Annotated in this window: 53 protein-coding genes (1 of these 53 running past the window's edge); 33 read left to right on the top strand and 20 right to left on the bottom strand. The window is 47.0% G+C overall.

Translation table 11 applies throughout. From position 1 onward, the window contains the following. A protein-coding gene (locus tag J2Z66_RS23720; protein ID WP_209975054.1) for a DEAD/DEAH box helicase crosses the window boundary here: on the bottom strand, positions 1-1577 show its beginning. 3004 nt of this gene lie to the left of the window's left edge; only the first 1577 of its 4581 coding nucleotides appear in the window; the start codon lies at positions 1575-1577; its stop codon lies beyond the left edge, outside the window. A gap of 61 nt (positions 1578-1638) precedes the next feature. Next, the gene (locus J2Z66_RS23715) at positions 1639-2169 is read right to left on the bottom strand and encodes a hypothetical protein (RefSeq protein ID WP_209975052.1); all 531 of its coding nucleotides are present in this window, start codon (positions 2167-2169) and stop codon (positions 1639-1641) included. A gap of 294 nt (positions 2170-2463) precedes the next feature. Here J2Z66_RS23715 and J2Z66_RS23710 point away from each other — a divergent pair, with 294 nt between their 5' ends. Next, complete coding sequence (locus J2Z66_RS23710) at positions 2464-2685, top strand: helix-turn-helix domain-containing protein (RefSeq protein WP_209975050.1); 222 nt, start codon at positions 2464-2466, stop codon at positions 2683-2685. A 174-nt stretch (positions 2686-2859) separates the two neighbouring features. Here J2Z66_RS23710 and J2Z66_RS42900 read toward each other — a convergent pair whose 3' ends face one another. Both J2Z66_RS42900 and J2Z66_RS23700 read right to left on the bottom strand, forming a co-directional pair. Continuing rightward, positions 2860-3021: a hypothetical protein gene (locus J2Z66_RS42900; protein ID WP_245375789.1), complete on the bottom strand. Its 162-nt coding sequence runs from the start codon at positions 3019-3021 to the stop codon at positions 2860-2862. Between the two features lie 224 nt (positions 3022-3245). Continuing rightward, entirely contained in the window at positions 3246-4826 is a 1581-nt protein-coding gene (locus tag J2Z66_RS23700; RefSeq protein ID WP_209975048.1) for a type 2 periplasmic-binding domain-containing protein, read from the bottom strand. Between the two features lie 148 nt (positions 4827-4974). Here J2Z66_RS23700 and J2Z66_RS23695 point away from each other — a divergent pair, with 148 nt between their 5' ends. The 8 genes from J2Z66_RS23695 to J2Z66_RS42895 all read left to right on the top strand — a co-directional run bounded on the left by J2Z66_RS23695 (position 4975) and on the right by J2Z66_RS42895 (position 17625). Further along, a complete protein-coding gene (locus J2Z66_RS23695; RefSeq protein WP_209975046.1) occupies positions 4975-7290 on the top strand; it encodes an AraC family transcriptional regulator in 2316 nt (771 codons plus the stop codon). A gap of 199 nt (positions 7291-7489) precedes the next feature. Then, complete coding sequence (locus J2Z66_RS23690; RefSeq protein ID WP_209975044.1) at positions 7490-8437, top strand: carbohydrate ABC transporter permease; 948 nt, start codon at positions 7490-7492, stop codon at positions 8435-8437. Between the two features lie 47 nt (positions 8438-8484). Next, positions 8485-9321, top strand: coding sequence for a carbohydrate ABC transporter permease (locus tag J2Z66_RS23685; protein ID WP_209975041.1), 837 nt, complete (start codon positions 8485-8487; stop codon positions 9319-9321). Positions 9322-9363: 42 nt separating this feature from the next. Then, positions 9364-10857, top strand: coding sequence for a type 2 periplasmic-binding domain-containing protein (locus J2Z66_RS23680; protein WP_245375788.1), 1494 nt, complete (start codon positions 9364-9366; stop codon positions 10855-10857). Positions 10858-10983: 126 nt separating this feature from the next. Further along, on the top strand, positions 10984-12579 hold the full coding sequence (locus J2Z66_RS23675; RefSeq protein WP_209975040.1) for a LamG-like jellyroll fold domain-containing protein: 1596 nt from the start codon (positions 10984-10986) through the stop codon (positions 12577-12579). A gap of 44 nt (positions 12580-12623) precedes the next feature. After that, on the top strand, positions 12624-16844 hold the full coding sequence (locus J2Z66_RS23670; RefSeq protein WP_209975038.1) for a DUF4838 domain-containing protein: 4221 nt from the start codon (positions 12624-12626) through the stop codon (positions 16842-16844). A gap of 362 nt (positions 16845-17206) precedes the next feature. Further along, a complete protein-coding gene (locus J2Z66_RS23665) occupies positions 17207-17455 on the top strand; it encodes a hypothetical protein (protein WP_209975036.1) in 249 nt (82 codons plus the stop codon). After that, a complete protein-coding gene (locus J2Z66_RS42895) occupies positions 17452-17625 on the top strand; it encodes a hypothetical protein (RefSeq protein ID WP_245375787.1) in 174 nt (57 codons plus the stop codon). Before J2Z66_RS23665 ends, J2Z66_RS42895 begins: the two co-directional genes overlap by 4 nt. A 612-nt stretch (positions 17626-18237) precedes the next feature. Here the strand turns inward: J2Z66_RS42895 and J2Z66_RS23655 are convergent. From J2Z66_RS23655 to J2Z66_RS23640, 4 genes are all read right to left on the bottom strand, one after another. Then, the gene (locus tag J2Z66_RS23655; RefSeq protein ID WP_209975034.1) at positions 18238-19008 is read right to left on the bottom strand and encodes an anti-sigma factor; all 771 of its coding nucleotides are present in this window, start codon (positions 19006-19008) and stop codon (positions 18238-18240) included. After that, positions 19005-19577: an RNA polymerase sigma factor gene (locus tag J2Z66_RS23650; RefSeq protein WP_209975032.1), complete on the bottom strand. Its 573-nt coding sequence runs from the start codon at positions 19575-19577 to the stop codon at positions 19005-19007. Before J2Z66_RS23650 ends, J2Z66_RS23655 begins: the two co-directional genes overlap by 4 nt. Positions 19578-19663: 86 nt before the next feature. Beyond that, a complete protein-coding gene (locus J2Z66_RS23645) occupies positions 19664-20449 on the bottom strand; it encodes a cupredoxin domain-containing protein (protein ID WP_209975030.1) in 786 nt (261 codons plus the stop codon). A 14-nt stretch (positions 20450-20463) separates the two neighbouring features. Continuing rightward, entirely contained in the window at positions 20464-22098 is a 1635-nt protein-coding gene (locus J2Z66_RS23640; protein ID WP_209975028.1) for a plastocyanin/azurin family copper-binding protein, read from the bottom strand. A 167-nt stretch (positions 22099-22265) separates the two neighbouring features. On the opposite strand from J2Z66_RS23640, the gene J2Z66_RS23635 reads away from it, so the two are divergent. The 5 genes from J2Z66_RS23635 to J2Z66_RS23615 all read left to right on the top strand — a co-directional run bounded on the left by J2Z66_RS23635 (position 22266) and on the right by J2Z66_RS23615 (position 26020). Continuing rightward, positions 22266-22928, top strand: a complete 663-nt coding sequence (locus tag J2Z66_RS23635; protein ID WP_209975026.1) for a DUF6483 family protein — start codon at positions 22266-22268, stop codon at positions 22926-22928. A gap of 85 nt (positions 22929-23013) precedes the next feature. Then, complete coding sequence (locus J2Z66_RS23630; protein WP_209975024.1) at positions 23014-23748, top strand: class I SAM-dependent methyltransferase; 735 nt, start codon at positions 23014-23016, stop codon at positions 23746-23748. An 11-nt stretch (positions 23749-23759) separates the two neighbouring features. Continuing rightward, entirely contained in the window at positions 23760-24734 is a 975-nt protein-coding gene (locus tag J2Z66_RS23625; RefSeq protein WP_209975022.1) for an MBL fold metallo-hydrolase, read from the top strand. A gap of 39 nt (positions 24735-24773) precedes the next feature. Continuing rightward, positions 24774-25736: a phosphatidylglycerophosphatase A family protein gene (locus J2Z66_RS23620; RefSeq protein WP_209975021.1), complete on the top strand. Its 963-nt coding sequence runs from the start codon at positions 24774-24776 to the stop codon at positions 25734-25736. 62 nt (positions 25737-25798) lie between these two features. Then, positions 25799-26020: a helix-turn-helix domain-containing protein gene (locus J2Z66_RS23615; RefSeq protein ID WP_209975019.1), complete on the top strand. Its 222-nt coding sequence runs from the start codon at positions 25799-25801 to the stop codon at positions 26018-26020. Between the two features lie 446 nt (positions 26021-26466). Here J2Z66_RS23615 and nagA read toward each other — a convergent pair whose 3' ends face one another. Genes nagA through J2Z66_RS23600 form a run of 3 tightly spaced genes read right to left on the bottom strand, consistent with a single transcriptional unit; the run spans position 26467 to position 29224 of the window. Further along, positions 26467-27633: an N-acetylglucosamine-6-phosphate deacetylase gene (nagA, locus tag J2Z66_RS23610; protein WP_209975017.1), complete on the bottom strand. Its 1167-nt coding sequence runs from the start codon at positions 27631-27633 to the stop codon at positions 26467-26469. Next, positions 27630-28358 (bottom strand): glucosamine-6-phosphate deaminase, encoded by a 729-nt coding sequence (gene nagB / locus J2Z66_RS23605; protein WP_209975015.1) that lies wholly within the window; start codon positions 28356-28358, stop codon positions 27630-27632. The genes nagA and nagB overlap by 4 nt, the downstream gene beginning before the upstream one ends. Positions 28359-28369: 11 nt before the next feature. Continuing rightward, positions 28370-29224 (bottom strand): MurR/RpiR family transcriptional regulator, encoded by an 855-nt coding sequence (locus tag J2Z66_RS23600; protein ID WP_209975013.1) that lies wholly within the window; start codon positions 29222-29224, stop codon positions 28370-28372. 184 nt (positions 29225-29408) lie between these two features. On the opposite strand from J2Z66_RS23600, the gene J2Z66_RS23595 reads away from it, so the two are divergent. From J2Z66_RS23595 to J2Z66_RS23575, 5 genes are all read left to right on the top strand, one after another. Further along, on the top strand, positions 29409-30095 hold the full coding sequence (locus J2Z66_RS23595) for an HAD family hydrolase (RefSeq protein ID WP_209975011.1): 687 nt from the start codon (positions 29409-29411) through the stop codon (positions 30093-30095). A 179-nt stretch (positions 30096-30274) separates the two neighbouring features. Further along, positions 30275-30415: a hypothetical protein gene (locus tag J2Z66_RS23590; RefSeq protein WP_209975009.1), complete on the top strand. Its 141-nt coding sequence runs from the start codon at positions 30275-30277 to the stop codon at positions 30413-30415. A gap of 23 nt (positions 30416-30438) precedes the next feature. Further along, positions 30439-30651: a hypothetical protein gene (locus J2Z66_RS23585; protein WP_209975007.1), complete on the top strand. Its 213-nt coding sequence runs from the start codon at positions 30439-30441 to the stop codon at positions 30649-30651. Positions 30652-30693: 42 nt separating this feature from the next. After that, positions 30694-31458: a DeoR/GlpR family DNA-binding transcription regulator gene (locus J2Z66_RS23580; protein ID WP_209975005.1), complete on the top strand. Its 765-nt coding sequence runs from the start codon at positions 30694-30696 to the stop codon at positions 31456-31458. Between the two features lie 224 nt (positions 31459-31682). Continuing rightward, positions 31683-31907, top strand: a complete 225-nt coding sequence (locus tag J2Z66_RS23575; RefSeq protein ID WP_209975003.1) for a spore germination protein — start codon at positions 31683-31685, stop codon at positions 31905-31907. 716 nt (positions 31908-32623) lie between these two features. On the opposite strand, the gene J2Z66_RS23570 is transcribed toward J2Z66_RS23575, so the two are convergent. From J2Z66_RS23570 to J2Z66_RS23550, 5 genes are read right to left on the bottom strand one after another with little or no spacing between them, the layout of a single operon-like run. Further along, the gene (locus J2Z66_RS23570; RefSeq protein ID WP_245375786.1) at positions 32624-33799 is read right to left on the bottom strand and encodes a YheC/YheD family endospore coat-associated protein; all 1176 of its coding nucleotides are present in this window, start codon (positions 33797-33799) and stop codon (positions 32624-32626) included. A 6-nt stretch (positions 33800-33805) separates the two neighbouring features. Next, on the bottom strand, positions 33806-34933 hold the full coding sequence (locus J2Z66_RS23565; protein ID WP_209975002.1) for a YheC/YheD family endospore coat-associated protein: 1128 nt from the start codon (positions 34931-34933) through the stop codon (positions 33806-33808). Then, positions 34934-36301: a YheC/YheD family endospore coat-associated protein gene (locus J2Z66_RS23560; protein ID WP_209975000.1), complete on the bottom strand. Its 1368-nt coding sequence runs from the start codon at positions 36299-36301 to the stop codon at positions 34934-34936. Next, complete coding sequence (locus tag J2Z66_RS23555; protein WP_209974998.1) at positions 36301-37428, bottom strand: YheC/YheD family endospore coat-associated protein; 1128 nt, start codon at positions 37426-37428, stop codon at positions 36301-36303. Before J2Z66_RS23555 ends, J2Z66_RS23560 begins: the two co-directional genes overlap by 1 nt. Before the next feature lie 9 nt (positions 37429-37437). Next, on the bottom strand, positions 37438-38820 hold the full coding sequence (locus J2Z66_RS23550) for a YheC/YheD family endospore coat-associated protein (RefSeq protein ID WP_312894729.1): 1383 nt from the start codon (positions 38818-38820) through the stop codon (positions 37438-37440). Positions 38821-39000: 180 nt separating this feature from the next. Between J2Z66_RS23550 and J2Z66_RS23545 the strand changes: the two genes are divergently transcribed. The 6 genes from J2Z66_RS23545 to J2Z66_RS23520 all read left to right on the top strand — a co-directional run bounded on the left by J2Z66_RS23545 (position 39001) and on the right by J2Z66_RS23520 (position 45642). After that, positions 39001-40092, top strand: a complete 1092-nt coding sequence (locus J2Z66_RS23545) for an acyltransferase (RefSeq protein ID WP_209974995.1) — start codon at positions 39001-39003, stop codon at positions 40090-40092. A gap of 130 nt (positions 40093-40222) precedes the next feature. Beyond that, positions 40223-40375, top strand: a complete 153-nt coding sequence (locus J2Z66_RS23540; protein ID WP_209974993.1) for a hypothetical protein — start codon at positions 40223-40225, stop codon at positions 40373-40375. Between the two features lie 639 nt (positions 40376-41014). Beyond that, the gene (locus J2Z66_RS23535; protein ID WP_209974991.1) at positions 41015-42427 is read left to right on the top strand and encodes an FAD-binding oxidoreductase; all 1413 of its coding nucleotides are present in this window, start codon (positions 41015-41017) and stop codon (positions 42425-42427) included. Then, positions 42424-43785, top strand: coding sequence for a (Fe-S)-binding protein (locus tag J2Z66_RS23530; protein WP_209974989.1), 1362 nt, complete (start codon positions 42424-42426; stop codon positions 43783-43785). The genes J2Z66_RS23535 and J2Z66_RS23530 overlap by 4 nt, the downstream gene beginning before the upstream one ends. A gap of 119 nt (positions 43786-43904) precedes the next feature. Beyond that, entirely contained in the window at positions 43905-44180 is a 276-nt protein-coding gene (locus J2Z66_RS23525; protein WP_209974987.1) for a hypothetical protein, read from the top strand. A 124-nt stretch (positions 44181-44304) separates the two neighbouring features. Next, positions 44305-45642 (top strand): DRTGG domain-containing protein, encoded by a 1338-nt coding sequence (locus J2Z66_RS23520; protein WP_209974984.1) that lies wholly within the window; start codon positions 44305-44307, stop codon positions 45640-45642. A gap of 38 nt (positions 45643-45680) precedes the next feature. On the opposite strand, the gene J2Z66_RS23515 is transcribed toward J2Z66_RS23520, so the two are convergent. Further along, a complete protein-coding gene (locus tag J2Z66_RS23515) occupies positions 45681-45980 on the bottom strand; it encodes a YtpI family protein (protein WP_209974982.1) in 300 nt (99 codons plus the stop codon). 149 nt (positions 45981-46129) lie between these two features. Continuing rightward, entirely contained in the window at positions 46130-46285 is a 156-nt protein-coding gene (locus tag J2Z66_RS23510) for a hypothetical protein (RefSeq protein ID WP_209974980.1), read from the bottom strand. Positions 46286-46488: 203 nt separating this feature from the next. On the opposite strand from J2Z66_RS23510, the gene J2Z66_RS23505 reads away from it, so the two are divergent. Then, positions 46489-47418, top strand: a complete 930-nt coding sequence (locus J2Z66_RS23505; RefSeq protein WP_209974979.1) for a polyprenyl synthetase family protein — start codon at positions 46489-46491, stop codon at positions 47416-47418. Between the two features lie 140 nt (positions 47419-47558). On the opposite strand, the gene J2Z66_RS23500 is transcribed toward J2Z66_RS23505, so the two are convergent. After that, positions 47559-48050, bottom strand: coding sequence for a sporulation membrane protein YtrI (locus tag J2Z66_RS23500; RefSeq protein WP_209974977.1), 492 nt, complete (start codon positions 48048-48050; stop codon positions 47559-47561). Continuing rightward, positions 48047-48379, bottom strand: a complete 333-nt coding sequence (locus tag J2Z66_RS23495) for a YtrH family sporulation protein (RefSeq protein WP_209974975.1) — start codon at positions 48377-48379, stop codon at positions 48047-48049. Before J2Z66_RS23495 ends, J2Z66_RS23500 begins: the two co-directional genes overlap by 4 nt. Positions 48380-48487: 108 nt before the next feature. Here J2Z66_RS23495 and J2Z66_RS23490 point away from each other — a divergent pair, with 108 nt between their 5' ends. The 7 genes from J2Z66_RS23490 (at position 48488) to J2Z66_RS23460 (ending at position 57303) form a co-directional block, all read left to right on the top strand. After that, the gene (locus J2Z66_RS23490) at positions 48488-52324 is read left to right on the top strand and encodes a DNA polymerase III subunit alpha (RefSeq protein WP_209974973.1); all 3837 of its coding nucleotides are present in this window, start codon (positions 48488-48490) and stop codon (positions 52322-52324) included. Positions 52325-52545: 221 nt separating this feature from the next. Then, a complete protein-coding gene (locus J2Z66_RS23485) occupies positions 52546-52734 on the top strand; it encodes a glutamate decarboxylase (protein WP_209974971.1) in 189 nt (62 codons plus the stop codon). 82 nt (positions 52735-52816) lie between these two features. Next, complete coding sequence (gene accD / locus J2Z66_RS23480) at positions 52817-53686, top strand: acetyl-CoA carboxylase, carboxyltransferase subunit beta (RefSeq protein ID WP_209974969.1); 870 nt, start codon at positions 52817-52819, stop codon at positions 53684-53686. Next, positions 53676-54650: an acetyl-CoA carboxylase carboxyltransferase subunit alpha gene (locus J2Z66_RS23475; protein WP_209974967.1), complete on the top strand. Its 975-nt coding sequence runs from the start codon at positions 53676-53678 to the stop codon at positions 54648-54650. Before accD ends, J2Z66_RS23475 begins: the two co-directional genes overlap by 11 nt. After that, a complete protein-coding gene (pyk, locus tag J2Z66_RS23470; RefSeq protein WP_209974965.1) occupies positions 54643-56397 on the top strand; it encodes a pyruvate kinase in 1755 nt (584 codons plus the stop codon). Before J2Z66_RS23475 ends, pyk begins: the two co-directional genes overlap by 8 nt. A 20-nt stretch (positions 56398-56417) precedes the next feature. Beyond that, a complete protein-coding gene (locus J2Z66_RS23465) occupies positions 56418-56903 on the top strand; it encodes an acyl-CoA thioesterase (RefSeq protein WP_209974963.1) in 486 nt (161 codons plus the stop codon). 4 nt (positions 56904-56907) lie between these two features. Further along, positions 56908-57303: an FxsA family protein gene (locus tag J2Z66_RS23460; RefSeq protein WP_209974961.1), complete on the top strand. Its 396-nt coding sequence runs from the start codon at positions 56908-56910 to the stop codon at positions 57301-57303. Positions 57304-57671: the final 368 nt, after the last annotated feature.

The raw sequence follows: 57671 nt of genomic DNA, 5'->3' as shown, positions 1-57671 counted from the left end.
GGGATGGTTCCCGCCCCGATGAGCGCAGCCATCGGGGTAGCAGGCAGGCGCTGCAGCAGGCCGGTATCGCGGTCCCAGGTGAGGAGCGGACGCACGAACGGGAAGAAGCCGGCCAGCACCTGCAGCATCGCCGTCAGGCGCTCGGGCGGCAGTGTACAGTAGCTGTCGCTTTGCGCCAGCATGCGTTCGAGCCGCGCGAGATTCCAATCGTCGTCCATGGCCACCATGGCGACGATTTGTTGGGCAAGGACAGCAAGTCCATTACGCGGAATGCGGATGGCCTCGATGTCCCTGTTCTTGATGCGCCGGCTGAGCACGGCGAGCTCCGGCAGCAGCCCGCGGCTGCGCGCCAGCAGCACGCCGCGGCTAACGTCGCCGACGGCGTGGCCGGCACGGCCGATGCGCTGGATGCCGGAGGCCGCGCTGAGCGGGGAGTCGATCTGGATGACCAGATCGACATGGCCGACGTCGATGCCGAGCTCCAGCGACGAGGTAGCCACGAGGCAGCGGAGCTCGCCCGCCTTCAGCTGGCGCTCGACCTCGAGCCGCTTTTCGCGGGCTACGCTGCCGTGATGAGACCTTGCGATTTCATGACCGACATGGTCGTTCAGCCGCAAGGTTAGCCGCTCACAGAGCCTGCGGCTGTTCGCGAATACAAGTGCAGTCCTGCAGCCTTCCATCAGCTGCAGGATCCGCTCGACAAGCGGCGTCCAGACCGCCTCCTTGTCGCCGCGATTAAGCGCTGGTTCCGGCATTGTCACCAGCAGTTCGTAGCGTTTGTCGGCGATGCTCTCGACAATCGCTACCTTACGCGGCTGGTCATTCTCCCAGCCGCCAAGGAATTGCGCCACGCTCTCGATCGGCTTCTGGGTGGCAGAAACGCCGATCCGCTGCACGGGCCGGCCGCACCAGACCGCAAGCCGCTCAAGCGTCAGCGATAAATGCAAGCCCCGCTTGTCCGCTGCCAGGTCGTGGATTTCATCCACGATAATCTGCTCCACGGTTTTCAGGATCTCGCGTGCCCGCGGTGAAGTGAGCAGCAAATAGAGTGACTCTGGCGTAGTCACTAGCAGATCAGGTGGCTGCTTCAGCATCGAAGCGCGGGTACTTCTGCTCGTATCTCCTGTGCGGACAGCTACGGAAATACCCGCCCAAGCATGGCCGGGCTCCTTACTCCCGGCTTCCACCGGCATATGAATGGCAGTGTGTTCAATCTCTTCCAGAAAGCGAAAAAGATGCTGCTCAATATCATTATTAAGCGCTTTAAGCGGCGTTACATACAGTACCCTAACTCCGGGTTTATAGCCGAAGCTTTTGTTTTTCGTGCTGTTTTCTAACCTGTTTTCGGAACTGCTTTCCAAGAAGGAAAGCTTGCTTTTGGCAATTCGGTCCAGACAGGGTAGCAGAGCGGCTAACGTTTTGCCTGAACCGGTAGGTGATGAGATGAGTGTGTGTGAACCTTCCCCAATTTGCCTCCAGGCCTCAATTTGAACAGCAGTCGGTTTCTTGAAATGCGCTATGAACCACTTTTCCAAAACGGGATGAAATCCGTATTCTTGAATTCCAGCGTCAGCCATAAGCCAGATCAGCTCCTCGTATCCGTTTTTATCAGGTTTATTTATGCGTTTTACATCCTTTTTACTCTCTTGGCGGGACGGTCACAGGATCATTTTTATAATCCCAAAACGACCAGGTTTGATATCCATCCACGAGCTGCCTGGCTTCTTCGCTTGAAACATCACTTGTTTGATAATAACTGGAATGAAAAGTGGCCTGCGATTCTGCTTCTTTTTGTATTTGGAAGGAAATTGAGGCCTGCGGATAAATGCGTTCTTCAGTAAAATATTTTTTGAAAAACTTTCCCTCGATGACCTCACTTTGAAATTGTGTGCTGAGCAGCAGTTCTTTCGTTTTATAAAATATGTCCAGCCTTTCAGTCTCATCAATCTCCTTTTTGAGGGAGTATGTAAACTGAAGGGATGCAGGAGAGAAGCGAACCTGTAAGCTATTTAACTGTGCATGTTCCGCGCGAATTTGCTTTTGGAAATTTTTGAGCTGATCAGTTGACACCTTTGTATAGCTCGTACAGCCAGCTGCAAAAAGCGCCAGCAGGATGAATGCGGCCAGCAAAAAGGCCAGGTTGAATATATTTTTCGGAAGACGCTTCATTTGGATGATCCCGTCCTTTATCTATGACAAACCGTGTCATTGCTAGAACATAGTTGTTCAACTTAGTATACCATGAAAAGAAATGACTTTCGCTATCGAGGGGGGGCTGGAGGAAGGCGGGAAGTATGGACCTGATGATGGTTTTGCTCGTGCTCCAATAAATAGTTTGCAATAAACCGCCCATTTTACAGGACTAATCGCACCAATATTAACAGCCCTTCATAAAATGAATTTGACTGTATCCCTTTACCTTGTAACTCCCAATACCCGAGCAAGGAGGGGTGACACTAATCCATGGGCAACGACCACAAAAGCAAGTTTTTACTAACCAATCGGGAACGCGAGGTCTTCGAACTCCTGGTCCAAGACAAGACAACTAAAGACATTGCGCAGCAGCTATTCATCAGTGAAAAGACAGTCAGGAACCACATTTCCAATGTGATGCAAAAGCTAAACGTTAAAGGTCGTTCACAAGCGGTTGTCGAGCTAATCAAGCTTGGGGAGTTAAAGATATAACCCCCTGCGATGTCCTATAGCCTTCGACTCAGCTCTCTTTTCCCACCCCATACCCGGGTTGGCAGAAGAGGGCTCTTCTGTTACATAGGCAGTGGAAGCAGAGTACCTGAAAAATCCCTGGCAGATACTTGCTCTGTCAGGGTCTTGAGTTTAAATAAATAGCTAGGAGAATATTCATGTGCGCTGCCGCACTCCTGAGAAAAATTCTTCAACAACCTCTACATCGGTACGGCTGGTATGAAAGACGTATAATTCACGCATCGGATACAGTTTATGAAAATGCTTATAACCGCTCCAGGCTTCCTGAGGGTCATCGTAATCCTGAATAACTGCCATATCTTCAAGACTCCGCACTCGGTTGTTGGAGCTCGCTTTAATCGTTTCCACCAACACTAAACGACTCGGATGTAGTTTGGTAATCTCTTCCCATTTCACCAGCTTCACCTCGCTTGATCTGCTTTGTTTTTATTACATCACAAACGAGGAGATGGCAAGGAATAGGGTGTAATGATGTCCTTAAATGGCGCAATTCCTGCGCATTCATGATCTTTGACGAATTCTCACTGCTGAGGATCCGCTTGTCTGATTTTATAATAATACTGCTTGAAAATCGTATTGCCCTGATACTGATTCATTAGAATATCCCGATAGGCTGGCCAGTTTTTAGCGGAGCGTTCTTCAAATAGCAATTTGGTCTGGAATTCATTCTGCTTCTTGCGCATCGTTTGAACACTGATATCAATGGGAGGTGTCAATGATGTACCAACCCCTTTTAGAACAGGGATTTGCGTGATAAATTGTAAGATACCCTGATCACGAGCAGTAAGCATCGGATCATTCACCGTCAATCCGAACACTTCTGGTGACTCTGGTGTGAAAAACTGCCACTGCGTAGGAATTACAGCGGATGTTTCTTGGTGCTTCGGCGGTTGGATCTGTGTAATAGTAGAACCAGTTCGCTTGTAATGGATGTTCTCTTGCCCATAGTGAGTCATAATGAAGCCTTCTTCACTGCTAAGCCAGTTCAATATTTCTGTCATTTTGATTTTCTGATCCGTTGATGCCATATTCGAGAATACGAAGGAATGGAGGGGATAGGCTCCTGCTCTCAAAGGGGAATGGCCAAAAGGATTGAACGGCACCCATTCGGCATTCGGATCAAGCTGCTTCGTTCGATTCTGAACACTCATCGGATAAGAATCGAAAGCGAACGTCTTTTGTTCAGACAGCACCACACCTGCTTTTCCTTGAATCGCTTTGTCGATATGCTGCCCATCTTTGTTCAGGAACCAATCGGGATCAACTACTCCTAATCGAATGACATGAAGTAAATCTTCAATGACTTGCTCGACACGCAAATCCGATTGCATGTCGACTAATTGTCCGCTCTCATTAAGATAATAAGGGAAGATCAAGTCATGCTTCACAAATTCAGGCCAATCTGTTGATAATTGCGAGCTGTTACCCGATGTCGTAAAACCATACGTATCTTTTAACCCATTGCCATCCGGATCATCAAGCGTAAACGCTTGCAATACTTGCACATATTGCTCATAATTAGTTGGAACGTCCAGGCTCAGATGATCCAGCCAGTCTTTGCGAATGTAGTAAGACCGGTATGATTTATGATCATAGGGCACAGGTGCACGCAAGAATGAATTTGGCAGCTGGAATTCTTTCAGCTCCTTCTCACTAATCCAATAGCGAAAATAGTTTGGCATATGCTGCGGTGTCAGATAGAAGGAGATATCCGCTACGGTATTGTTGTTTGCGGCAACCACACTATCGTCATCCGAGAGATTGAGCCATAGATCTGGCGGGTTATTCGAGATGAGATAAGAGGAGAGCGCTGTATTATACCCGTGGTTGGCTTCCAGCCAAGTAATGGTGAGGTCAACTTGGAATTGTTCCTCAATGTAGCTTCGAATAAAATCTGCTTCTGGTAGAATCTCATCAGTCGTATCCAGTTTTGGGATAAAGAAATGCAGCTGTGTTTTACCATTGGCATTTACAATGGCTCCATCTTTATTTTTATTGCCTGTTATTCCGAATCCATCAGGCATAGGAAACATCAGCAGCCCCACCCCGATTACAATCGCGGCAGCAAATACGGACAAACTAATTTTCAATATGCGGTTCACCTTATCAAGCCCCCAGTTTGCCTTTAATCATTAAAGAAATCCAAGCGTACAAGCTGATCTCATTGTATACTGGATACCTGTAGAAAGAAAAGACCAAAAACGCAGTTTTGGATGATTTAAATTTTGGATTATTTAATCGAGGTGCAAGATGAAGAAGAGATGGTTTAATCGGTTATTGCTGTCTTATCTGCCTGTACTATTCGTAGTGAGCTTGAGTATTTTATTGATTACTTATTTGACCTTATCCCAAGTGTCCAAGCGTGCAGCACACAATGCGAGCAAAGTATTGTCCTATACGATTATGCAATCTCTGGACAACATACTTGAGAACATTGAAAGCATGACAGTGAAAGAAATTCTTGAAAACGATCTTCTCAAGCAATTTTTTCAGCGTGACAAGCAAAACTACAGTCCAAATGATGATTATCGGGCAGCGGCAGTTCTGAACGAATTGATGGAGCGCAATGCATTCATTCATTCGATCTATTTGTTGCGAACGACAGAAAGTTTGGTATTAACGCCAACCTCCTTAACCAAGCTGAATGAATTTGGTGACCGCACCTTTGTTAGTACTCAGATTTCTACGAAATCGCCCTTTAAATGGCAGGAGCGTAGAATCTATCAAACGAGTCTTGGTGACTCGAAAGGCACAGAAGTGATTACATTGGTGAAGTTTGCGAATTTATCCGATCGCAGCTTGATAGTCGTGAATGTCAGTACAGCTAAATTGAGTGAATGGATCCGGACGATGTCCGATGCACGCATGTATTTTGTAGATTTGATCGATCAAGATGGACAATTAATTACATCCAATCGAAATGTGAATCTTACTGCTGGTGACGAGGCGGCTCCTTCGAATGGCAAGGAATGGTCACGTGTGCAATCTACTTATACTAATTGGAGTATACGAACTGGAAGTGATGGGACAGGTGTCGTGGAATGGGTCTCCTCACTCTTTTACATTTGGATTGGACTTGGTTTTATGATATTAGCCGGCGGTATTATTTGGCTGGTATATATTTCGCGCCGCAACTATCGTCCCTTTGTTTCGATGGCATCCAAAATTTCGGCCTACGCAGAAGAGCATAGACAAGAACTGAAAACGCGGGATTCGATGGATGAACTGAAATTCATTGAGCATGCCATGGAAGATTTGATGGCGTACTCTTCTGATTTGCAGCAGCAAAATCTTACTAATATAGGCTATCGCAAAAAACATACTTTTTTGAGTCTCGTAGAGGGCATTCCCGATCATCGAACGGAGCAGATTAAGGAGGAGCTGCGTGAGTATGGCTTTGTATTTCCAACAGATCATATCGCAGTAACTGTGCTTGAAATTGATTGTTTTTCTTCTTTCAGCAACCGGTATTCGCATCGTGATCAGCAGCTGCTGAAGCATGTAGTTGCATCGGCCGCGCAAGAAATGGCAGATCAGCAGCACATTCCAATTTGGTGTGAATGGTTGGATCATCATCGGCTAGCCTGCCTTTACTTTCTGGAGGATGAGGCTGCTCTTAGTCTATCAGCCGAGAAAAGTGATTCTCGCCGGATAGAAGACGAATCATCACAGTCATCGCCAGATTTCTTGGGAGAGCGAATTAGTCCGCTTGCTGACAAAATCAGAGAATGGGTGCAGGACAATATGTCCTTCACGGTTACAGTAAGTATGGCAGATCAAGCAGCAGGCTTGACCCATATTGCTCCTGCCGCACGTCAAGTGATCCTTGGTTTGGAATGTAAAATCTCATTAGGTGTGAACCGGGTCATTGACATGAGACAGAGGGCGAATTGGAAAACAAGTGAAAACTTCCATCATCAACAGTCTATAAGGATGTTGTGCCAGAAATTTCGTGCAGGTGAGTCGGAGTGGGAAATTCAGTATGCGGATTTGGCAGACACGTTGTCGTTGTATGTTTTCAATCGCTCCTCCATTGAGAGTCTGTTTGACTATTTCGTTTATTACTTGGATAAAGAAATGCAAGATCTTCCAGCAGAATTCCGTGATCCTTGGGGAGATGTTCATGCTCAGTTGAAACAAGTCGTCCAATCGGAAGAAACATTGGATCAGATTTGCCTAAGATTCGGGAACATTTTGGAGAAAGCTGCTTTGCAAATGAACGAATTAAGAGCGAGCAAGAACAATCATCAATTAATCAAACAAGTGAAGTCGTACATCAGTGAGCACTTTGCGAATCCAGAGCTGTCATTGAATCATCTAAATGGTGAGTTTGGTATGAACGCAAGCTATCTCAGCCGATTGTTCAAGGAAGAATTCGGAGTCAAATTTATCGATTATGTATCCCAGGTCCGAATCGAGCAAGCCATTGTAATTTTACAAAAAAATGAGTCGATAACAAACCAGGAATTAGCGGAAGAAGTAGGTTATTCAAATGCGATAACTTTTACAAGAGCGTTCAAAAAGTACACAGGAAGTACACCAGGTCAATATCGCAAACCGCAGTAAGCTGAATATCAGGTTTTGAAAAAGACTATATAGGAACCCGTGAAAACCTTGATATATCAAGGTTTTTTCTGTTTCGTAAAAAAACGACCGTCAGTAAAATATTCGTGTATGTACGATAATTCTTCATTCATGATAGATTGAAAGCGGAACAAAGAGAGCACTCAGCGAAAAGAATCACACATCAGGAGGAGGTGAAAAAATGCCAAAAGAAGCGATTGAGTTAAAGAGCACTCGTGTCAAAACCAAGGTGTGGAGACAACAAGAAAGTGTTCAAAGAATGTGGTTTATTATGATTGCTGTAGGACCCTGTTTGTTGGGTTATTTGCTTTTTACACTTTATCCCAATCTGATGTCTGTCTGGTACGCATTTTTGAATTGGGACGGATTGAGCCCTGCCAAGTTTGTAGGCCTCGATAACTTTAAGCATATGTTCCAGGACCCTTTTATTGGCAGAGCGATCTATCATAATATTCTTCTGATGATTTTTGCTCCAGGAGTTACGATTTTATTTTCCCTTGTTATCGCTTATTTGTTGGTGAATAAAGGCTACAAAGAAGCGGCCATTTACAAAATTTTGTTCTTCGTTCCGAACGTTCTAGCCATTGTCGTAGTGACATTGCTGTGGGCATTCATATATGACGGAAGCTATGGTTTATTGAATGGTCTTTTGAAGACAATTGGAATTGACAATCAGAATTTCTACTGGCTTGGGGATAAGAAAACAGCATTATGGAGCTTAATTCCGCCCATGGTATGGAGCGGTGTCGGGTTGTACGTTATCATTTTTATGAATGCGATGCGTTCCATCCCATCTTCTCTCTATGAGACAGCGATAATTGAAGGGGCTAATCACTCGGTTCGTTTATTCAAAATAACACTTCCGCTCATTATGCCAATTGTAAGGGTTTCCATCATTTTCTTGACACTTGGCGTGCTGAAAGGCTTTGAGATGGTCCTGATTATGACCAATGGCGGACCAGCAGGTTCAACCGACGTTATTGGACTTTATATCTTTAAGCTTGCTTTCGGAGACAGCTATCGCAGCTATGGTTATGCTTCTGCAATCGGGTTAGTACTGTTCGTTGTGTTAGTTTTTGCTAAGCTAATCATTGACAAATTTGTACCTTCGGAAGGCAATGAGTATTGAGTACTAGTGTGTAAACGGATATTCCGAAACGGAAGGGAGGATTAGCTATGGAGCAGAAAACAACACCCATTGATTATTTATGGCGATCATTGCTGCTGATTTGGGCAATTACGATCATCTTTCCCATCGTCTGGCTGTTGTACGTATCACTGAAAACGAATCGTGAATTTTTTCAGGATATTTGGTCCTTGCCAAGTAAGCTGAATTGGGGCAACTATAAGAAGGCGTGGTTATCTTACGAGATGGGAAAAGCTATGCTGAACACATTGTATTATGTCGGTGCCAGCTTAGTGCTGGGAACCTTATTAACGACTTTGAATGCCTATGCGTTAACTAGAATGAAATTTAAAGGAAGACAATTCATTTGGGGTTTAATTATGATGTCCTTATTCCTTCCGGGTATCAATGCTCTTATTCCACAGTACATTCTCATGCGGGATTTGGGCCTGACCAACAGCTTAACAGGATTGATTATTTTAGATAGTTTCGGAGAAAGCGTGTTCTACTTGATGCTGCTAGGCGGCTTCATGATGTCTTTGCCAGGTGAGCTCGAAGAAAGCGGCCGCATTGATGGAGCATCTTTGTTCCAGGTATTCTGGAAAATCATTATTCCGTTATCTACGCCAGGGATCGTGACAGTAGCTATATTTAAATTCCTGGGGCTTTACAATAATTTCTTGCAACCCTTTATTTACTTGAGTGACCCTAGCAAATACACAATTGGGGTTAACATGTATAAAGCCAATCAAATGATGAAGTACACTTCAGACTGGGTTACCCTGTTTGCAGGTGTGGCGATTGCCATGATCCCATCTCTCATCATTTATATATTATTCCAACGTCAAATTTCGGATGGAGCTACGATTGGGGCCGTGAAAGGATAGGCTGTGAAGAGAGCACTACATTATTTTTAGGAGGGGTTTACATTGAACAGAACGAAGAGGAGAACAAAGCAAGGAACAAGAATGGCAACACTACTAGTAACTGTATTACTTACATTATCCATGGTACTAGCTGCTTGCAGCTCAAGTGAGACTAAACCAACCAGTAGTCCTTCGGACAATCCATCGCCATCTGGATCAGCAACAGAAACGGAAACCTATCCAGAGAACGGCTTGCCGAAAAATGAAGAAGTGACCCTGAAGGTAGGATTTTTCTTAGCTGGCATGGGGCAGGAGTGGTACGATCAAGCGGTTAGCACATTCACTGCCAAATTCCCGAACGTCAAAATCGATACACTCTCCTCCCCGACGATTGGAGAAATTATCGAAACGAAAATTGCAGCTGATAATGATAAGGAAATGTTTGATCTATACAATGGAAGCCCTGCAGGGGGAGCCGCCACAACAGCTTCACTCGTGCAAGCAGGTAAGCTGGAACCGTTAGATGAGCTATGGGATTATAAAGTATACGATGCAGACGGCAAAACTTTCAAGGAAACAGTACAGGAAGGAACACTTGATATTGTTGAGCGGATTAATGACAAGATCTATTCTTTACCACTGTTTGGCAATGGCGGAGGTCTATTCTACAACAAGAAGCTATTCGAAGAAAAAGGTTGGAACCAGTCCCCTCAAACTTGGGATGAGTTCGTTCAGATGCTGGACAAAATCAAATCGGATGGCGTCATTCCCATCACATTCCCAGGACAATATACGTATTATCTTGATTATGCCTTTGGTCCTGTTAAATCGTTCGAGCTTGCGGATCATGCAGGGAAACTAGAAGAATTCACAACCAACTTCCGTAATTATAATTTGCCCTCGTTTACTTCAGAAGAAAATAAAGAGCGGATGAATCGCATTTATGAACTTGGAAAAAAAGGCTTCTTCCCTAAAGGAATTGCAGCACTCAACCATACACAGTCCCAAATGCAAGTATTACAGGGTGATGCAGCATTGGTTTCCACTGGCGTATGGGTACAGAATGAAATGAAGGAAGCAACACCTGAAGGATTCCAATGGGGCTACATGGCAGTACCTTTCGGATCTAAAGCTGAAGATACCAAATGGATGTATCAAACACCACAAAGCTCATTCTACGTATGGGCTAACAAGCCAGACCTGAATAAAAAATGGGCGAAGGAATTCCTCGTTTGGATGTTCAATATGGACATTCAAGTCTTGATTGGTGAGAAAGGCGGACAATTGCCTTTACGCAAAGATTATGGAGACGATGCGGCACGCTTGGATAAATTGCCTGATGCACCTAAAGCGATGCTTCAATATATCAAAGATAATAAAGTGAAATCGGAAAATAATATGCGAAAAGTAACTCTAACAGATCCAGCCAAAGCTCAAGCAGATAAATTATTCTCGGAAGCCATTACTGATGTTGTAGAAGGTAAGCTTGATCCTGCCAAATTATTAGAGGAAGCAGAAGCCTTAATGAAGAAGGCAGTTGAAGCACAAAAGAAATAATACAGGATCAAGGCTCGGCGCTAAAAGAGAGGGGATTACCTGTTGCGAGCGGATTTACGCATAGCAGCAGTCTTTCCCTCTGCCGATGAGTAGGAACATTTACTAAGGACAGAAGGGGATGCAGGTATGGACAAACGGGAGGAACAACCACTTTATAAACATGCAAAACGGATCGGACATTGGCCGCTGAGAAGCGATAGTAAGGACACTACATCATATGAACGTCATGGGATCACACAGGCCGTAAGGTTTGAGGAAGCGGCCATATTCGATGGCAAACTTTCAAGCATTGAGCTTCCGCATATAGAGGAGACGGATGGAAGGGCTCCCTTTAGCTTATCACTGGAATTTGAAATTGATGATGACCACGGATTTCTTCCAGGAGGATTATGCAGCCATTACTCTGAAGAACGGATGACAGGGTGGCACCTCTCTATTTTGTCACAGCCGGGTGTTACGTCCACACAGGCGAACTGGCGCAACTTGCAGTTCGGATGGAGCACGGGAGCTGCAGCGGATGAATGGAAGGATTGGGGCTGTCCAGGGAATGGGAAAATGGTTTGTTCCTTGTGCGTTCATGAAGGGGATCTCTATGCAGGTATTTATGATGATGCACGTGATCATCGCGGCCGGGTATACAAGCTTGGTGAGGATGGGAACTGGGTGGATTGCGGTAACCCGGATGATAGCAATTCGGTTTGGTCAATGGCTGAATTCAACGGCAGCCTGTATGCGGGGACTATGCGCTATAAAGCGGCTGGTTCGGCTTTACCCGAATCGCCCAATCAGGTGGCCGGGGGGCGTATTTACCGGTATGAAGGCGGACAAACATGGAGCTATTTCGGTGAACTGCCCATTGAAGGAAACGACAGCATAGGTGCTTTAACGGTATATGACGGAAAATTGATTGCGATGTCCTTTTATCCCCACGGGATCTTCGCTTTTGACGCTGACGGAAGTTGTGAGCCGCTTGGCGCTCCTGGACCTGAAGGCATCACGAGAACAATGACGTTAACGCCTTTTCAGGGACGGTTGTTTGCGGGATGCAATGAAATCATGGGGATATGGAGCAGAACCTTGCAGGATCCTTGGATTAGCAGCAGCGAGTTGACGAATTGCGATCAAGTTTATTGTTTTACAGTATTTCATAATGCCTTGCTTACTGGAATTTGGCCTGAAGCACGCATGCTGCAATATGAAGGCGGCACTTCATGGAGTGATTTAGGACTTATGGGAGAAGAAAAAGAAGTGATGGGTGTATCGGTATTTAACGGTCGTCTATATGGAGGCACCTTGCCGGGCGGGCAGGTGTATCGGTATGCCGGAGGTTCGTCATGGGATTTGGTTGGTGTGCTGGAGCCGCCTGAGCTTGATGTTCTTCTGCGTCGTGTATGGTCGATGGCTGTTTATAAAGGCCAGCTTTTTGCAGGCACTCTTCCAAGCGGGAAAGTATGGAGCTTGCGGAATGACCCGCTTGCCACTTGCGATTTTGGGTTATCCTCCGGCTGGCACCGCGCTGTTGTCACCTATGATATGGAGCAGCTTTCGCTGTATCTGGACGGACAATTCATTGCTTCCGCTACTTTCCAGAATGAGAACAGAGGGGACTTGAGTATGCTTCCACTGAGCTTGGGGAAAGGTCCGCAATGTCATTTTTCGGGCCGGATTCGTGAAGTGGAGTTGTTTGACGAAGCCATTTCAATCGATCAAATGAAAAAATGATTTGCCGCACGTGTTTCATCTATTTTAATTCAGGAGGTTACAAGATGTTAACCGTAATGAAACAGCGGACTAAAAAAAGCATGCTTTTCATTCTTATATTTGGATTACTTTTTAGTATGGTTCCTTTTGGCGGATATGATATTGGAAAAACGGCTTATGCAAGTTCTACTTTGATAGATATAGGTGATTCATACGCAAAAAATGAAATTATGAAGCTAGTCGATTCTGGGATGCTTGACGGTTATGACGATGGGACCTTTGCACCGGCTAAATCACTGACACGTGGAGAAATGGCCAAAGTAATTAGTTCTTTACTAAATTTGCAGCCATTTCCAAGTTATGCGAGTCATTTCATTGATGTACCCAAAGACAGCTGGTACCAAGGGTATGTGGGGGCACTTGTGAAAAGTGGCATTACAAGCGGGACTTCCGATACAACATTTTCGCCTGACGATATGGTGAAGCGTGAAGAGCTTGTCACTTTTTTTATCCGTGCTTTTGAATTGGAAAAAGCCGCTCTAGAAGCAAACCTGACTACATCATTTAGCGATGCAGCTGACATTTCGAAATGGGCACTGCCCTATGTTTCATTTGCACAGCGTATTGGTCTTTTGCAAGGGATTGAAAACAATGACGGTACGGTTCGTTTTGCTCCTAAGGCATTTGTAGAGCGTCAGGCGATGGCTAGGATTGCCTATGAATTTCTGGTTAATTCCGACCAGTACTTAAATGTTGCGAAGAAGTTCATGGAGGAGATCCATGGAGAGGGACGTCCTGAAGACAAGAAAGATGACAAGCAAGATAAGAAAGATGACAAGAAAGAAGATAGTAAAGACGACAAATCAATAGGCTCTCCAGCTATCCCATATGTTCCTGGGCCGCCATCGAATACCAAACAAGCTCGCATCATTCATTTTCAAGTTTTATCAACAGGCTCCTCCTCCATAAATTTAGGATTTGATATTCAAAATGTAAGAAAAGCGGTTGTCGAGCAGTCTACAGATAATGGACAAAATTGGACAAAATCCAAGGTTGCAGCTATCCTGCCGGGAGATACGACTGTTCATATTTATGGATTAACCGAGGCAACATCATATTCATTTCGATTAGTAATTACAGGTCTGGATCTTCAAGTGGTTTATTCACAAACGCTTCCTGCTGTAACCATTGAAGATGATAATTTGCCATTGCCTGTTGCCACTGGAAGTGAAGCAAATGCAATAATTGTCATAGAAACAGGGGCAAGCGAAGATATTCGTTATGCAGCTGAGACGTTGGTAGAGTATGTACAGAAGTCAACGGGTGCAGCTTTACCTATTTTAACGGAAGCAGAGTTACAAGGAGATCTAGATCATGCGAATACCTCTACACTTATTTATATAGGGATTGATGATACATTAACACCATCCGAGCGGTCTGATTTACAGGAAATGGATCGTGATGGATTTATGATTGTACCCCGTTACAACAGCATAACGATTCTGGGACCGAGTGTATGGGGAACGTTAAATGGAGTGTATGATTTTATTGAACGGTACATTGGGGTCAGGTGGTTAATGTTTGGTGAGGTGGGAGAAGATGTTCCTCAGCTGGATGCCTTAATGATACCCAAGCAAATTGTGAAAGAAGAGCCGGCTTTTATGTACCGGATCATCAGTCCTTTAGCAGGACGGCCGGTTGTTGATGGAGAACCAAGATTGGGTAATGTTTGGGCACAGAGAAATCGCTTACAAGGACAATATAACGCTCCCATACAATTTAACGAAAATTTATCCAATATATTGCCTTTCGATAAATATGGGAAAGAGCATCCCGAGTTTTATCCGCAGGGCAAACGGCCTGCATCTGACGTTGGTTGGCAGCCGTGCTTTACTGCAGAAGGAATTGTAGATGTGACAGTTGAAGCTGTGCTTGACTATTTTAGAAAAAATCCAACAGCATCTTCTATTTCGCTTGGTGTAAATGATTCTGCCGGTTATTGTGAGGAAAAAGAGGATCATCCTCATTATCCCGGGAAACTGAATTCCATTGGCGTAGTAGATATGTCAGACATTTATTTCGAATGGGCAAATGAAGTGGTTGAAAAAGTATTGCTAGTTTATCCAGATAAATGGTTTGGCCTGCTTGCTTATCAGAATGTGATGGACCCGCCATCCTTCGAAATAAATGCGAGGATTATTCCGTTCGTTACTCAAGACCGAATGTCATGGATGGACGAGAGCATTCGCGATAAGTCACATGCGCAAATGGATGAATGGAGAAATGTGGCTAATCAAGTGGCTTGGTATGATTATGCGTATGGAACCCTCTATGTCATGCCACGGATTTATAATGCCACTATGGCCTCTTATCTTCAATATGGGTATGATCATGAGGTGATTGGCCAGTATACAGAAATGTATCAGAACATAGGTGATGGCCCGAAGGGCTGGGTATCGGCTAAGCTTCAGTGGGATCCTGAGCAGGATGTAGAACTTTTGCTTTCAGAATGGTATGAACGAGCCGTTGGTCCGGAAGCAGCCGCAGATTTAGCCGCATTTTATGATCACTGGGAGCATTTCTGGACCGTTCGCATTCAAGAAGCAGAATGGTTTACCAAGTGGGCTGATCGTTATGAGACGTATTTGGACTTCACCGATGCAAGCTATTTGGATATTGTCACAGAGGAAGATATTTCAAAGAGCAAACAGCTGCTGGCTTCCGTAGTGCAGAAAGCTCAGACCCCTGAGCAAATCGAGAGAGCTAAATTAATACAACGGTTTTTCGAGTATTATGAAGCAGTTGCCATTAGTTATCCTAGAAATATCGGTGAACTAACCGGCGAGGATGAAGTATTAGCGATTCTGGATCAAATTGAGCATACCTTTGACCATCGATTGTACTATGCGGAAAGACGCCATGAGCTGGTTGAGGAATTTAGCCATGATCCTAATTTGCAATTGCCTATTCTGCCTAGATTAGCTGATTGGGATGGATGGAATGCCAATGAGCTTTGGCAGCTTGCTAAGTATTTGAGACAATACGAGCCAGAAGGCGGGGCTGTGACCCAAAGGGTGAATCAGCTCGCACAGACAGATGGCCCCTACTTACGTCAATTCACCTTGCTATTACAGGAAATGCATGTCGGTTTATTTCCGTTAACGAGAAATCCTTCATTTGAAGAAGGTAGTGGAACCGCTCTTCATTGGAGTGGCTGGGAACACAGCTTAAAAAGAGTTGAGAATCCCACATCACCCAATCATTTTAGTTTGCAAGTGGAGGGTGGAAACAACGTTATTCGCGGAGGGGTTCATCAAACATTTAATATTAAACCTGGTCTGTTAACAGCAGAAGTGATTTACTTCGCACCACTAGAAACAGAAAATGGTTCCATCAATATCACCATGAACTTGCAAGACGCAAGTGGTGCGACATTAGATACGATTGTGACAACGCAACCGCAGTTATTCGATTCACGTGGTAAGTGGAGCAAGCTGCAGTACCTTGGCGAAATCCCGGAAGTTATTAATGGAAAAACGGTGGCGCAAGCACAAATGATTATCGTATTTCAAAATTTAAAAGCCAGGGACTTGGTGTATCTAGATGATGTATATGTATATCAGCCTCGAGAAAATTTGATTACTAAGGATAATTTCTGGGAACTGACAGATTATATCCAGCAACATGAGGCCAGCGGCGGTCCGTTATACAATCAAGTGCTGCAGCTAGCAGAGATGTCTGAAGAGTCCGTACAACAGGATTATGCTAAACTCATGCTTGAAATACTTAATGGCAGCTCTTCTTTGACACAAAACAGTTCTTTTGAAACAGAGGGCGATATTGCTCCGTGGTCAGCATGGATCGACCCAAGCAGAGGAGAAACGGCTGTACGAACTACCGAGGTGAAGCATTCAGGAAATGCAAGTCTCAAAGCTAGCGGGATTGATCGAGGTGGTCCCTATCAATTTGTGAATGTAAGTGAAGGCTTATTTGCTGCAAGAGCCTACTATTACCTTCCATCCCAATTCTCATCTAACGGAACTATTAATATATACATTAATTTACTAGATGACGAATCCAACACGTTACAAACGGTTATTTCAACAGTCCAGAATTTAACGCCGGGGGATTGGTATCCGGTCAGGATGCTTGAAGAGATTCCGGATGAAATCAATGGTTCAGCAGTTGTCAAAGCTCAAATGATTGTAACGATTACTGCATTAGGAGAAAACACGGATCTTTATTTAGATGATTTAAACTTTTATCAAATAATTGCTTCTCCATAATTGTGGAGATAAAAAACGTCGAAGAATCTCTAATAATTTAGAGTTCTTCGACGTTTTTAAATTTGAATAAAAAGGTAAACATGTAAATTAATGATAATGGAGTGACTGCATACAGTACAGAGGGTTACTATGGTTTTGAACAGATACACAAAAGCATAATAAAAATACAATCTGTAAGAAAAATCCATAATTGTTTCGGATCCAGTTTATTGATTCCAAATATGCAATTCTTTTCAACTGATTTTGTTTTTCTCATCTTCGTTCAGAATGCCCCATATATTTATTTATCGGTATCCAACCTTACGAAATGAACTCAATTTATGGTAAAATAAAGACATGAATGCACTAGGAGGGATGTAACGATGAAATGGCAGCAAGTCAGAGAATTGTTTCCCGACCAATTTGTATTGCTTTCCATACTCGACTTTACTGAGGAAGAAGATAAAAAAATCGTGACGGAAGTCGCGCCAATTCGGACAATCCCCGCGCAGGATGCTAACCAGGAGTTTTTCAATGCCGGGCCAGGCAGCATTGTTTATCATACTTCCAATGAGGACTGTGTCATCCATTTGCGCAAGGACCCGCTATTGAGAGTGAGGCGCGGTTCATGAAGATGGTTTATGACGGGCAGCTTTTGACCACCACAATCACGCTGTGCTATCGCGGGAAGACGCTACAGCTTTCCGATATTATCATTGATACAGGCTCGTCTCACACTGTTTTTAGTCCAGACGTGTTGGAGGCTATAGGCGTAACGTATGAGAACGGAGACCCTGTTTAACGTATGGCATCGGCGGGACCGTCCCTTTTTACACGAAAGTTATGGACTTTATCCAGATTGATACATTAAGGGCAGAGCATGTGGAAGTGGATGTCGGAATCCTTCCCAAGTCGCACAAGGGACTGCTCGGACTTGATATACTGAAAACGCATGGTTTTATTGTGGACATGGACAAGCTTGAACTCTACGTGTCTCATTCCGCTATCTGATGATTTTCCATACCAATCAAGCTTTGGGTGTTAAGATAAACCCCCTGCGATGTCCTATAGCCTTCGACTTAGTCCTCTTTTGCCACCCCATACCAGGGTTGGTAAAAGAGGGCTCTTCTGTTACATAGGCAGTGGAAGAAATAGGGAGAACGTTTGGAGAGATACACGGACGAGAAGCTGCAGCTAGAAAGTCATTGGGGGAAACAGATTACCTGAAAAATCCCTGGCAGATACTTGCTCTGTCAGGGTGACTTAAGTGCTAACAATAAATCGACAACCATAACCTCCGTGAGTAGATAATTGGTTGTTGTGACGAGGTTGAATTTTTGCTAGAACAACCTGGAAAGTTCAGAGGAAAATCCTTACGGACATCTCATGTCCACTACTGCTTCGAAAGATCCATTTACACAGATCCAAACATTTTCGCGCCGCGGGGCTTATCGCCGCGGTCATCAGGCTCAAGGGTGATGCCAACCGCATCAAAGCTGGGGCTATCCGAAGCGATTGGCATTGCCAGAACGCCGATCCCACGTTCATCAACACGGAAGGTGCCTGCGCTTTTGCGCTCACCGTCATGAAGCAGCCAAACTTGATAGGCCTCAGTATCAGAGGTAGCTGGTGCCCCGAATACGTATACGATAAATTGCTTGCTTTGCCCGTTTTGGATAATACAAGCGACGCCATAAGAACGGGTATCACCGACTGTTTGCGGCTTCAGTGAAACTAACCGTTCGATTTGGGCTGCGGGAGCGTTCAATGCTTGCTCCAATGGGAATGGAACAGCTAATCGATCGCGGTATAGTTGATAATTCCAAACGGATCCTGTGAGGATGACCGCGACTACTGCTGCAATGGAGGCAATCAATTTCCAGCGCTCAATTTTAAAGAATCGTTTGTTTGAGGGCTTTGCAGTAGTGATATCTGTGATATCTGTATCATCTAAAGCCATTACAGCATCCATTACTTGTTGCTTCAAATCGTTTGGCGGTTCAATTCGTTCCATTTGCTCGGGAAGCGCCTCCCATACGATGCGCAGTTCATCGATTTCGGCCTGGCAGTCAGCACATTCGGAAAGATGACGTTCGAAAACAGCTCTTTCTTCATCCGTACATGTTTCGGATACATAATCCAAACATAAATCGCAAATCGTGGTTCGCCTGTTTTCGTCCATCATATTCCTTCTCCTTCTGCCAGAAGATGTCTGCGTAATATTTTCAATGTCTGGTGCAGCCGATTTTTTACTGTTCCGAGCGGCTGGTTGTACAGAGCTGCCAGCTCGCTTAAGCTGTATCCTTGCCAATAAAAATGTTCCAGCAGCATAATTTGTTGTTTGGATAAATGGCGGTAAGCGCTGCGAATCTGTTCCTTTAGCGAATCCCTGACGACGCTATCTTCCGGGGATAACGAGAATTCATCTGGAATACGTTCCAGCTGTTCCTGTTCAAAAGGGACGAAGTCCTTGCTTTCCCGCCGTTCTTTGCGTAACCAGTCAATCGTAATATTGCGGGTAATTGTCAAAAGCCAGCTCGAAAACCGGCCTTTATCGGGATTGAAATCCGATTCGGTTGTCCACAATCGCATAAAAACCGATTGTACGATATCTCTGGCTGCCAGCTCATCTTTTAGCGTCCTCATGGCATATGAATAAGTGAGAGCCGCATATCTGTCATATAAAGTGGCAAGTGCTTTATGCTGCTTGCGTTTGATGAGCAGCATAAGCTCATAGTCGGAAAGATTCGGCATACCGGGTTGCCTCCAGGACAGGCTGAAATAAATTCTATCATACCAAAAAGAGAGGGGAACCGTAAAACGGCTCACCCTTCATTATATCAATTGACCGTCACGACGATCGTTCCTTTCATTGCCGGATGTGGCAAACAGAAGTACGAGAATTCCCCATCCTGTGAGAATGTAACTTCTTGTGACTTGTTTTGAGCGAGCAAGCCAGTATCGAAAGAATCGTCATCTGCAGTTGCGCTATGGCTGACTTTATCCTTATTGATGAATTTTACCCGATCCCCAGCTTTAATTGTAAGCTTCTCAGGAGAAAAAGCGAAGTTAACAATTTCCACTACATGCATTTGGCTTGAGGGCTTAGAAGAAGCTTTATTCTCAGGTGTAGGAGTCACAGGTTTCGCAGGCGCAGGTGTAGATGTAGATGCAGATTTCTTTGTTGGTGCTGGCGTTGGTGTACCATCTGTCTTCTTCGTTGTTTGCGGGCTGTCCGTTTTCTTCGGCGAATGCTCATCTGAATGGCCATTATTTGAAGGTACAACCTTTGGCTTGGCCGAAGCTGTAGGTGATGCTGCCAGCGAAGCTTCAGGAGATGCATTAGGTGATTTTTCAGAAGAAGCTCCAGGAGATGCTTCAGGAGATGCTCCAGTAGACGCTTCGGGCGATACAGCAGGCGTGCCTTGCTCTTTTTCGCTGTCAGTGATAGCTGTTGTACCCTCGGCCCCGTCTGGAGTAACGGTCGCAGCATTCGACTGCTGCTTTGAAGCTGGCTCTTCGCCCGATCCACATGCAGATATAAGAATCAGACTTAACAAGAGGCCCAGGAACAGCAAACCTTTCCTATGATCTTTCCTATGATCTTTTCGATGATCTCTCCGCATGATTCCATCTCCATTCATTTTACGATGATTTTGCCAGTCATAAATTGCTTGTGGGGCTCACAGAAATAATCGTACGTTCCAACTTTATCAAGTGTTATCGTGTAAGACTCTCCTTTGCCAAGGAGTGGGGTAGCAAAAGAGCCGTCCACCGCCACTGCATTATGCTTCATGTCATCGTAATTGGTGAAGATTACTTTGGAACCGGCCTCAACGGTCAATGGCTCCGTACCGAAGGAAAATTCTTTGATGTCAATCTGGTACGTTTTAGCTTGGGAACCTGTCGTTTCAGTAGTCCCAGGTGATCCTGTAGTTCCTGTAGCCTCAGTATTTCCAGTAGTCCCAGTGAATTTTGCTGGATCAATCACAAACCATACTTGGTTGACGTTTTGTCCATTGAGGTTTCCGGGTTTGCTGTCTTTGACGAAATAGTACAAAGGATAACCTTTGTAGGTAGTCTGTTTGCTGCCGTCTGAGCGGGTAATTGAACCTAGATCGGAGCTGGTCACGGTCGAAGGAGTCATGTTTCCGGTCGCCGTATAAGCTGGCCAATTTTCCAGACAAGTTCCCTCGCAAACGCTTTTTTGTTTCGTATCTTTGTCAAAGTAGTACAGGGTGCGGCCATAATCGTCTGTAAAATAATTTCCTAATGCGGTTGACGTACCGATCATTAACGAATAGTCAGCTTTGGCAACGAACCATACGCCACCTACGCCTTCGCCCTCTATATCGCCTGCTGCTGTATCTTTCACAAAGTAATACAAAGGCCAGCCTTTGTAGGTCGATTGCTTCGTGCCGTCGGAACGGGTCAGTACCGAGAAATCGCCGGCATTCAAGCTGCCTGGTATTTGCAAATGCTCTGCATAGAAAATAGGCCAATTGCTTAAACACTTGTCCTGACAGGAATTCGGATCTTCCACATCTTTCGTAAAGAAATATAGAGTCCGTCCGTTCTTATCAGTGAAGATTGTACCGAGTTTGTCATTATTTCTTAACACAATCTGGTCAGCTGGCAACATAGCAGATGCAGAAATTACGCCTTTGGATTGCAGTGCTGCAAAAAGCGTCACGTCACTCGTCGTATGTACACTTAACGACTCAACCAGTGCCGTTGCGATATGGGCATTCGTTAGGGAGGAGTTGCCGGATATTTGCTGTAATCCTTTCATTTCTGCAAAATTCTCAGTATCCGCATAGGAGAAATCATTTTCAGATTGGTACCCTAAGATTTCCAGAAGTACTTTATACAGCTGTTGCGAACTGATTTCTTCGGATGGATTGAATTTGCCGTTACCCGTACCAGTCCAGCCATACTCGGGGTGGTTTTTCAGGTAGGCGAGGATAGCCTGGTTATTTTTGTTGACTTGGCCCGCGTCTGAGAAATTGGCCATACCAGTGTAGGCCTGAGCTTCCTCTAACAGTCCTTGAAGGCGCAGCGAAATAATGGCTGCTTGCATCCTTGTGGATTTCTTAGAGAGATACGTGGCGTTAACGCCTCCTCCATCACCGAGCAGCAAGCCAAGATTGGCGGCAGTTTCCGCATCGGTTTGGACTGCAGCATCATGGCCTTGAGCCGAAGCGCCGAAGGCAGGCAGGAATCCTGCACCTAAAACTATAACCAATAATGCGACTATAAATCTTTTTACTATCATAACAAAACAACCTCCCAGGATAATAGTTTACTTAGGAGATAACGAACGATATGCGGAAACGGTTTGATAGAATGAGCAATTGATAGCAATAGACATTATTTTGAGTTTGGTTTACAGCGTGGTATGCTGGAAAAGAAATCAAAGAATCGGAAAAGGAGGCAGGCAGGATGTTTCAAAGGGATTATTTTATGAGACAAATTGGACAATTAACGCTGGCGCTGCATCGGGTGTTATTTCATAAGGAGCATAAGCAGTTTGAAGAGGCTCAGCGGCTTGTGGATGAAGCGGCAAGGCATATTCTTGGGCTTAACATGAAATCCTTGAGGGCTTTGTCCATTAAAGATATTTTGAATTTGCTTACATATAATGAAGTAACCGATACGGCAAAAGCCGTCGTTCTGGCTGACCTGCTTAAGGAAGAGGGCGAGCTTTATGCTGCAGCCGGGGAAACGGAGGAGGCTTACGACTCCCGGGTAAAGGCGCTTGAACTGATGCTGACGCTGAATATTGATTATCGTGAGGACAATCCGGTATTAAAGGAAGAGCTTCAGCCACGTTTGGAGGAGCTGCTCGGGTCGCTTGGCAAGCAGGATCTTCCGACTAGGGTGAAGCAGCAGCTGCTCGTATTTTATGAGGAGAAGGGGGCTTTTGCAAAGGTCGAGGACGTTTTTTTTCATTTATTGGAGGACGAGCCGGAGCGGGCAGCTACAAGGAAGCAGGCTGTATCTTTTTATGAACGGCTGCTGGAAAAGGATGAGCTGTCGCTAAAGCGGGGGAACTTCAGCCGGGCTGAGGCTAATGAGGGCTTGAAGCTGCTGCGGCAGGACTAGTTAAACAGCGCAGCATGTATTTTACGGTGGTATATGTCATAATGGAGCTAGGGAATAATTATATAATGTTTTATGGGGTGTAAGAATGACAGCGTGGTATCAGGAAAGCTTCGGCAGCGATTATTTAATTGTTTACAGGCATAGAGATTTTCAAGGAGCCTCACATGAAGTGAAGAAAATGACAGATTGGCTGCATCTCGGAGCGGGTGCGGAAGTGCTCGATTTGTGCTGCGGGATGGGAAGGCATTCACTTGCGCTGTCAGAGCTCGGTTATCAGGTAACGGGTGTCGATCTTTCTGATGTGCTGCTGGCTGAAGCGAAAAGAATGGATACTACCGGTCAAGTTGAATGGCTGCGCGGTGATATGCGTGAGGTTCCACTGGTTAAATCATTCGAAGCGGTCCTGAATTTATTTACTTCTTTTGGGTATTTTGAGGATGATACGGAGAATGGCCGGGTGCTTCACGAGGTACATAGGTTACTAAAGCCGGAGGGGAAATTTATTATTGATTTTTTGAATCCGGATTATGTAAAAGCTAATTTGGTTTCTGAGTCGGAACGGTCGGTAGACGGCTCGAACATTCAAGAAGTAAGACATATAGAAGATGGCTTTGTCCGCAAAAGAATTACTATTTCGGAGAGCGGATCTGCGGATCGAAGCTATTTGGAGCAGGTAAAGCTGTATGATCGGGCTTCCTTCGAAAAGATGCTGACCCAGGCTAATCTGCAGCTGGACCAGGTTTATGGAGGCTATGACGGACAAGCTTATGATCCGGAGCATTCGACGCGCATGATATTTGTAGGACATAGGAAAGGATGAGCATAACAACGATGAAACATATAACGGCTCATTCGAATACAATTACTCAAGTCAAGGTGCCGCTGCCTTTTCCGCTCAGATGGGTTAACAGCTATCTGGTGCAGGGCAGCGCAGGCTACACGCTGATAGATCCGGGCCTCCACACGGCGGAGGCCGAGGAGCTGTGGCACTCCGCGCTCAAGGAGTGCGGCGTCGCCTTTGAGCACATCGAGCAGATTGTGCTCACGCACCACCATCCCGATCACTACGGGATGGCGGGCTGGTTCCAGGAGCGCACTGGAGCGCCGGTTCTCCTCTCGGAGACCGGCCTGCTGCAGACGCAGCTCCTGTGGGGCGGGGAGCAGCCGATGACGGCGCTGCTCCTGGATCTGTTCGCCCGGCATGGCATGGATGCCGCCGGGCTGGCGACGATGGCGAAGCATATGGATGGCTTCGTCGCGTTTGTTTCCCCGCAGCCGCAGGTTACGCTGCTGCGGGAAGGGCCAGTGCGCCTCGGGGACCGGGCGTATGCAGCGATCGAGACCCCTGGCCATGCCGCGGGTCATCTCTGCTTCTACGACGCCGAGGCGGAGACGATCTTTTGCGGCGACCATGTGCTGCCGCAAATATCGCCGAACGTCAGCTTCCTCCCGCAGGTGGAAGCTAATCCGCTCGGCGCGTACCTGAGCAGCCTGCAGGACATCAGCAGGCTGCCGGTCAAGCTGGCATACCCGGGGCACCGGGAGCCATGGACCGCTTTCGGCGCTCGTGCGGCCGAATTGATCCAGCACCATGAGGAGCGCCTCGGCATCATGGAAAATCAGCTTAAGGCGAAGCCGCTGACCGCCTATGAGGTGTGTCTTGCTACCTTCGGGGAAAGACTTTCGACGCATCAGATGCGTTTTGCCCTGTCGGAGACGATTGCACATCTTGTCCTGCTTGAAGTGGAAGGCCGAATCCGGCAAACAGACCAGGATGCGGAAATTATTCGCTACTTGGCCACATAAACTTGTTCTAATGACCCGACAGAGAGTGGAGGATTATATATGAAAACATTTCTGCAGGAGAAGGCCTTGGTTTTGAATGAAATGAGAGAAGAAGTGTTCCGCAGTTATCCACAGGCTGATATCGAAAATGCGATCATTCGTCTATTGGTAGAAGTGAAGGGCATCAAGAAAATTCCCAAAGAGCTTATTACGAATACATTGCTGGGTGTCCTGAGCAAAACGGAAACTTATAATGTAATGTCAACACTGCTTGAGCTGGAGAAAAAAATAAAGACCGACCACGAGCTGCACGCCAGCATGAAGGACCCGGCCTACAATGTGCACCGCACCATCGCGATGTCCATCTGTGGTATTTATGGAAGTGGAGCAAGCTCGCTGTTCGGTTTTGTGGATTGCAAATTCCGCTTCTTTTTTCCAACCAAGCACCCCAAATCCTTTGTTTCAAAAGGCATTTGCGCTATCGTAGCATCCGCCGCGAGTGTGGTTATTTCTGAAAATGTGAAGGAAGACTATACAGAGCTTAATCTAAAGCTGCTTGCTTCCCGAGGCGTGGAATTGGACGATCTGGTTGATATTGTCGATGGGCTCCAGCGGCCCTATTCCCCAGATATGGAACGCTCTGTATGTGTAACACATACATTGGCGGTTCTGCGCAAGCAGCAAACCTACCACGCCATCCAGCTTGCCATCAAAATTGACGAAGGTGTAGAGAAAGAGGAGTTCAGCAAGCAATACAACCACATCGTTGGTTTGGATGAAGGGCTTTTCGGAGTCGATGAATCGATTGCTACAGCTATCTCGCTGATGTATGGAACTATTGCCCTGACCAACTTCGGTTATCTGGACAAAGCCAAGCTTGGCATTATTAAAGATCTGGACAGCGATCATTCCGAAGGGAAATGCAATACCTTTATCGATGACATTGTTTGCGGCATTGTTTCAGCGGCCTGCGGCCGGCTTGCGCACAATAATATTTCTACTTATAACAAGCCTTTAGAGTAGGGGGTAATTGTTGTATTCTCTCTTCCGTGGTAAGATGAGAACAGTAGAAAGGATGAGAAAAAATGCAAGTGTTTGAAGATTGGAATCAAAAGGTAAAAAAGACATTTAACTCCACCAGCAATGAAGAGGTTCTGACGATTACTGAAGCGGGTAAATTATTAGGCTTGTCCAAGGATGCGATGAAAGCTTATGTGGACAAACATAAATTGACCAAGGTACCGATCATGAGAAGCTCTTTCAGATATCTTTTGTTAAAGAAAGAAATTGACGATTTGTTGAAATAAGTTTATTTGTCTGAATGAGCTTATACGTCTTGATGTTGGTCGAGATCAAAAATCCTTAATGCGGTTGCCCTGAGCAGATCGCTTTGAGGATTTTTTCTTGCATTTGTATCAAAAAAAGTGCTGAAAAGAAGTAAAAGTAGAAAGGTTCTAAAAGTTACGGACATGAGATCCGCTATTTTACCATTTATCTCTTTTTCTCGGGAGCTTGCGGACATACGTTCCGCTATTTGCCTTAAATTCATGATTTTAGCACGTTTTAAGCCTCAATAAAGGCTTTGATGTCCGTAAGCACCGCAAAAACCTTTGAATTTCTAAAATAGCGGATCTGAGGTCCGCAATGGTTTATACTTTCCAGGCACCCTGAAAAATTTATAAAAATGTCGAAAAAAAGACGCCGAGATGGCGTCTTATTGCTATTATTTGAGATCATCTACCGCATCAGAACACTAATGTGCATGGATTTCGCGGCCGTGGATCCACGTGCGCTGAATGTCCAGCTCTGGGCTGAGCAGCAGCAGGTCGGCTTGCTTGCCAGCAGCTATGGAGCCTGTCCGCTGTTCAAGGCCTAGTGCTTTCGCCGGATTGCCACTGGCGTAACGGCTGGCTTCGGCAACGCTGACGCCAACCTCACGCACCATGTAGCGGAGCGCGTCAATCATGGTCAGCGTGCTTCCGGCGAGGCTGTCGCCTTCCTTCAGGCGGGCAACGCCGTCCTGAACGATGACGCCCAGCCCGCCAAGCGAATATTCGCCGTCGCCTAGTCCCGCGGCAGACATGGCGTCTGTAATCAGCAGCAGGTTCTGCTGCTGCTTTACTTGCGTGATCAGCCGGATGGCTGCCGGATGCACGTGATGTCCGTCGGCGATGACTTCGGCGGCGATGCGCGGGTCGGTGAGTACGGCACCGACAGTGCCTGGCTTGCGATGGTGAAGCCCCGTCATCGCATTGAAGGTATGCACCGCCTGCCTTAGCCCTGCGTCAGCCGCTGCAATCATTTCTTCATAGCTGGAGTCGGTGTGACCGCATGCAGCCACAATACCGCGCTCATGCAGCCAGGTGATGAGCTCCAGAGCCCCCTCACGTTCAGGGGCCAGTGTTAATTGACGCACAATCCCCGGATAACGTGCGTGCCAATCTTCCAGCCAGCTAAGCTGAGGCAGCTGGATGAAATCCGGGTTTTGCGCACCCGGCCACTTTGGAGATATGAATGGCCCTTCCAGATGTACGCCCAGTAGCTGCGCGTAAGGCATTGGAGCTTGCATAAAGCGGCTTACCTCAGCAAGCACGTTGTCCAACGCGTCCTGAGGAGCTGTTACCGTTGTGGCCAGCATTGCGGTTGTGCCATGTGCAGCATGGTAGCGGGTAATGGTAAGTAGTGTTTCCGGATCCGATTCCATAAAGTCTGCGCCATAACCGCCATGCACGTGAACATCAATAAAGCCAGGCAGCAGCCACCCGCCCGCGGCATCGATAATCGTAACATCAGCATCAGGAACAGCGTTCTGTTCCTCTACGCTTACGATAAGGCCATCCTTGATACGTACATTTGCTTGTTCCAATACGGCTTCAGCAGTGACTACTTTGGCATTGACAATTAATAAATCGTTATTCATTTAAAATACCTCCCGGCAGCGGCATCAAGAAGCACGACGAGATGAGGGTGCGTCTGCAGCAAGGTTGCCGGAATTTCGGTTTGTATCGGTCCAGTGAGTGCGCGGTGTACGATTTCTGCTTTGTCCTCACCGCGGACAACGAGCAGAATGCTCTTGGCTTTGAGAATAGTACCTACGCCCATAGTTAATGCATGGGTGGGAACCTCGTCGATCGATGCGAAGAAACGGGCATTTGCCTCGCGGGTTTCCTGCTTCAACTCCACCAGATGCGTCCCGCTCACCAGGCTGTGGTCGGGTTCATTAAAGCCGATATGTCCATTGTGTCCAAGTCCGAGTATTTGCAGGTCGATTTGCTTGGCTTTTTCCAGTTCCTTATTATACCGTTTGCACTCTTCAATCAAATCTGGCGCGTTACCATCGGGAATATGAATTTGCCCGGCAGGAATATCAATATGGTCAAAAAGATGCTGCTTCATATAAGCATGATAGCTTTCCACATGATCCTCCGGCAGTCCGACATATTCGTCGAGGTTGAAGGTAGTGGATTTTTTAAAGCTGACACGCCCTTTTTTATAAGCTTTCACAAGCTCTTCATATATGCCTACAGGCGTTCCCCCGGTTGCCAATCCCAATACGGCTCCTGGCTGCATTTGCACAAGTCCGGTAATAATTCCGGCCCCGGCTTCATTTAATTCCTGTTCATTTTCAAAAGTATGGATGTTCATAGACGGATCGCTCACTTTCTCTTACTGCGGTATTTTTGAACCATTTGATACGATTTCTCTAATTTGGGGACGAGCTTGTGGAAATCCTCGCTGACAAGACTTGCGAAAATAATATCAATAACATGAAGCTGTGCGATCCGCGAGGCCATATCGCCGCGGCGCATCCCCTCCTCCAGTGTGGAAGTGAAGAGTGTTATATCGGATAAATCAGACAGCTGATTGGAGCCGTATTTGGTCAGGCTGATTGTTGTGGCTCCTTGTTCTTTGGCACATTGCAGCGCATGGATCGTTTCATTCGTTTCTCCGGAGTAAGAGATTGCAAAGGCTACATCTCCCGGGCCCAGATTGGAAGCTGATGTAAGCTGCATATGCGGGTCGGAGAAGGCGGTTGAGCGCTTGCCGATACGAATCAGCTTCTGATAAAAATCTTGAGCCACAATGCCAGAGGTTGCGATGCCATAAAGATCAATATGCCTTGCTTGACGCAAGGCCAGAAGAGCAAGGCTCAACTGTTTGCGGTCAATCAAACGTGTAGTGTCCGAGATAGAACGGAGATGATTGACTTCTATTGCAGCAATAATTTTATCGAGCGGGTTGCCTGCTACGATATCCTGATACGACTGTTCGCTTGGCTGGACAGCCAGCTCGGCTGCCAGCTTCATTTTAAAATCAGTATAGCCTTGAAAGTGAAAAGTTTTGCAAAAGCGTGATATCGTGGCGGGGCTCGTTTGTGAAAGGTCTGCCAATTCCTTGATGCCATAACCAACAACCTGCTGGGCATGCTCAACAATGAAAGCGGCCAGCACTTGCTCCTGGCGATTCAAGTCTGCTATATTTTGCTCAATTGCTCGTAAAATACCTGACATAAATCCCCTCGATTCAAGAAAATATTTATCGGCATTATGTTAAATATTAAGAAAAAGATTTTCATTATTAGTTTAGCTCATTTACTGTGGAACGGCAAGAGCGGGATTGGCCTGCATTGACATCTTCAGCTAACTTTGCGATGCTTGTCTGAGGTTGAGAATACAAACGTGAGGAGCCTGGAGAATGGACATAACTAGAGAGAAGCCAGAAGCTATGCTGTTTGATCTGGACGGTACTTTATTCCGTTCGGAGACTTTACTGCTGCCCGCTTTTCATGCGGCATTCGATCAATTAAAGCAGGAAGGACTTTATGCGGGGGAGAGACCGCCGGATTCGCGCATTTTGGGTGCTCTCGGAATGCTGCTTGAGCACATTTGGGAACGGGTTTTGCCTGATGCTTCTATGGAAGCCCGTGAACGTATGAATATATTGCTGCTTGAGCTGCAAGTACAAGGCTTGGAGGAAGGGAACGTTGATTTCTACGAAGGGGTGGCAGCAACGCTTAAAGAGCTTCATGCCCAAGGAATCAGGCTTTTCGTGGCCAGCAATGGCCTGGAGGGTTATGTTCGGAATGTGATTGCCATCGGCGGTCTCGAGGGGTTATTCGAGGGACTGTATAGTGCAGGAGAATTTCAAACCAAATCAAAGGTCGACTTGGTGAAGCTGCTGCTGGATACTTACGGAATTAAATCGGCTTGGATGGTTGGAGACCGCTCGTCCGATGTAGAAGCCGGAATAAAGAACGGATTGACTGTCGTTGGTTGTGATTATGCAGGCTTCCGCAGCGAAGGAGAGCTGGAGGGCTCGGATATTTGTATAAAAAGCTTTGCAGAGCTGTTGAATCATTTACCTGCTGAACTAGACGCTTAGCTTAAACTTAACCAAAACCATAATGCCAAAGCCGCCAACTTGCCTTTCTTTGGCTTACGCAGCTTTTCTGATATACATACAAATACAGAATGCTCTTTTTTTGCGGATATATCACAAAAGCCTGGAAGTAAAAGCGTGAATTTCATACAAGGCCCGGCTCCGGCAAAGAGCTAGCGTTTTTGCCGGAGCAAGAAGCGGCGGTCAAAGGGTTTGCAGCTTATTTCCGTCTGGCCTGTGAAGTCCGCGCTTTTTTTGAAATTTTGCCTTTCGGATTACGGCTGGATATCCCACAAGTTTCATTTGTTTCTGTACAAGTGTAAATATGCTGAGGTATGGGGACACAATGATGTCTGTTGATGATTTCAATGGGATGAATGACCTGGACGATTTGGGGATGAAAATGATCCCTGATAACTTGAATCGGCGGATCTACAACGGTCTCTGTCGGACATTGTGGGCAAAATGGATTTTCGGACATATGATCAACTCCTTCTGGGGATATACACTACCATATGGTGAATCAGGACAATATGCCTGTTCTATAGCCTTTAAATGAAAGAAATCGCAGGACACTAGTCAGGAAGAAAAGAGGGGTAGCATGCTGCTAGCCGAGCGATTGCAAAAAATTGTTCAGCTTGTCAACGATCGTGGAAGCATCCGGGTGACGGAGCTGAGCGAGCTGTGCGAGGTAACCGAGGAAACGATCAGGAGAGACCTCGATAAGCTGGAGGTTGAAGGGAAGCTTCTGCGCAGCCACGGAGGTGCGATTAGCGTGAAGGAATCCCAGCCTGAGGTTCCGTTTCGTGAACGGGAAACGACGAATGCGGAACAAAAGCGCCGAATCGCCAGGGAAGCGATCAAGCATATTGAGCCTAACGACCGAATCATCCTGGACGCCAGCTCAACAGCCTGGTATATGGCACAGATTTTACCGGATATTCAGCTGACTGTCGTTACGAATTCGATTAAAGTTTCTTTGGAGCTTAGCTCAAAAGAACAAATCCAAGTGATCTCTACCGGAGGTCTGCTAACACCCCGCTCACTTTCCTTTATAGGCCCCCTTGCAGAACGCTCGCTCGATCAATACCATGTGGAAAAGGCTTTTATTTCCGGTAAAGGACTGCATTTGCAGCGGGGAGTCAGTGAGTCGAACGAATGGCAGGCATTGATTAAGCAAAAAATGATTGCCATTGCAGATGAAGTATATGTATTGGCTGATTTCAGCAAATTCGGACAGCAGTCGTTTGCTTATGTTTCCGGGTGGGATCAAATCCAGCATGTAATAACGGATGAAAAAGCGGACAAAGAGGCTGTTGAACAGCTCAGGGAGCGTTCCGTTGATGTCATTCAGCTGCAAGGGTGAAGGCAAATGAAGGCGAATGAAGGCGAATGAAGGGAAATGAAGGGAAATGAAGGGAAATGAAGGCAAATGAAGGCAAATGAAGGCAAATGAAGGCAAATGAAGGCAAATGAAGGAAAATAAAGTAAATTCATTAATTCTTTTGTCATTCTTTATTCGTACAGACTCCTAGGCGGGAATTGGGCATACACTATAGCAGACTGAATGATAAGGATGCTGATGCAATTATGCCTTCTTTCGTAGGGGTGTTTAAAGTCGTAAGTAACCAAGGGAATTTCGTAAATGGAGACACGCTGGTCGTCTCCCCTACGAGCGCTGATAAAAGCTATTCAGGCGCAGGCGGTGGTATTGTTGGCGATTTTTCGGTTTCGAACTCTCTATTTAGCGCCACGATCACCAATGATCCGGACGTTATTGATGCAGGGGCAAATAAAGTCGCGACAGGCACCTGATCTTATGTTGTAGCGCATAATGATTTCCTTGGGAGGGATGACATTCTTTTGTCATCTCTTTTTGACGTGCCCAGCATCCGCCTCGAATTCCTCCCACATAAGTGTAGAGAAGCACAAAAAAGACCTGGCGTAGGGTCTAAGCCAAGCTTTGTAACGGTATTATGAAAGTTTAAGGTTTCTATCGCCACTATCCCTTTCCCTCAGGGAAAGCAACTTCTGTTAGCCGCCCGCCGCCCGCCCGCCGCCCGCCCGCCGCCGAAATGAGTGTGTACTCCACTTAACGATGTTTTTCATCGTTAAAGCAAGGGAGTGGAGAGGGACTGATGCTTTTAACGATGAAAAACATCATTAAAAGCATAGTTCCTCCTCAGCTGCCGCGGGCTCTTCATCTCCAGCGACTGAGCTCGCCAGGAAATCTCCTCTAAACAAAAGAAAAACGCTTGCTGGCAGTCCGTTTGAGTTTGGTGTTGGTGCGATTGTAGCTGAGAAGAGGGGATGGCTGTGGGTGGAGGAGCGATAGCGTCCGCATTTAAAGATAGGTTCCTACCGCTTAAGTCTAATCAGGGAACCTATCTTTAAATGCGGCTGGAGCCCAGAGCCATTGCCTCCCCACGTACTGGCGTCACGAACACGCTCATCAAAGGACGCCGCAAGGCGTTTGTTAATAAAAAAAAGGGAAGTCTCAGGGCCTCCCTTTCCCTTATTGAACGCGGCACTTATTTCTCGGCCTCGCTGTTTTCTCCATCTTTGTTTTCCGCTGCAGCCTTGCTTTCCAGGTCTTTGCTTTCGCTGTCTTTATCGGAATGGTTCCGCTGCTTCATCATCCACAGCGCATATTCCAGCGGGCGTTTGATCGCTTTGCGGTAGGTCTCCTTTTCGCCGATCCGGTGGAATACTTCCCTAGATGGCTTGGGATTTACTTCAAGCAGCCAGACGTTTCCTTTGGGGTCAACGGCAATGTCAATGCCGAGCTCACAAAGCTTGCCGAATTTAGTTTCCAGAAACGGAGCCAGCTCGTGAGCGAATCTGTAGATTTCATTTTTTATTTGCTCGATCTTTGACCTGCTCTGGAATCGCGAGTAGAGCAGCTTTTCCATGGGTATGGCACTACCCCCTCCGTGCAGATTAGAGGTTATGCTTTTGTAAGGTCCAATCCTTCCGGCACAACCGGTTACCTCCCATTTTCCTTTCCCGTTCTTTTGGATAAGCAGCCGGTAATCGTGGACGCGCCCATCCTTGAGAGTTAGAGAAATACCTTGCTGCACTACATAATCCGCACTCAGGTTAAGGCTGTGGAGCTTGGTTGAAAGCTGTTTCTCGGAGGCGCGCAGTGGGGAGATAATGGTACGCTGCTGGTTGCGTCCTTGGATCAGATAGCGGTCAGCGTCTGTTTGTTCTATGCGTAAAATGCCTCTGCCGCCAGTTCCGTTTTTTGGCTTGACGTAGATTAGCTTATGCTTTTTCAGAAAACGAATTAATTCCTGGGGGCCGCTGTAGCGCACAGTAGCCGGTAAATGGCTGGAAATGGCTGCACTCTCGGAGAGCACCTGATGCATCGTCCATTTGTTGGCGAGCGGCTTGCTCAAATATGTCAGCCGGGAAAATTTATTGCGAAAGGCTTTCAGCAGCCGGAAGGTAGCTGGACCGTGATAACGGCATCTGTCATAAATAACTGGAGGAAAAGTGGTGCGTTTGCGCACCCATTTTCCTGTTTCTGAATCATACCTCAAAGTACGGATCGTTTCTTTATTATCCACATCAGTGGGGGTGAACACCTCAATTTGAAGGCCAAGCTTTTTTCCTTCAGCAGTAAGCTTTTTATAATAAGGCAGCTCCTCGAGTCGAGCTCCGCTCATGTAAACGGCGAGTATGCCAAGTCGTGCATAGCTCAAACGAATTCACCCTCTTTTGACTTTTCTGGATAAATACATGCTGTATCCGACAATGCGCTTCAACGATTTTTGACGAATCTCGGGTTCGTCAAATTTCATTGGCTTGGAGTTGGCCTCGAAGAACCAGATCCGGCCGGAGGTGTCCACACCCAGATCCATTGACATTTCCCCAAGCTCAGAGCCAGATGATTTCTCGATTTGTTTAGCCAGAAGCAGCGCGGCTTGCTTGGTCCGCTTGAGAATAATATCAGCCTGCTGCTGCCCGAAGGCATGGGTCAGCAGCTTGCGCGGGTTGTCGATGGAGCCCCCCCGGGGCACGTGAGTGGTAATGCTCAGCCTTCCGGCGACCCGGGCGCCTATGCCTGTAACGCTCCAACGTCCTTTTGACGTCTTTTGGATGAGCGCACGCAAATCATACACTCTATTTTTATAGCTGGTAAGGGTAATGCCCTGCTGCATAATATATTCCTTTGAGCCTCTTCGTTCTATGATTTCCTGCCATAGGCTGTCGATGCTGCTATGGGTTTTGTACTCCATTGTTACGTTCTCTTGAACACACAGCCTGAATTCAGGCTGTTTGTTTTTGCTCATTCTCCGCTCCAGCCGCATGATCCCTCTACCGGCTTTGCCTTTGACGGGCTTGAGGTAGACGACGGAATGGTCACGAAGCAAGCGTTCCAGCTCCTGGGAGGAGGATAATTGCTGGGTTGCCGGAATATATTTCCTGGTAAGTGCGGATTTGCTCAGCCATTCAAAGAGAGACCACTTATTGAAAAAGGCCGGATTGAAGAGAGTCACCTGATTACTGCGAATACAGGCCTGGATCGTTTGTTGAACTTCTGGCTGCATTTCCATTTTACGATAAGGCACCCTGTTGTAAATCACATGGGGAACAGGAAGAAGGGAGCGTACCCAGGTTTTCTTTTCCGTGTTGTATCGATATCCAGGCACTTTACTCCCTGTTAGCTTGAGATCGGATGCGGCAATCACGTAGATTTCAGCGCCAAGCTCCTTACCTGTCTTTAAAATATCTGCAAAGTTACTGCGGTCTCCACGGAAAATTCGCGATTTATCCTGAACCGTCAATATAGCAATGGTGGGTTTTTGCGCTGCTTCATTACTTTGAATATCCACTCAAGCTTCCCTCCTCTTACGAAAGCGGCTTAAATAAAGGCAGTGCTCATACACATAGGCAAGGGATGCTTTATCCTGGTCTTTGAGCGAAGGATGCTTGAAAATCGACCGTCCAGGCTTAGCGTTTGCTTCAAACATCCATATCTTCTCATTTTGATCAATTCCGATATCAAAGCCCAGCTCACCGAGCAGATGGTGATAATTATTTTCAATTCCTTCCGCCAGCTTGATGGCTGTTTCCTTGGCATTTTGCAGAATTTGTTCGGCCCGGGCTCCGTAGATTTGTCTGAGCACCTGCTCCGATGTCATCAATTGCCCCCCTGTACGAAGATGGGTCGTAACGCTGCCCTTTCCTGCTTTCTTTGCTCCGATAGCCGCGACTACCCACTGATTAGCGCCATTCTTCGTCATATGGAAGCGGAAATCAATGGGACAGCTGTCGATCTCTATCAGACGGATCCCTTGCTGGGCAACGTAATTTTGCAGCCTTCCGCGGCCGGTACCGAGCATATTCATCAGGCTGGCGAATTTGGCATAGCGGATGAGCACATTTTTGTTGCCTTTACGATACCTGGCGAAATAACCACGGTTGGCATTATAAGTAATCCGAAAGATTCCGATGCCGAGACTTCCGGCAGTTGGTTTTAAATAAATGAATTTGTGTTTATCCAGCATTTCACGGATTTGATCGGCAGAAGGGTTGATGCGTGATTCGGGTACAAATTTAAAGGCATCATCGCCTTCGAGCAGGTTGTAAACATCCCATTTATCAAAAAAGCTCCAATTGAACAAAGGGATGCCCTTGCGCCCAAACCGCTCCTTAAAGCCTTCCATACCTGAGGATCTCTCAGCTATACGGCTGGATAAGCGATTATAGACGACGTCGGGCAATGGCACTGTCTTGCGGACCCAGCCTCCCCCTGGACTCAGAAACACACCTCTTACCGTTTCCTGCTGCCAATTGACATCCCTTGGACTGAAGGCGAAATGGAATGATTTATCGGCACCTGTTTGCATCACTTGGCGAATAAATCCGGTTTTTGGGCCAAAGGGAGATGTGGGGCTGTCAGTCATATTGGTTAGTATGCCGATCATGGGTCCCAGCCGGATTTCCTTGGCGCTGCTGCTTGTGGCCAAGGTGCTTCCGATACGCGGAAGATGCAGTTTACCGATCATCGAAAGCGGGATATATAAATGCTGTCCTGCTTTGCGGATCAAGCGAAGTGGAGCGGTTATGGACTTGCTGCCTGCCTTGAGTGTAATCGTTTTGCTGCCGGTTAACCTCAAAGCTTTGACCAGATCATTGCTCACATAGACTGATCGATCCGCTCTTTGTACGGTATGAATGGTGCAGGTAGTCAAACTCATTAGGTTACCCTCCTAAACTTGTGAAGCAAATATTCAGCATAGTGCAGAGGACTTTCAATGGCTATTTGATGCGCTTGTTCGTTGACCATTCGGGTGAAAATGGATCTTCCCGGCTTGGAATTGACCTCCAGAATCCATATGCGGCCGCTGCGGTCAATCCCAAGGTCAATTCCAAGCTCAGCCAGACGTCCATGCCCTGCCTCAAGGACCGGGGGGATTCGGGTGGAAAGCTCATTAAGCGACTCCAGGAGCTCTTCTGCCTTGGCAGCCCCGAATTCCCGGGTCAAGAAGGGCATTACTTCCAAGGCCGTCCCGCCACCGTGCAAATTGGAAGTGATGCTTCCGGTCTGCCCGCAGCGCACACCCATTCCGGTTGTCTGCCACTCTCCACGTCCGTTCTTCTGAACCATGGAGCGGATATCATAGGCGGTATTTGCTGCTGTGTGGAGCGTCAGATAAGACTGGAGTAAATAGGAACGATTGCCTACAAAACCTCTGAGCCAATGTCTTAGTAATAAATCTGACAGGAACTTCTTCTCAAAGGGACGATTGCGGCTGTCGCGCCCTTTTACCTGAACAACGTCCTCACCCTGCAGTTTTTTTAAATAAAGCACCCCTTTGCCCTGACTGCCTCCCCGGGGTTTTAAAAAGAGTTCTCCTTTTTCCCCGAGCCAATCAAGCACATCCTTTGTACGGCTGAGAAGCGTGGTTTCCGGAAGAAACGGATGGAAGTAGCTATCCTGCCGGAGCAGCTGCAGAACCTCCCACTTGCCTTCAAGCCCGTGTCCTAAGAAGCGGACAGCCGGTAGAGTGCGAAGCTTGCGAACTTGTATGCGGTAATTCAAATAAGCGGCTTTAGTCGAAAAAAAACAACGATCATAAATCAATTCAGGCAGCGGATAGTACTTTCTCTGCCACTTTTTCTCTTTAGCGTTGTAGGTATTGCCGATAATTTCTTGACGATTCCAATCAATCCGGTTTGGAGAAAAGACAAAAACCTCAATCCGTGTCTTCAAACCAAGCTCGCAAAGGCGCTGGTAGGAAGACGAATTTGCAAAAGGAGGCTCTTGCGGGCGTTCTGTAACCATAATTCCGAGTAGCGGCATAGGCATGTCGTGCTGCTTCATGCGTTCACCTCAAAACTTGCTCAAAAAGCGGGCATATTGAACAACTTGTTTAATGGATGGTCTTACTTTTGTTTCAGCATTCAGTTGGCTATTATCATCCTTGGAAGGCTTGGAATTAACCTCCAAAAGCCATACTTTTCCATGTGTATCTACAGCAAGGTCAATACCCAGCTCTCCAAAATGGTTAGGAATCTGCTCTTCTATGCCTTTGGCGATATCGAGCGAAGCTTTGCGCAATTTAGTATAGGCTGAAGCCCGCTGCCCAGCACTTAATGAGGCCTTGGCTAATGCGGCCTTAACTTTGCTCAGGCTTCCGCCGCGCGCCAGATTCGAGACGAAATGCTGCGAATTGGCGATTCTCGCCACGATGGATGTGATCGTCCATTCGCCTTGAGCGCCCTTCTGTACGAGCGAGCGAAAATCGACAGGTCTGCCGCCGTCCACCGTTATGAGATCGAGTCCTTGCTGGAGCTGGTAGCGCTGTGACTTCAGCTTCCCGGTTAGCGAGATAAAAAGCTTGGTTAACGATGGGAATGTCTGCTTGATAACCCCGTTAACATGGGTGGAATGACTCACGTACGCGCCGCCTGCTTCTTTGCGAATCCGGATAATGCCCTTGCCAAGACTGCCGGTGATCGGCTTCAGAAACAAGCAGGAATGCCGGCTGGCCATGGATTGCAGCATTTTGTAGTTTTTGAACAGATGAGATTCCGGTAAATAATCGTGCAGGGTTTCCTCCTTGCCAAGCGCGCTGAAAACTTCCGTTTTATTCAGGTATTTTTCATTGAAAATAGCTGTGCTGTTGCGGGCTTTGGCTTCCTTCATAAACTGCTGCACAGAAGCCATATTTTCATATTTGCGTGAGGTCAGTCGATTGTAGATTACATTCGGTATCGGGAACGATTTCTTGCTCCACGACTTCCCTGTATACACGTGCCCATTCACTGAAGTAGTGGAGCCACGCATATCGGTAGGTGTGATGAAAATCACGAGTGCTCCGAACGTACTGCATGCTTGAGTGATTTCCTTGCAAAATGCGGTGGCAGCCCCGAAGGGCCTTTCCGGGGAAGCATAGACCCGGCTTAGCATAACAGCGAGAAGCGGCCCGATAGACATTACACCTGTGGACGGCTTATACTGAAAGCAGAGCTGCGCATCTTGGTAGAGCCCGAACTTCTCTGCCAGGGTCGTTGTCATTCTTAAGCTATTGGCATGAGGAAAAGGTATTACCTTGACTTCATGCTTTATAGAACCGAACCGCAGCGTAATAAGCTGATTTGTAGGGACCTTCCACTTCTTTACAATGGATTCGCTGAGCATGATGGTACGTTCTTCCAAATAGATGCTGGAGCCTTGTAAGGAAATCCCTATTTTTGTTCTAATCAAAAGCATACACTCCTTCCAGCATCAAAAATGGCCTTGCCTATGCAAAGTGAACTACTTCATCATATGAGGACATATATCCCTTGGTGCTAAGGCATCTGACTGAAAGAAACAAAGTATAAGCCTAACAATTATGGGGCATCAGTAAATGACGGCTTCGATATGAACTTGAAGGAGACTTGCCTGAGCATGGCTAAAACCAAAATTACTGAACTGGATATCGTAAGAGCGCTTGCCATTATTGCGGTCATCGTTATCCATGTGACAGCGGAAGGAAGTTCCTTCGAACTAATGGGGGGAAGCAGCACCCAGCTTTTGTATCTGTTCATAAACAGAATTTCTACCTTTGCCGTGCCGGTCTTCATATGCATTAGCGGCGTAGTTCTTTTCTACATTTACTTTGATTCCTGGAACGCTAAGAAAGCCGGTTTTTTTTATGTGAAAAGAGTCCGTCAAGTCCTTGTGCCTTATATTCTGTGGTCTTTTTTCTATTATGTTTATTATCCCTGGCTCTTGACCCCGGGACATCCTGTCTCAGTAGATCTGCATGAATTTGCTAAAAAGCTCCAGTGGGCGGAGACAAGCTATCATTTGTATTTTATGGTCATTATTGTACAGTTCTATTTGCTGTTTCCGATTCTAGTCTGGTTAGCGCGCCGGTTGACCGTATTTCGCCGTTATATGCCGTTATGGGGTCTTGCCATTCAAGCAGCCTTTTATATATACGGACATTGGTTCGGAAAGCTTTCTCATTCAGCAGCGCTCAGTGTCACTTACTTCAGCTTTTTCTTGCTGGGCGGATATATAGGTATTCATTATCAGGTTTTTTGTGAATGGTTAGCCAAAGCGAAGCGGTGGGTAATTCCCTTAACCGTGCTGGCCGGCATCAGCTATGGGATGATGTTCATCCTCTCACAAAATGGCTACAACTTTGAAAATACCTGGTACGTGGCCATGTGGACGCTCTACTCTATGGGGGTAAGTGTTTGCTTTATTTGGCTGGCCAGAGGCATGGAAAAGGGGAAGTCCCGTCTGGTTGGTCCGTTGACATCCCTGGGGGCGGCATCTTTTGGCGTGTACTTAGTCCACCCTGCGCTGCTATCCTTATGGAAATATACAGTCCATCCACCAGGATCAATCTGGCTCTACAACGCTTATAATGCTGCAACAATCCTACTGATTATAGGAGTACCTTGGCTCCTGAGCATCCTTTATAAAAAAGCAAGCATGGCGCTGCGGCCAAAAGCCCGTCAACCGCGAAATGCTCCGGGAAAAGGATAAAGGGGAAATGAATTAACAACAGCTGATAGTAGCCGATAGTAGCCAACGGAAGCGAACGGAAGCGAATAGCAGCCCGCCCAACCAGAAGAAGACTCCTGGTTGTGCGGGCTGTTTTGGTTGGACTGGACTGTTGGGATTTCTGCGGACTGCTGGGACTGGTGAGATTGCTGGAGTTGCTGGAGTTGCTGGTACTGCTGGTATTGCTGGTATTGCTGGTATTGCTGGTATTGCTGGTATTGCTGGTATTGCTGGTATTGCTAGTATTGCTAGTGTTGATGAGTAGTTGCTATTCTTGGTAATGATGGTAATGTTGTTGTCATTTCTGGGACTGGTGTGATTGCTGAGATTGCTGGAATTACCGTAATTGCTGAGGGATGCTCTGGGCTTGCCCAGGTTGCAATGATTTAACGATGTTTTTCATCGTTAAAGCAAGTATAGGAAGAAGAGCGAGCATTTTAACGATGAAAAACATCGTTAAAGAAGCCTTTCCATCCCACACGTTCACTCCCGCGGCCTTGCCCTTGACTTTGTCTTCGACTGTTCCTCGCCTAGCAAGGGAACCACATTTCCTACTGCCGAGTGAAAAAACCTTGCGGCTGTCCGTTTGAGCTTGGTGCTCGTGCGATTGTAGCTAAAGAGAGGGAATGGTTGTGGGAGGAAGAGCGGTAGCGTCCGCCTTTAAAGATTTGTTCCAACCCCCACATCCATTCCATTCAAGGGAACAAATTTTTAACAGCGGCTGGAGCCCACAGCCATTCCCTCCACCCCGCACCAAACTAGAACCACACACCTCAAAGGACGCCAAAAGGCGTCTTTTTTCGCTAAATTATTTGCTTTTCTTTTTCAGCTTTCCAAGGTATAATAGCGGTACTAAGTCATCAGATGACCTGACTAATTTATAGTTATAATGGAGGCCGTACTCATGTTAGATCCTAAGGTGTGTCAACAATTACGCTCGATTGTCGGCGATTCTTCTTTTCGGGACGATCAGGAAGCACTGATCACGCATTCTTATGATGGAACACCGATGCAGCAGGCTGTGCCTGACGGTGTTATTTATCCTTCGAGCACGAAGGAAGTATCGGAGATTATGAAGGTGCTCTCAGCACATCGCATACCTTTAATAAGCCGTGGCTCAGGTACTAACCTTTGTGGGGGTACGGTACCTAATAATGGCGGTGTAGTCATGGTGATGCACCGGATGAACAAGATTCTTGAAGTTGACCTTGAGAATCTTACTGCTGTCGTACAGCCAGGTATCATTACGAAGGAATTTATTACACATGTCGAGTCTCTGGGACTTTTCTACCCGCCTGATCCAAGCTCAATGGCGATATCGACCATCGGGGGAAATATTGCCGAATGCTCTGGCGGACTCAGGGGACTTAAATACGGAACGACCAAGGATTATGTAATTGGCTTGGAAGCGGTACTGCCATCGGGGGAAATTCTTCGTACAGGTGGAAAGCTGATGAAGGATGTAGCCGGCTATGATCTCACGAAGCTGCTCGTTGGCTCAGAGGGGACACTTGCTGTCATTACGGAAGCAACGCTCAAGCTAATACCGCTGCCTACTTATAAGAAAACGATGCTTGCCCTATACACAGATCTGTATGGAGCAGCCAGAACGGTGTCCAAAATCATTGAAAACCGGATTATCCCTGCAACCCTGGAGTTTCTGGATAATCCGACGATTCGCGTGGTTGAGGATTTTGCCCGGATCGGACTTCCCGTTGATGCTGAAGCGATTTTGCTGATCGAACAAGATGGCGATGAAGCAGCGGTGGAGCGGGACATAGCTAGAATCATTGAAATATGCAAGCAGGAGAACGCCAGCGAAGTCAAAGTGGCCAATACACAGGAAGAAGCGCTGCAGCTGCTTACAGCAAGAAGGAGCGCCTTCACAGCGCTGGCACGGATTCGTCCGACTACGATTCTGGAGGATGCTACAGTTCCACGCTCCAAAATTGCCGATATGGTGCTTCGGATTAATGAAATTGGGCTGAAATACAACGTTCAAATTTGTACTTTTGGTCATGCAGGGGATGGCAATCTGCATCCTACTGTTGCTACGGATGCCCGTGATCATGAGGAGATTCATCGTGTTGAGCAAGCATTCGAGGAGATTTTCGACGCTGCTATTTCCCTTGGCGGCACGATTACGGGAGAGCATGGTGTTGGAACGGTAAAGGCTCCTTTCCTGGAATGGAAAGTTGGAGCGGCCGGGATCGAAGTCATGAAAGGAATTAAGCTCGCTTTTGATCCGCACAACATTATGAATCCAGGGAAAATATTCGCCAAAGAAAGCCGCAAAAGGTTGGTGCTGCACAAATGAATGCTACCGAACTGAAAAGACCAGCGCTGAAAAGCCAAAATCCGCTCGCCCAACATTTAAACCTGCAGCTTGACTATGATCAGCTAACGAACTGTATGCGCTGCGGGTTCTGCTTGCCAGCTTGTCCTACCTTCCGCGAGACAGGCGTTGAGGCTGAGTCTCCGAGAGGCCGGATCGCATTGATGAAGGCAGTGGCCGATGGTCTTATGGAGCCTGATAAAGCTTTCCAAGAACAAATGGATCACTGCTTGGGCTGCAGAGCCTGTGAACCTGCTTGTCCGGCCGATGTTAAATATGGCCAGCTGCTGGAGCAGGCCAGAGATACGATAGAGGATCATGCTGATCATAAAGGCTGGGTTAAGCTGCTTAGAAGCATCGCGTTTAAACAGCTCTTTCCGTACCAGAAGCGCATGAGAATGCTTGGCTTCAGTCTCAAAATGTACCAAAAGGGTCTGCGCGGAATTACCCATTCGATCGGAATTATGAAGCTTTTTCCTAAGCATATGCAAGCTATGGAGAAAATTTTGCCTGATGCCTCCTCCAAAGGGGTTATCGAACGAATGGGGACGGATTTCTACCCTGCTAAAGGAACGCCTATTGCACGTGTGGGCATGTTCCGCGGCTGTATCATGGATATGTTGTTTACCGAAACAAACGTAAATACGGTGAAGCTGCTCTCAGAAGCTGGGTTCGATGTGGTTATTCCGAAATCACAGAACTGCTGCGGCGCGCTGCATGCTCACAGCGGTGAAATGGATCTTGCCGAAGGACTGGCTCAAAAGAATATACGCGCTTTCCGCGAGGCCAATGTGGATTACATTATTTCAAACGCGGGCGGTTGCGGAGCTGCTTTGATTGAATATGATCACTGGCTGCATGATGATTCCCAGTGGCAGGAAGATGCGAAATGGTTTGCTTCCAGGGTCATTGATATCAGTCAAGTTATCGTGGAGCACGGAAGAATCCCGCAATTCGCTGCCTTACCGGCAGAGAGCTCCAAGGATCATACATTGAAAATAACGTACCAGGACTCCTGCCATTTACGCAATGTTATGCGTTCAAGCCAGGCGCCGCGGCGTTTAATGCAGAGTGTGGATAACGTGCAGTTTGTAGAGGCTAAGGAATCCGACCGCTGCTGCGGCTCTGCAGGTATTTACAATGTTACCCAGCCAAAAATGGCGGGCGATATTCTTGCCCATAAGATGGAGCATGTGAACAAAACGGAGGCTCATTATTTACTGACAAGTAATCCGGGTTGTCTGCTGCAAATGAAGCTGGGTGTAGAGGAGCATGGCAAGAAGGATCAAATGAAGGCCATGCATATCGTAGATTTCTTATACGAAAGAACCAAAGCTTGATTTCCAGTTTTTTTAAGTTCATACGAATTATATTCCGCCCGCCGATTTTGTTCATAACTGCTTAACTTGTCTCATACTATAGAGCATGAGGAGATAAGCAATGAAAGGAGCGGCGGAATATGAGAGGTTTAAAGCATGTGATTCTCATGGGTGCTACCGTGGGTATGCTGTTTTATTTGCTTCCCAAACTGGAGTTTGATATAGGGTTTACCGCACCTGCGATATTCGCAATTGTCTGGACATGCTTGGCATTGCTTGTAGTTGCGGCCCATTTACATGAACTTCTTGGTGTCAATGATGAGAAGCGGCAGGATTTCAAACGCATTAAAGCTGTGAAAAGGTGGCAGTTGGAGCAAATGCTGCAGGGTAAACGGAACAGGCGGAATACGCCCTGACTTCAACCCTTGCTTTTAAAAAAAGCGGTCGGAATTCCCCTGATGGGAATGACGGTCGCTTTTTTTTAGGATATAATAGAGGAATACAGATTGATACAGAAATCGAATATTCGGGGTGTAACAGATGGATGCAACAGGCATGGAAACGACAACTAAGCATGAATTGATTTTGCAATATATTGAAGGCCTGGAGCTGGGAAGCCGGATTTCGGTGAGGAAAATGGCCAAAAATCTGGAGGTCAGCGAAGGTACGGCGTACAGGGCTATTAAAGAAGCGGAAAACCTGGGTCTGGTCAGCACGAGGGAAAGAATTGGTACGGTCCGGGTTGAGAAGAAGCTGCGGCAGAGTATCGATAACCTGACCTTTTCAGAGGTTGTTAATATGGTGGACGGAAAGGTGCTGGGTGGAGCTTCGGGTCTTCATAAAACACTGCATAAATTTGTGATTGGCGCGATGCAGCAGGATGCAATGATGCGCTATATTGCAGCGGGAAGCCTGCTTATTGTGGGTAACCGGAATAAAGCCCACAGCTGCGCGTTGGAGCAAGGGGCTGGCGTCTTGATTACAGGGGGCTTTGATACGAGTGAGGAAGTAAAAAGGCTGGCCGATGAGCTGGAGCTTCCGATCATTTCCAGCAGCTATGATACATTTACAGTCGCTTCGATGATCAATAGAGCGATTTACGACCGTCTGATCAAGAAAAAAATAGTGCTCGTCGAAGATATCCTGGCTGCAGGAGCCAACGTATATGCGCTTAAAGTGAGCAGCACCTTGAAGGATTGGCAGAGGCTGCTTGAAGAAACTGGACACAGCCGGTTTCCAATTGTGGACGAATGGAACAGGGTTATAGGTGTAGTTACCTCTAAGGATATGGTGGGTGCCGGACCGGAACAGGTTGTAGAGAAGCTGATGACAAGAAATCCATTAACAGCAACACCACAGACTTCCGTCGCTTCTGCTGCGCATATGATGGTTTGGGAAAGTATTGAACTGCTGCCTGTTGTCGATGCGAACCGCAAGCTGCTCGGTGTGCTTAGCCGCAAGGATTTGCTCAAAGCCATGCAGTATGTTCAGAAGCAGCAGCAGAATGGTGAAACCTTCGAAGATTTAATCTGGTCGGGTATGGAAGAAAGAAGGGACGAGCAGGGGAATTTGACGTTTCGAGGTTCTGTTACCCCACAGATGACGAATCACCTGGGTACCGTATCGGAAGGCGTGCTTGCTACACTTATGACACTAGCTGCTTACAGAATCGTCCAAGAACACAAGAAAGGCGATCTGGTCATGGACAATATGTCGACTTATTTCCTTAAACCGGTGCAAATCGACAGCCGCATAGAAATACGGCCTACCATAATCGAGGTAAGCCGCAAATTCGGGAAAATAGATGTAGAAATTTATCACTCAGGATCGTTGGTCTCCAAGGCTATGCTAACCGCGCAGGTGATTGATCAAGGATAAGCGCAGCTCATATAGATTATGGTTAGATTATGGTTACGCTATTGGTCCCTCAGGCGCCGGTAAATGCCATTGCTGCGGATTCCGGAGAAAAGATTGAAGAAGCCGAGCAGGAAGCAGACGATACCAAAAATGCGTCTCAGGTTCGAATCCGTAAAAAAGAAAAGCTGGGTAATCGCTATAAGCAGAAGCATAATCCCCAGAAAAATATTCATCTTGGACAAGTAAAGACCTCTCTTGTTGGGATTCTTCTCTTTACGGGAACGAAAGCTGAAATAGAAAGAGCATGCGAGCGCAATAACAATAAAAGTGGATAAAATAAGCTGAATCTTTTCGAACATAAGGGCTACATCCTTTACAATGTGTTTTTATTTTATCTTAAACGTCTACCCTTAATGTAGCGATTTTATCCGGTAAATGCAATTCCATGCGCAGCAAAAAGCTGCACTTCCTAATAGAAATTGCAGCGTATCCTATCAAATATGAGCTATTAATTAGCTTTACCTTGTTCCTCTATGCTTCTATGAATGGCTTCCCAGGATTTCTTCATGGCAAACGAAGACATCGGTTGAATCTGATTATAGTTTTCTTGTACAGCTTCCTCTAACAAACGCTCGAAAATTAAATCGAAATGATCTTTGCTCATCGTCCATGCTCCTTACTGCGATATGGATAAATATGTATACTCTTATATTATCTTTAAAACTTGCAAAGATCAGCGCAAATATCCTTACGTCTAGACGCATATTTTTTTGCATTTTATTGCCAATAGAAGTGAAATATGATAAAGCTTTAACTATAAAACTCGAAAAAACACATAGAGACGGGGGATACAAGCTGGAATCCCAATTGAGAAAAGACATGGATCATATCATAGATGCCTATTATACGATGCCTGCTCTGAATACTATGTTGAAAAGCTTTATCACAGCCAAGCTGGAAGAGAAAACAATCTGGTCACAGCTGACACTGCTTAGTCATTTCATGCTTGGTGGCGATAATCCTTGTATTCATAAGCTTGCTGCCGTGACGGAACTGGTTGTTTTAGGCTTGGATATACTCGATGACTTGCAGGATCAGGATAATCCGGATTTACCGTGGATGAAAGAGCCGCAGGAGCTTGTACTTAATGCGATGACCGCTCTACTGATGGCCTCTTCAGCGGAGCTGGGCGCACTCAACAAACAGTATCCTGAGCTTCCTTTGCCAGAAGCGGGAGAGCTTGGCAGGCTGATAAGCTGTGCAATTAACGGACAGCACATGGATTTGCTTCTTACTGTTGAGACGGAGGATGAGTACGTGGAGATGGTGCAGCAAAAGTCCTGCATACTGATCCGCATTGCTTTCTATCTTGGGATGGCCGCTATTCCCAATCACTATTTAACGGACGAAAAGCGGGATCAGATTTATTTGCTGGCTGACTATATCGGTTTAATTGGACAAATTCATAATGATGTCTCTGATTTACAGCGGCTTGACACTAAGAATGACTTGTTTAAGAAAAAGCGGACGCTGCCGATCCTGTATTTACTCTCGGACCCTGAAGCCAGCTTTGTTCAGCTGCGGCAGTTTTTTGCCGGGGAGATTACGCTTGAGGAACTGCTTAAGGTGAAGCAGGAGTGCTTGGCCTACATTGGGAATTCCGGGTGTATCGAATATTCTGAAATGATTGGGCAGCTACAGCTGACAAGAGCCAAAGAGCTTTTGGCACAAATTCCGGCAGCCTCTCCTTGGAAGGAACAATTGCAAGACATAGCCCTGAATGTGTATGGAGATTAATAATCACTTTCAGTCCTTATTTTCTTATCAGCTCTGCAAACAGCTCTGAAAGCAAGAGGTCCCTGAGCTGTTTTTTCTATATTCGTATATGAAGACTCATTTCCCCTCCCCATTTCGGGGATTACATCAATAGGCTGATGCTAAATCCGTTTTTCTTTGGCTGTGATCCAGACACTTAGCTCTGTTTGTATAAGAACCATGGACTTGACCTCTACCGTGTATTTTTTTTCATGAATCGTCAGTATTTTTTGTGAAATAAGCCGCTCGTAAAGAACACGGGAATCTCTAACGTTAGTAGCTTTTTGCCCGATAGCCAGTTCGAGCTCTTTTTTGATGAGGGCTTCGATTTCTTTCTGGATGTCCTCGCTTAGAGGCTCAGCGTTTTCTTGATTTTGGAGGTAAACATTGATGCCGTTAACAAGGGTTTGTTTGTTGCGTGTCTTGCGTATCGATTCTAAATCCTGCTGCAGCTGTTTATTTTCTGTCTGGTAATTATGCATTTTGATGTATAGGATATTGAAATTTCGCTGATGAATGCTCATATAAATAGAGCTTCCAATAATGGCCCCAGCGATCAGTAGGCAGAAGCCGGAAAGGAAGCGCCGGTAACGGTTGAAAGCAGGGATTCTCAAGGCTGCTCGCCCCCCTTGCAGATCGCCTGAATTAGCGAAGTTCCCATTTGCGCACCTATAAAAGCTGCGACGATGTATAGAATCTGTTTGATCGCCGGATTAAGATGGCCTTCGGCCATTTGGCTTTCAATATAACGAATCGGGTCAATCGTACCGCCGACTGAAGCGACCATTGCCCAAATTTTTATATTTTCTGAAATCATCAGCATTTTTTGAACAGGAGATTGCAGCGTCAGCACGGCAGCAATGCCGCTGAGCATACTTCCGCCAAGCACAACCCCGAACGCGACTGAAAAGTATACAATGATATATCCGATAAAGGCGTACATATTTATCACCCCCGGTACATTATATGGGAAACCCTGTCCACAATATGATAAAATAATAAGTATCATCGCTTATTTGTATGTTTTTTGTGTATAAAGAGGAGGGAAGCCATGAGCTCGTTCGTGCATCTTCATGTGCATAGTGAATACAGCTTGTTAGACGGCGCTGCGCGCATAGAGGAACTCGTGGAGCGTGCGGCTGAGCTCGGGATGCATTCGCTTGCATTAACCGACCATGGGGTCATGTATGGTGCTGTGGCCTTCTATAAGGCTTGCAGGCAGCGGGGCGTGAAACCGATTATCGGGTGTGAGGTTTATTATACGGCAGGCTCGCTTCGGGACAAAGGGACCAGGCAGGAGCAGCCCATCTATCATCTCATTCTTCTTGCGAAGAACGAGCAGGGGTACAGAAATTTAATGAAGCTTTGCACGATCGGACATCTGCAGGGCTTTCACTATAAACCGAGAATTGATCCGCAGCATTTGGCGCTTCATGCCGAAGGGCTGATTTGCCTTAGCTCGTGCTTGGGCTCTGAGGTGTCGCAGCATTTGCTGCACGACCGCAGGGAAGAAGCGAAGGCTGCTGCGCTTAGATATAAGGCTATTTTTGGCGAGGACTTTTTTCTGGAAATACAGGACCATGGAATGATTGAGCAGAAAAAGGTCATGCAGGCGATGATCGGGCTCAGTCAGGAGACCGGCATTCCCCTTATTGCGACAAATGACGCGCATTATATTCGTGAGCCGGACCATGCGGTGCAGGATATTCTGCTCTGTATCGGTACCGGGAAAACGGTGGATGATCCCGACCGGCTGCGCTTTAGCTCCAACCAGCTTTATCTGAAAAGCGGGGAAGAGATGCAGCGGTTGTTCGCCCATGTGCCGGAAGCGATTGCCAATACCGAGCTTGTTGCGCAGCGATGCGAGCTGGTCCTGGAGTTTGGCCAATCGATCCTGCCGCGCTTCAGGCCCATACCTGAGGGGCTAAGTGCAGGTGAGTACTTACTGGAGCTGTGTAAAAAAGGGCTGGAGCAGCGATATAACCTGCAGCCCGGATGGAACGAAGCCGCTTCGGAATATCGGGCTGAAATTGAAGCCAGGCTGCATTATGAGCTTGGCGTTATTGAATCGATGGGTTTTTCTGATTATTTTCTGATCGTTTGGGATTTTATCCGTTTTGCCCATGAACAGGGCATTATGACAGGTCCAGGCAGAGGCTCCTCAGCAGGCAGTCTGGTTGCCTACGTGTTGAAAATTACCGATGTGGATCCGATTCGTTACAAGCTGCTGTTCGAGCGGTTTCTCAATCCGGAGCGGGTTTCGATGCCGGATATCGATATCGATTTCAGTGATGAACGGCGCGATGAAGTCATAGGATATGTAGTGGATAAATATGGACAAGAGCATGTGGCGCAAATTATCACCTTCGGTACTATGGCAGCGAAAGCGGCTGTGCGTGATGTGGGCAGAGTGCTCAATCTGCCTTATGGCGAGGTGGACCGGGCAGCGAAGATGATTCCGCACCAGCTTGGCATGACGCTGAAGGAAGCGCTGAAGGTAAGCGCGGAGCTTAAAGCGCTGGTCAGCAGACAGCCAAAGACGGCAGAGCTGCTTGACATGGCAATGCGCGTAGAAGGGATGCCGCGGCATGCATCCACGCATGCTGCAGGGGTTGTTATTTCACGGGAACCCTTAACCGAATACGTTCCCCTTCAGGCGGGGGCAGAGCAAACGGCCTTGACGCAATATACGATGGAGCACCTTGAGGCTATCGGGCTGCTGAAGATGGATTTTCTTGGCCTTCGCACGCTTTCCATCATAGAGCGTACACTCAAGTGGATCGAGGAGCTGGAAGGAATAACGGTAAATTTATCACAGCTGGATATGGATAAAGATCAACAGACCTACGAGCTTCTTGGCAAAGGAGAAACTACGGGGATATTTCAATTGGAGTCCAAGGGCGTCAGAAGGGTATTGAAGGAACTTAAGCCTTCAGAGTTCGAGGATATCATATCTGTAGTGGCCTTGTACCGCCCGGGTCCAATGGAGTTTATCCCCAAGTATATCCAAGGCAAGCACGGGCAGATTCAAATTGATTACCCGCATCCTGATTTACAACCTATTCTTAAGGATACTTATGGTATCATTGTGTATCAAGAGCAAATTATGCAAATTGCCTCGACCATGGCAGGCTTCAGCTTGGGTGAAGCGGATCTTTTACGCAGAGCTGTCTCCAAGAAAAAGCGCGAGGTTCTGGATCAAGAGCGCGAGCATTTCGTGTTGGGAAGCTTAAAGCAGGGCTACCAGGCTGACGAAGCCAACTATGTGTATGATATGATTGTCCGCTTCGCGGATTACGGATTTCCGCGTGCTCATGCTACCGCTTACGGCGTTCTGGCTTTTCAGACGGCTTATTTAAAAGCGCATTATCCTAAGCATTTCATGGCTTCGATGCTTACCGCTGTAATGGGAAATCATCGCAAGGTGGCGGAATATGTCGACGAATGCCGGCGGATGAAGCTGGATGCACTGCCCCCGGATGTGAACGAAAGTGGTGTTGTGTTCACTCCGGTCGGGTCAGATTCGGTCTCAAGTGAGCGGGGCGGTGTCCGTTTCGGCCTTGCCGCTATCAAAAATGTCGGAACGCAAGCGATTGAGGCGATTCTTAGCGAACGGAAGAACGGTCCGTTCGAGAGTTTGCTCGATTTGTGCAGGCGTGTCGATTTGCGCGTCTGCAACAAGCGTGTTATCGAATCTTTAATCATGGGCGGCGCGCTGGATACGCTGCCTGGGCATCGTGCCCAGCTTAGCGCCATGCTCGATGATACGATAGCTTCGGCTGTGAAATGGCGCAAGGAGCGGGATGATTTGCAGCTTCATCTGTTCGGCTTCTCCGAGGAACCGAACTGGGAAGTGGAGATACCGAGTGTGCCGCCTCTGCCGCAGAGTCAGCAGTTGGAGCATGAGCGTGAACTGCTCGGCATGTATGTCTCCGGTCATCCGCTCGACGCCTACGCGGGCATGCTGGATGAGCAGGAGATCGATAAGCTGCATGAACTGGTAGAGCTCCCGGACCATAGCGATGTCATCGTTGCCGGGATGGTGCTCTCCAGCAAAACGATCGTGACCAAGAAGGGGGACCCGATGGCTTTCATGGAGCTGGAGGACCGCATCGAGAAGGTGGAGGTCGTGCTGTTCCCCGACAGCTGGAAGGAATATGCGCCGCTGGTGCAGAAGGGACGCCTTATCCTCGTCCGCGGGAAGCTGCAGCTGCAGGATGAGGATCCGCCAAAGCTGCTGGCCGAGCGGCTTGCTGCCCTGGACGACCCGGACGGCATCCAGCATCTGCGCCAAAGGCGGCCGCGTCAAGCGAATGCCTCTGGCACTCGCTCAGTCTCAGGCTATAGTGCTGGCCCTGACCGTTCAGGCAAACCATCTGGCTCAAGCCCTGGCGCTACCTCGCGCACAGCTAGCCCTGGTGCTGGTTCTAACGCAGCCAGTCCTAACGCAAGCCCTAGCACAAGCTCAGGCCCTGGAGCCAGCTCCAGTGCTGGCAAAGCCAGCGGCACCCGCGGCAGCTACGCCGCCAATGAGAAGCCCAAGGCTCCGACAGCGCCGCAGAGCCCTTCGGAACGCGCCGGAGCAAATCCGGCGGCGCACGCAAGTACTCCGCGGCCGCAGACAGCTGGCGCGAAGAATGACCCGGCCACCGCGCCGAAGGAGCAGCGGGTCTACGTCAGGATCACGGCTGATTTCGAGCAGCCGGACAAGCTTTTGCAGCTTAAGACGCTGCTGAAGCTGCATGAAGGACCGCTTGCGGTGGTGTTGTTCTACGAGCAAGGCCAGCGGCTGCTCGCTCTCAGCGAGCGCTACCGGGTGAAGCCGTCACCGGATTTATTTCGCCTGGTCGAGACGATCATGGGCCAGGATTCTGTAAGGGTAAAATAAACATTTCAGATGTATTTGCTTAATTTGGCTGAACTGCTTTGTTGCGGGAAAAAGAGAAGTTATGATATCATTATTCCATTGTGTAAAACCTACACCTTGCGCAGCAAGTTTGATAAGCAAACTCAATGACGCTTACAAAGCCGGTTTTATTAAGGCGGGTTACTTCAAAGCTAAGCTTACGCAGCAGTTTTGCTTCGCAAACTTATAGGAGGTTTTTTTTCATGTGGACGGTGATATATATTGCTCCAACTGCAAGAATCGCAGAGCGCATCAAACAAAGGCTTTCTGAAGAAGGCTTTCTTGTACAAGTTAGAGGCATCAATCTTTCCAAAAATCAGTTCGAAATTCTCGTCCCTGAGGGAGAGCTGGAGGAAGTACAGGAAGTGCTGAACTCTATTTTACATAGATAATATGTTATTTAAATATGTTATTTAAATATGTTATTTAATATGGCTTGAAGAGATACACTATAAAAGCCAATGAGGTGGAACAGTGTCAATAAAGGACCTATTTCAAAAGAGGAAATATGCGACAATTCCTTCTGAAAAAACAAAGCGGGAAATCCCGGAAGGCTTAATGAATAAATGCCCCAAGTGCGGCACGATTCAGACTAGCAAAGAGTTGGAGAAAAATCTTAAGGTTTGTACAGCTTGCGGCTATCATTATAAACTAAGCGCTGTAGAGCGGATCCAAATGATTATGGATGATGGCCTCGAAGTTGAGTTCGATGGCGATATGATATCAGAAGATCCCCTGCAATTCCCCGATTATCCGGCAAAGTTAGAAAAAGCGAAGAATGCAACTGATTTGCGGGATGCGATTATGACAGGTCAAGGCAAGATTGGTGAATTCTCTGTCATTATTGCCGTAATGAGCTTCGATTTCATGGGCGGCTCGCTCGGCTCTGTAGTTGGAGAGAAAATTACAAGAGCGATTGAGACCGCCATCGACAAGCAGCTCCCTATTATTATTTTTTCTACTTCGGGTGGAGCTCGCATGCAGGAAAGCATCCTGAGTCTGATGCAAATGGCCAAAACAAGCGCAGCATTGTCCAAGCTGGGCAAGGAGGGCGGACTGTTCATTTCGGTGATCACGGACCCTACCTTCGGAGGCGTATCGGCCAGCTTTGCCATGCTGGGGGATATTATCATTTCCGAGCCGGCAACCTCGTTCGGTTTTACCGGGCGCAGGGTTATTGAACAGACCATTGGTCAGAAGCTGCCTGATAATTTCCAGACTGCAGAGTTTAATTTACTGCATGGCCAGCTGGATAAGGTCGTTACTCGTAAGGATATGCGTCCAACGCTGATCAGGCTTCTGGATATGCATGTCAGGAAGGAGGCAGCTACTTATGCCGAGTGAAATGCCGTTCGAACAGCCGCTAGCGGAGCTGCGGAGCAAAATAGACGAGCTGCGCAGATTCGGAGCTGAGAAGCATATTGATTTTTCTGAAGAGATCAAGCGGCTGGAGGAGAGATACCTTCTGCTGGAAGACGAGCTGTACACGAATATGACGACAGCGCAAAAGATGCAGCTGGCACGCCATCCTCAAAGGCCTACCACGATTGATTATATCCAGACTATTTTTAGTGATTTCGTAGAGCTTCATGGTGATCGGCTGTATGGTGACGATCTGGCGATCATTGGCGGACTCGCCAAGCTGAACGATATTCCCGTCACGGTAGTAGGGCACCAGAAGGGGAAAGATACGAAAGACAACATAGCCCGTAACTTTGGCTTGCCGCATCCGGAAGGCTTTCGCAAAGCGCTTCGGCTTATGCGGCAGGCGGATAAATTCCGCCGTCCGATTATCACCTTTATTGATACCAAGGGAGCATTCCCTGGTAATGCAGCTGAAGAGCGCGGACAAGGTGAAGCTATTGCCAGAAATCTGCTGGAAATGGCCTCTTTCCGTGTGCCGATCATTTGTATTGTGATTGGTGAAGGGGGCAGCGGAGGTGCGCTTGCTCTGGGAGTAGGAAATAGAGTGTTAATGTTGGAAAGCTCCATTTATTCAGTTATCAGCCCCGAAGGTGCAGCGTCCATTTTATATAAAGATGCCTCGAAATCGCTGCATGCAGCAGAAGCAATGAAAATCACAGCAGATCAAATTCTCGAGCTCGGTGTAGCTGATGCTATTATCCCTGAGCCCAGAGGCGGCGCACACCGCGATTTAGCTGTACAAGCGGCTTCCATCAAATCTGTTTTATGGGAACAAATGGAGCCGTTACTGAACATGTCTGAACAAGAATTAGTCGAGGACCGATACCGTAAGTTTAGAGAAATCGGTAGGTTCACATTCATCCAGGAGGGAAACCATGCGTAAAACAAAAATTGTCTGTACCATCGGCCCGGCCAGCGAGTCACTAGAGAACTTAAAGAGGCTTCTGGAGGCGGGCATGAACGTTGCCCGTCTGAACTTTTCACACGGAGATTACCAAGAGCATGGAGCCCGTATCACCAATATTCGTCAGGCTTGTGAGGAAACCGGCAAAATCGCTGCTATTTTGCTTGATACGAAAGGACCGGAGATTCGTACCGGCAAGCTTAAAGAAGAGCCTATTGAGCTCGTACAGGACAAGCATATTATCCTGACTACCGAGGAGATTCTTGGAGATGCGGAGCGTATTTCCGTAACTTATCCAGAACTGCCGCGAGATGTGCAAATCGGATCAACCATCCTGGTGGATGACGGCTTGATTGGACTGCTGGTTGTGGGTATCAGCGGCAGCGAAATCGAGTGCCGGGTCGTTAACGGCGGCCTGCTCAAGAGCAAAAAGGGCGTAAATGTTCCCGGCGTCAAAATCAAGCTTCCGGGGATTACCGAAAAGGATGCTAATGACATTATTTTTGGTATTGAGCAGGGTGTCGATTTCATAGCAGCATCTTTTGTGCGTAAAGCCAGTGATGTGATGGAAATCCGTGAATTGCTGGAGCGCTATGGCGCTTCGCATATCCAAATAATTAGTAAAATTGAGAATCAAGAGGGTGTTGAGAACCTCGATGAAATTCTTGAGGTTTCCGATGGCTTAATGGTTGCCCGTGGTGACCTTGGCGTGGAGATTCCAGCTGAAGATGTACCCATTGTCCAAAAAAATATGATTAAAAAATGTAACATTGTAGGCAAGCCGGTTATTACTGCTACTATGATGCTTGACTCGATGCAGCGCAATCCGCGTCCGACCCGTGCTGAAGCAAGTGATGTTGCCAATGCTGTCTTTGATGGCACGGATGCGGTAATGCTTTCAGGGGAAACAGCCGCTGGAAAGTATCCGGTTGAATCCGTATTGACCATGGCGCGCATTGCTTTACGTGCTGAAGATGCACTTGAATATCGTGAAATCTTCGTTCGTACAGCGCAAGCTCAACAAACGACCGTAACGGAAGCGATTAGCCAGGCAGTTGCTAACTCAGCGCTGGAGCTGGGCGCAAAAGCGATTCTAACGGCTACGGAAAGTGGATATACAGCGAGGATGGTATCCAAATATCGCCCTAGATCCCCGATTGTTGCCGTGACTCCTAATGAGCATGTCATCCGTCATTTGTCACTCGTATGGGGAGTAATTCCGGTCAAGGGTGTAGAAGCTAAGACTACAGATGAGCTGTTCGAGCTTGCTGTAGAAACCAGCATCAAATCCGGTCTGGTTACTTTAGGAGACATAGTTATTATTACCGCAGGCGTGCCGGTTGGCCGCTCTGGAACAACGAATTTGATCAAGGTGCATCATGTCGGAGAGATGATTGCCAAAGGCGTTGGCATAGGCTCACAGAACGCCACCGGCAAAGTGGTAACGGCCCGTTCTCCTGAGGAAGCAATCGAAAAAATGACTGACGGCGCTATTCTTGTGGTCGTTTCTACAGATAAAGAGTACATGCCTGCTGTACAGAAGGCTAGTGCTTTGATTACGGAATTTGGCGGAATCACTTCACATGCGGCTGTAGTTGCCTTAAGCTTAGGCATTCCGGTTATTGTAGGTGTAGAACGTGCGATGGAAATAATTACAGACGGCATGGAAGTTTCCATTTATCCGGAAGTCGGAGTCATCTACTCCGGACGTGCTAAAGTTTTATAAGAAAAATGGAGTGAGCCGTATTGGGAGAGCATCGGTGGTATGAGCACGAAATTCGGGTCCGCTACCAGGAAACGGATCAAATGGGTGTGGTGTACCATACCAATTATTTGAATTGGTTTGAGCTGGGCCGGACCGAATTGATTCGTCAGCTGGGTATGCGGTACAGCGACATTGAGTCCAAGGGTTGTCTTCTTCCTCTTGTAGAGGCCGAGGTGAAATTTCACAAACCTGCGCGGTATGATGAGAAAATTGCGATCTATACACGAATTGCAAGCTATACACATGTCCGGCTTGAATTTGAGTCTCAAATTCGCAGAATTTCTACAGCAGAAATAAACCAGGAAGCTGACCCGGTTCCTAGTGCCGTGGAAGGAACGCGGAAGCCTGGCGGTGAGCTGCTCGTTAGTGGATTAACTCGCCATGTATGGGTGAACCTTTCCTGGAAGCCCGTACGTATAGATAGGGAGCTGCCGGAATTGTTTCAACTGCTAGCGTCGGGGGGATAAGCCTATGTTTCGTGTACTGCTTGCTGCTTTGATCATTGTGCCTGCTCTGGATATCGTTGGGATTATTGTGCTGGGACGGTACATTGGGGGCTGGGCAACATTTGGCTTTCTTCTGCTGACAGGCTTTCTAGGTATATATTTAGCTAGACGGGAAGCAAGGAAAGTTATGGATTATGCCCGGTTTCAGCTGTCCAAAGGACAGATGCCTACGGCATCGCTGCTGGATGGAGCTTGTGTGTTTGTTGGCGGTATTCTGCTCGTGTTGCCTGGACTGATCACAGATATCCTGGGCTTCCTGCTTATATTTCCCTACACACGGCCTATTTTCAAAGCGCTGCTGCTGTTAATTCTCCAGAGGCAAATAGCGAGGGGACGCTTTTCACTTTTTTTTCGCAAATAGTATCGCGCGTATCGCCCATACGCCCATAGATTGGTTTTTTCTCAGCAAAGGCCGGTATCCGAATATCATGCGGACGCCGTGCCTTTGTTTTTTCATGAAAAGTCTTTCACTTAACGATGTTTTTCATCGCTAAAGCAAGTGTTCCAGATCAATCCGTCACGTTAACGATGATTTTCATCGTTAAAAGAGGGCTGATGGCCCTTCTAGGTGGTTAAAAGGGATTTTAACGATGTTTTTCATCGTTAAAGCAGGATGTGAAGAGAATCTGGTGATTTTAACGATGAAAAACACATTAAGCATGCATTGAATCTGACATGAAATGTAATGAAGAATAATTTACTAAATAAGGTAAATTATGATGATCTTTT

The sequence above is a fragment of the Paenibacillus eucommiae genome (assembly GCF_017874215.1).
Taxonomy (GTDB): Bacteria; Bacillota; Bacilli; order Paenibacillales; family NBRC-103111; genus Paenibacillus_AI; species Paenibacillus_AI eucommiae.
The sequence above is the reverse complement of the archived record's forward strand: the minus strand, read 5'-3'. Positions and strand labels throughout refer to the sequence as shown.

Bases quoted from the DNA above. Each gene is read 5' to 3' on its own strand.
- J2Z66_RS23715 (WP_209975052.1), bottom strand. From the start codon at position 2,169: ATGAAGCGTCTTCCGAAAAATATATTCAACCTGGCCTTTTTGCTGGCC.
- J2Z66_RS23710 (WP_209975050.1), top strand. From the start codon at position 2,464: ATGGGCAACGACCACAAAAGCAAGTTTTTACTAACCAATCGGGAACGC.
- J2Z66_RS42900 (WP_245375789.1), bottom strand. From the start codon at position 3,021: ATGGCAGTTATTCAGGATTACGATGACCCTCAGGAAGCCTGGAGCGGT.
- J2Z66_RS23695 (WP_209975046.1), top strand. From the start codon at position 4,975: ATGAAGAAGAGATGGTTTAATCGGTTATTGCTGTCTTATCTGCCTGTA.
- J2Z66_RS23690 (WP_209975044.1), top strand. From the start codon at position 7,490: ATGCCAAAAGAAGCGATTGAGTTAAAGAGCACTCGTGTCAAAACCAAG.
- J2Z66_RS23685 (WP_209975041.1), top strand. From the start codon at position 8,485: ATGGAGCAGAAAACAACACCCATTGATTATTTATGGCGATCATTGCTG.
- J2Z66_RS23675 (WP_209975040.1), top strand. From the start codon at position 10,984: ATGGACAAACGGGAGGAACAACCACTTTATAAACATGCAAAACGGATC.
- J2Z66_RS23670 (WP_209975038.1), top strand. From the start codon at position 12,624: ATGTTAACCGTAATGAAACAGCGGACTAAAAAAAGCATGCTTTTCATT.
- J2Z66_RS23665 (WP_209975036.1), top strand. From the start codon at position 17,207: ATGAAATGGCAGCAAGTCAGAGAATTGTTTCCCGACCAATTTGTATTG.
- J2Z66_RS42895 (WP_245375787.1), top strand. From the start codon at position 17,452: ATGAAGATGGTTTATGACGGGCAGCTTTTGACCACCACAATCACGCTG.
- J2Z66_RS23655 (WP_209975034.1), bottom strand. From the start codon at position 19,008: ATGATGGACGAAAACAGGCGAACCACGATTTGCGATTTATGTTTGGAT.
- J2Z66_RS23650 (WP_209975032.1), bottom strand. From the start codon at position 19,577: ATGCCGAATCTTTCCGACTATGAGCTTATGCTGCTCATCAAACGCAAG.
- J2Z66_RS23645 (WP_209975030.1), bottom strand. From the start codon at position 20,449: ATGCGGAGAGATCATCGAAAAGATCATAGGAAAGATCATAGGAAAGGT.
- J2Z66_RS23640 (WP_209975028.1), bottom strand. From the start codon at position 22,098: ATGATAGTAAAAAGATTTATAGTCGCATTATTGGTTATAGTTTTAGGT.
- J2Z66_RS23635 (WP_209975026.1), top strand. From the start codon at position 22,266: ATGTTTCAAAGGGATTATTTTATGAGACAAATTGGACAATTAACGCTG.
- J2Z66_RS23630 (WP_209975024.1), top strand. From the start codon at position 23,014: ATGACAGCGTGGTATCAGGAAAGCTTCGGCAGCGATTATTTAATTGTT.
- J2Z66_RS23625 (WP_209975022.1), top strand. From the start codon at position 23,760: ATGAAACATATAACGGCTCATTCGAATACAATTACTCAAGTCAAGGTG.
- J2Z66_RS23620 (WP_209975021.1), top strand. From the start codon at position 24,774: ATGAAAACATTTCTGCAGGAGAAGGCCTTGGTTTTGAATGAAATGAGA.
- J2Z66_RS23615 (WP_209975019.1), top strand. From the start codon at position 25,799: ATGCAAGTGTTTGAAGATTGGAATCAAAAGGTAAAAAAGACATTTAAC.
- nagA (WP_209975017.1), bottom strand. From the start codon at position 27,633: ATGAATAACGATTTATTAATTGTCAATGCCAAAGTAGTCACTGCTGAA.
- nagB (WP_209975015.1), bottom strand. From the start codon at position 28,358: ATGAACATCCATACTTTTGAAAATGAACAGGAATTAAATGAAGCCGGG.
- J2Z66_RS23600 (WP_209975013.1), bottom strand. From the start codon at position 29,224: ATGTCAGGTATTTTACGAGCAATTGAGCAAAATATAGCAGACTTGAAT.
- J2Z66_RS23595 (WP_209975011.1), top strand. From the start codon at position 29,409: ATGGACATAACTAGAGAGAAGCCAGAAGCTATGCTGTTTGATCTGGAC.
- J2Z66_RS23585 (WP_209975007.1), top strand. From the start codon at position 30,439: ATGATGTCTGTTGATGATTTCAATGGGATGAATGACCTGGACGATTTG.
- J2Z66_RS23580 (WP_209975005.1), top strand. From the start codon at position 30,694: ATGCTGCTAGCCGAGCGATTGCAAAAAATTGTTCAGCTTGTCAACGAT.
- J2Z66_RS23575 (WP_209975003.1), top strand. From the start codon at position 31,683: ATGCCTTCTTTCGTAGGGGTGTTTAAAGTCGTAAGTAACCAAGGGAAT.
- J2Z66_RS23560 (WP_209975000.1), bottom strand. From the start codon at position 36,301: ATGAGTTTGACTACCTGCACCATTCATACCGTACAAAGAGCGGATCGA.
- J2Z66_RS23555 (WP_209974998.1), bottom strand. From the start codon at position 37,428: ATGAAGCAGCACGACATGCCTATGCCGCTACTCGGAATTATGGTTACA.
- J2Z66_RS23550 (WP_312894729.1), bottom strand. From the start codon at position 38,820: ATGCTTTTGATTAGAACAAAAATAGGGATTTCCTTACAAGGCTCCAGC.
- J2Z66_RS23545 (WP_209974995.1), top strand. From the start codon at position 39,001: ATGGCTAAAACCAAAATTACTGAACTGGATATCGTAAGAGCGCTTGCC.
- J2Z66_RS23535 (WP_209974991.1), top strand. From the start codon at position 41,015: ATGTTAGATCCTAAGGTGTGTCAACAATTACGCTCGATTGTCGGCGAT.
- J2Z66_RS23530 (WP_209974989.1), top strand. From the start codon at position 42,424: ATGAATGCTACCGAACTGAAAAGACCAGCGCTGAAAAGCCAAAATCCG.
- J2Z66_RS23525 (WP_209974987.1), top strand. From the start codon at position 43,905: ATGAGAGGTTTAAAGCATGTGATTCTCATGGGTGCTACCGTGGGTATG.
- J2Z66_RS23520 (WP_209974984.1), top strand. From the start codon at position 44,305: ATGGATGCAACAGGCATGGAAACGACAACTAAGCATGAATTGATTTTG.
- J2Z66_RS23515 (WP_209974982.1), bottom strand. From the start codon at position 45,980: ATGTTCGAAAAGATTCAGCTTATTTTATCCACTTTTATTGTTATTGCG.
- J2Z66_RS23510 (WP_209974980.1), bottom strand. From the start codon at position 46,285: ATGAGCAAAGATCATTTCGATTTAATTTTCGAGCGTTTGTTAGAGGAA.
- J2Z66_RS23495 (WP_209974975.1), bottom strand. From the start codon at position 48,379: ATGTACGCCTTTATCGGATATATCATTGTATACTTTTCAGTCGCGTTC.
- J2Z66_RS23490 (WP_209974973.1), top strand. From the start codon at position 48,488: ATGAGCTCGTTCGTGCATCTTCATGTGCATAGTGAATACAGCTTGTTA.
- J2Z66_RS23485 (WP_209974971.1), top strand. From the start codon at position 52,546: ATGTGGACGGTGATATATATTGCTCCAACTGCAAGAATCGCAGAGCGC.
- J2Z66_RS23475 (WP_209974967.1), top strand. From the start codon at position 53,676: ATGCCGAGTGAAATGCCGTTCGAACAGCCGCTAGCGGAGCTGCGGAGC.
- pyk (WP_209974965.1), top strand. From the start codon at position 54,643: ATGCGTAAAACAAAAATTGTCTGTACCATCGGCCCGGCCAGCGAGTCA.
- J2Z66_RS23460 (WP_209974961.1), top strand. From the start codon at position 56,908: ATGTTTCGTGTACTGCTTGCTGCTTTGATCATTGTGCCTGCTCTGGAT.